General features: G+C 61.3%; 53 protein-coding genes and 1 tRNA gene (2 of these 54 running past the window's edge). 22 read left to right on the forward strand and 32 right to left on the reverse strand.

Translation table 11 applies throughout. From position 1 onward, the window contains the following. Positions 1-95: the 5' end (the start) of a DUF481 domain-containing protein gene (locus B7O88_RS09715; RefSeq protein ID WP_088275631.1), read on the reverse strand. It extends 922 nt beyond the left edge of the window; only the first 95 of its 1,017 coding nucleotides appear in the window; the start codon lies at positions 93-95; its stop codon lies beyond the left edge, outside the window. Between the two features lie 43 nt (positions 96-138). Between B7O88_RS09715 and B7O88_RS09720 the strand changes: the two genes are divergently transcribed. Further along, positions 139-513, forward strand: a complete 375-nt coding sequence (locus B7O88_RS09720; protein WP_088275633.1) for an MGMT family protein — start codon at positions 139-141, stop codon at positions 511-513. After that, complete coding sequence (locus B7O88_RS09725; RefSeq protein ID WP_088275634.1) at positions 510-1,886, forward strand: AmpG family muropeptide MFS transporter; 1,377 nt, start codon at positions 510-512, stop codon at positions 1,884-1,886. Before B7O88_RS09720 ends, B7O88_RS09725 begins: the two co-directional genes overlap by 4 nt. 59 nt (positions 1,887-1,945) lie before the next feature. Here B7O88_RS09725 and B7O88_RS09730 read toward each other — a convergent pair whose 3' ends face one another. After that, a complete protein-coding gene (locus B7O88_RS09730; RefSeq protein WP_088275635.1) occupies positions 1,946-2,779 on the reverse strand; it encodes a mechanosensitive ion channel family protein in 834 nt (277 codons plus the stop codon). Positions 2,780-2,818: 39 nt separating this feature from the next. Next, the gene (locus tag B7O88_RS09735) at positions 2,819-3,304 is read right to left on the reverse strand and encodes a YajQ family cyclic di-GMP-binding protein (RefSeq protein ID WP_088275636.1); all 486 of its coding nucleotides are present in this window, start codon (positions 3,302-3,304) and stop codon (positions 2,819-2,821) included. 108 nt (positions 3,305-3,412) lie between these two features. Here B7O88_RS09735 and B7O88_RS09740 point away from each other — a divergent pair, with 108 nt between their 5' ends. The 3 genes from B7O88_RS09740 to B7O88_RS09750 are packed head-to-tail and all read left to right on the forward strand — an operon-like array spanning position 3,413 to position 5,902. Beyond that, a complete protein-coding gene (locus B7O88_RS09740; protein WP_088275637.1) occupies positions 3,413-4,369 on the forward strand; it encodes a GGDEF domain-containing response regulator in 957 nt (318 codons plus the stop codon). Positions 4,370-4,377: 8 nt separating this feature from the next. Further along, entirely contained in the window at positions 4,378-5,283 is a 906-nt protein-coding gene (locus B7O88_RS09745; RefSeq protein WP_088275638.1) for a 2-dehydropantoate 2-reductase, read from the forward strand. 52 nt (positions 5,284-5,335) lie between these two features. Then, a complete protein-coding gene (locus tag B7O88_RS09750) occupies positions 5,336-5,902 on the forward strand; it encodes a cob(I)yrinic acid a,c-diamide adenosyltransferase (RefSeq protein WP_088275639.1) in 567 nt (188 codons plus the stop codon). A 51-nt stretch (positions 5,903-5,953) separates the two neighbouring features. Here B7O88_RS09750 and B7O88_RS17970 read toward each other — a convergent pair whose 3' ends face one another. The 4 genes from B7O88_RS17970 to B7O88_RS09770 all read right to left on the reverse strand — a co-directional run bounded on the left by B7O88_RS17970 (position 5,954) and on the right by B7O88_RS09770 (position 11,850). Beyond that, a complete protein-coding gene (locus B7O88_RS17970; protein ID WP_088275641.1) occupies positions 5,954-7,972 on the reverse strand; it encodes a methyl-accepting chemotaxis protein in 2,019 nt (672 codons plus the stop codon). 173 nt (positions 7,973-8,145) lie between these two features. Further along, positions 8,146-8,976, reverse strand: a complete 831-nt coding sequence (ampE, locus tag B7O88_RS09760; protein WP_088275642.1) for a regulatory signaling modulator protein AmpE — start codon at positions 8,974-8,976, stop codon at positions 8,146-8,148. Further along, positions 8,976-9,545, reverse strand: a complete 570-nt coding sequence (gene ampD / locus B7O88_RS09765) for a 1,6-anhydro-N-acetylmuramyl-L-alanine amidase AmpD (RefSeq protein ID WP_088275643.1) — start codon at positions 9,543-9,545, stop codon at positions 8,976-8,978. Before ampD ends, ampE begins: the two co-directional genes overlap by 1 nt. 61 nt (positions 9,546-9,606) lie before the next feature. Next, positions 9,607-11,850 carry a DUF1631 domain-containing protein gene (locus B7O88_RS09770; protein ID WP_088275644.1) on the reverse strand — a complete coding sequence of 748 codons (2,244 nt, stop codon included), beginning with the start codon at positions 11,848-11,850 and terminating at the stop codon, positions 9,607-9,609. Between the two features lie 326 nt (positions 11,851-12,176). Here B7O88_RS09770 and B7O88_RS09775 point away from each other — a divergent pair, with 326 nt between their 5' ends. Both B7O88_RS09775 and nadC read left to right on the forward strand, forming a co-directional pair. Beyond that, complete coding sequence (locus B7O88_RS09775) at positions 12,177-13,541, forward strand: alanine/glycine:cation symporter family protein (protein ID WP_088275645.1); 1,365 nt, start codon at positions 12,177-12,179, stop codon at positions 13,539-13,541. A 92-nt stretch (positions 13,542-13,633) separates the two neighbouring features. Next, positions 13,634-14,494 (forward strand): carboxylating nicotinate-nucleotide diphosphorylase, encoded by an 861-nt coding sequence (nadC, locus tag B7O88_RS09780; RefSeq protein WP_088275646.1) that lies wholly within the window; start codon positions 13,634-13,636, stop codon positions 14,492-14,494. A 34-nt stretch (positions 14,495-14,528) separates the two neighbouring features. Here nadC and B7O88_RS09785 read toward each other — a convergent pair whose 3' ends face one another. Further along, on the reverse strand, positions 14,529-15,107 hold the full coding sequence (locus B7O88_RS09785; protein ID WP_088275647.1) for an HAD family hydrolase: 579 nt from the start codon (positions 15,105-15,107) through the stop codon (positions 14,529-14,531). A 1-nt stretch (position 15,108) separates the two neighbouring features. Then, complete coding sequence (gene tesB, locus B7O88_RS09790; RefSeq protein WP_088275650.1) at positions 15,109-15,972, reverse strand: acyl-CoA thioesterase II; 864 nt, start codon at positions 15,970-15,972, stop codon at positions 15,109-15,111. A 208-nt stretch (positions 15,973-16,180) separates the two neighbouring features. Here tesB and B7O88_RS09795 point away from each other — a divergent pair, with 208 nt between their 5' ends. Beyond that, positions 16,181-17,101, forward strand: a complete 921-nt coding sequence (locus tag B7O88_RS09795; protein ID WP_088275651.1) for a histone deacetylase family protein — start codon at positions 16,181-16,183, stop codon at positions 17,099-17,101. A 29-nt stretch (positions 17,102-17,130) separates the two neighbouring features. Beyond that, positions 17,131-18,381 carry a TIGR03862 family flavoprotein gene (locus tag B7O88_RS09800; protein WP_088275652.1) on the forward strand — a complete coding sequence of 417 codons (1,251 nt, stop codon included), beginning with the start codon at positions 17,131-17,133 and terminating at the stop codon, positions 18,379-18,381. Positions 18,382-18,396: 15 nt separating this feature from the next. On the opposite strand, the gene B7O88_RS09805 is transcribed toward B7O88_RS09800, so the two are convergent. From B7O88_RS09805 to dinG, 4 genes are all read right to left on the reverse strand, one after another. Beyond that, on the reverse strand, positions 18,397-19,224 hold the full coding sequence (locus B7O88_RS09805) for an SDR family oxidoreductase (protein WP_088275654.1): 828 nt from the start codon (positions 19,222-19,224) through the stop codon (positions 18,397-18,399). 82 nt (positions 19,225-19,306) lie between these two features. Continuing rightward, entirely contained in the window at positions 19,307-19,948 is a 642-nt protein-coding gene (gene pdxH / locus B7O88_RS09810; RefSeq protein ID WP_088275655.1) for a pyridoxamine 5'-phosphate oxidase, read from the reverse strand. Between the two features lie 103 nt (positions 19,949-20,051). Beyond that, positions 20,052-21,224: a serine hydrolase domain-containing protein gene (locus tag B7O88_RS09815; RefSeq protein WP_088275656.1), complete on the reverse strand. Its 1,173-nt coding sequence runs from the start codon at positions 21,222-21,224 to the stop codon at positions 20,052-20,054. A 105-nt stretch (positions 21,225-21,329) separates the two neighbouring features. Next, positions 21,330-23,465: an ATP-dependent DNA helicase DinG gene (dinG, locus tag B7O88_RS09820; protein ID WP_088275658.1), complete on the reverse strand. Its 2,136-nt coding sequence runs from the start codon at positions 23,463-23,465 to the stop codon at positions 21,330-21,332. Between the two features lie 124 nt (positions 23,466-23,589). Between dinG and B7O88_RS09825 the strand changes: the two genes are divergently transcribed. Then, a complete protein-coding gene (locus B7O88_RS09825; protein WP_088275660.1) occupies positions 23,590-24,075 on the forward strand; it encodes a DUF6231 family protein in 486 nt (161 codons plus the stop codon). Positions 24,076-24,079: 4 nt separating this feature from the next. Continuing rightward, positions 24,080-24,559, forward strand: a complete 480-nt coding sequence (locus B7O88_RS09830; protein WP_088275662.1) for a YchJ family protein — start codon at positions 24,080-24,082, stop codon at positions 24,557-24,559. Positions 24,560-24,596: 37 nt separating this feature from the next. Here the strand turns inward: B7O88_RS09830 and B7O88_RS09835 are convergent, their stop codons facing one another. Together B7O88_RS09835 and B7O88_RS09840 are read right to left on the reverse strand one after the other, a co-directional pair. After that, positions 24,597-26,633 carry a type VI secretion system Vgr family protein gene (locus B7O88_RS09835; RefSeq protein WP_088275663.1) on the reverse strand — a complete coding sequence of 679 codons (2,037 nt, stop codon included), beginning with the start codon at positions 26,631-26,633 and terminating at the stop codon, positions 24,597-24,599. Positions 26,634-26,828: 195 nt separating this feature from the next. Continuing rightward, entirely contained in the window at positions 26,829-27,404 is a 576-nt protein-coding gene (locus tag B7O88_RS09840) for a hypothetical protein (RefSeq protein ID WP_088275665.1), read from the reverse strand. 95 nt (positions 27,405-27,499) lie between these two features. Here B7O88_RS09840 and B7O88_RS09845 point away from each other — a divergent pair, with 95 nt between their 5' ends. Continuing rightward, positions 27,500-27,970, forward strand: a complete 471-nt coding sequence (locus B7O88_RS09845; protein WP_160003169.1) for an LEA/WHy family protein — start codon at positions 27,500-27,502, stop codon at positions 27,968-27,970. A 5-nt stretch (positions 27,971-27,975) separates the two neighbouring features. Next, positions 27,976-28,416: a DUF2489 domain-containing protein gene (locus tag B7O88_RS09850; RefSeq protein ID WP_088275668.1), complete on the forward strand. Its 441-nt coding sequence runs from the start codon at positions 27,976-27,978 to the stop codon at positions 28,414-28,416. A 135-nt stretch (positions 28,417-28,551) separates the two neighbouring features. Here the strand turns inward: B7O88_RS09850 and B7O88_RS09855 are convergent, their stop codons facing one another. Next, on the reverse strand, positions 28,552-29,334 hold the full coding sequence (locus tag B7O88_RS09855; protein ID WP_088275669.1) for an SDR family oxidoreductase: 783 nt from the start codon (positions 29,332-29,334) through the stop codon (positions 28,552-28,554). Between the two features lie 142 nt (positions 29,335-29,476). On the opposite strand from B7O88_RS09855, the gene B7O88_RS09860 reads away from it, so the two are divergent. Continuing rightward, positions 29,477-29,914, forward strand: coding sequence for a hypothetical protein (locus B7O88_RS09860; protein WP_088275671.1), 438 nt, complete (start codon positions 29,477-29,479; stop codon positions 29,912-29,914). Here the strand turns inward: B7O88_RS09860 and dinB are convergent. The 4 genes from dinB to B7O88_RS09880 form a co-directional block, all read right to left on the reverse strand. Next, positions 29,911-30,963, reverse strand: coding sequence for a DNA polymerase IV (gene dinB, locus B7O88_RS09865; protein WP_088275673.1), 1,053 nt, complete (start codon positions 30,961-30,963; stop codon positions 29,911-29,913). The two genes, B7O88_RS09860 and dinB, sit on opposite strands and share 4 nt — an antisense overlap. 43 nt (positions 30,964-31,006) lie before the next feature. Continuing rightward, a complete protein-coding gene (locus B7O88_RS09870; protein WP_088275674.1) occupies positions 31,007-32,188 on the reverse strand; it encodes a GGDEF domain-containing protein in 1,182 nt (393 codons plus the stop codon). A 128-nt stretch (positions 32,189-32,316) separates the two neighbouring features. Next, entirely contained in the window at positions 32,317-32,970 is a 654-nt protein-coding gene (locus B7O88_RS09875) for a response regulator transcription factor (RefSeq protein ID WP_088275676.1), read from the reverse strand. An 8-nt stretch (positions 32,971-32,978) separates the two neighbouring features. Then, positions 32,979-34,415: a sensor histidine kinase gene (locus B7O88_RS09880; RefSeq protein ID WP_200818443.1), complete on the reverse strand. Its 1,437-nt coding sequence runs from the start codon at positions 34,413-34,415 to the stop codon at positions 32,979-32,981. Between the two features lie 178 nt (positions 34,416-34,593). Between B7O88_RS09880 and B7O88_RS09885 the strand changes: the two genes are divergently transcribed. The 6 genes from B7O88_RS09885 (at position 34,594) to B7O88_RS09910 (ending at position 41,360) form a co-directional block, all read left to right on the forward strand. Next, complete coding sequence (locus B7O88_RS09885) at positions 34,594-36,213, forward strand: acyl-CoA synthetase (protein ID WP_088275739.1); 1,620 nt, start codon at positions 34,594-34,596, stop codon at positions 36,211-36,213. 154 nt (positions 36,214-36,367) lie between these two features. Continuing rightward, positions 36,368-37,744: a solute carrier family 23 protein gene (locus B7O88_RS09890; protein WP_088275677.1), complete on the forward strand. Its 1,377-nt coding sequence runs from the start codon at positions 36,368-36,370 to the stop codon at positions 37,742-37,744. A gap of 26 nt (positions 37,745-37,770) precedes the next feature. Beyond that, the gene (locus B7O88_RS09895; protein WP_088275678.1) at positions 37,771-39,009 is read left to right on the forward strand and encodes an OprD family porin; all 1,239 of its coding nucleotides are present in this window, start codon (positions 37,771-37,773) and stop codon (positions 39,007-39,009) included. 68 nt (positions 39,010-39,077) lie between these two features. Next, positions 39,078-39,947, forward strand: a complete 870-nt coding sequence (locus tag B7O88_RS09900) for an MBL fold metallo-hydrolase (protein WP_088275679.1) — start codon at positions 39,078-39,080, stop codon at positions 39,945-39,947. Positions 39,948-40,024: 77 nt separating this feature from the next. Next, positions 40,025-40,101 (forward strand) — tRNA-Met (locus B7O88_RS09905). A gap of 200 nt (positions 40,102-40,301) precedes the next feature. Next, a complete protein-coding gene (locus B7O88_RS09910) occupies positions 40,302-41,360 on the forward strand; it encodes an enoyl-CoA hydratase/isomerase family protein (protein WP_088275740.1) in 1,059 nt (352 codons plus the stop codon). Here the strand turns inward: B7O88_RS09910 and B7O88_RS09915 are convergent. The 5 genes from B7O88_RS09915 to msbA all read right to left on the reverse strand — a co-directional run bounded on the left by B7O88_RS09915 (position 41,351) and on the right by msbA (position 50,004). Further along, positions 41,351-44,455, reverse strand: coding sequence for an error-prone DNA polymerase (locus B7O88_RS09915; RefSeq protein ID WP_200818444.1), 3,105 nt, complete (start codon positions 44,453-44,455; stop codon positions 41,351-41,353). The genes B7O88_RS09910 and B7O88_RS09915 overlap by 10 nt on opposite strands. Next, positions 44,431-45,840, reverse strand: a complete 1,410-nt coding sequence (locus tag B7O88_RS09920; protein ID WP_088275681.1) for a Y-family DNA polymerase — start codon at positions 45,838-45,840, stop codon at positions 44,431-44,433. The genes B7O88_RS09915 and B7O88_RS09920 overlap by 25 nt, the downstream gene beginning before the upstream one ends. A 7-nt stretch (positions 45,841-45,847) precedes the next feature. Continuing rightward, on the reverse strand, positions 45,848-46,459 hold the full coding sequence (imuA, locus tag B7O88_RS09925; RefSeq protein WP_088275682.1) for a translesion DNA synthesis-associated protein ImuA: 612 nt from the start codon (positions 46,457-46,459) through the stop codon (positions 45,848-45,850). A gap of 278 nt (positions 46,460-46,737) precedes the next feature. Further along, on the reverse strand, positions 46,738-48,168 hold the full coding sequence (gene hldE, locus B7O88_RS09930; RefSeq protein ID WP_088275684.1) for a bifunctional D-glycero-beta-D-manno-heptose-7-phosphate kinase/D-glycero-beta-D-manno-heptose 1-phosphate adenylyltransferase HldE: 1,431 nt from the start codon (positions 48,166-48,168) through the stop codon (positions 46,738-46,740). A gap of 48 nt (positions 48,169-48,216) precedes the next feature. After that, entirely contained in the window at positions 48,217-50,004 is a 1,788-nt protein-coding gene (msbA, locus tag B7O88_RS09935; protein WP_088275685.1) for a lipid A export permease/ATP-binding protein MsbA, read from the reverse strand. A 109-nt stretch (positions 50,005-50,113) separates the two neighbouring features. Between msbA and B7O88_RS09940 the strand changes: the two genes are divergently transcribed. After that, complete coding sequence (locus B7O88_RS09940; RefSeq protein ID WP_140418574.1) at positions 50,114-50,710, forward strand: protein kinase family protein; 597 nt, start codon at positions 50,114-50,116, stop codon at positions 50,708-50,710. Between the two features lie 17 nt (positions 50,711-50,727). Then, a complete protein-coding gene (locus B7O88_RS09945) occupies positions 50,728-51,294 on the forward strand; it encodes a serine acetyltransferase (protein ID WP_088275687.1) in 567 nt (188 codons plus the stop codon). Between the two features lie 26 nt (positions 51,295-51,320). Here B7O88_RS09945 and pseI read toward each other — a convergent pair whose 3' ends face one another. The 7 genes in view from pseI to pseC are tightly spaced (at most 12 nt apart) and all read right to left on the reverse strand, a layout consistent with a single transcriptional unit that may run on beyond the window. Next, positions 51,321-52,376 (reverse strand): pseudaminic acid synthase, encoded by a 1,056-nt coding sequence (gene pseI, locus B7O88_RS09950; RefSeq protein WP_088275688.1) that lies wholly within the window; start codon positions 52,374-52,376, stop codon positions 51,321-51,323. Positions 52,377-52,388: 12 nt separating this feature from the next. Continuing rightward, a complete protein-coding gene (gene pseH, locus B7O88_RS09955) occupies positions 52,389-52,904 on the reverse strand; it encodes a UDP-4-amino-4,6-dideoxy-N-acetyl-beta-L-altrosamine N-acetyltransferase (RefSeq protein ID WP_235005767.1) in 516 nt (171 codons plus the stop codon). Continuing rightward, complete coding sequence (gene pseG, locus B7O88_RS09960) at positions 52,901-54,031, reverse strand: UDP-2,4-diacetamido-2,4,6-trideoxy-beta-L-altropyranose hydrolase (RefSeq protein ID WP_235005766.1); 1,131 nt, start codon at positions 54,029-54,031, stop codon at positions 52,901-52,903. The genes pseH and pseG overlap by 4 nt, the downstream gene beginning before the upstream one ends. Then, on the reverse strand, positions 54,001-56,028 hold the full coding sequence (locus tag B7O88_RS09965; protein WP_088275690.1) for an aminotransferase class III-fold pyridoxal phosphate-dependent enzyme: 2,028 nt from the start codon (positions 56,026-56,028) through the stop codon (positions 54,001-54,003). The genes pseG and B7O88_RS09965 overlap by 31 nt, the downstream gene beginning before the upstream one ends. Then, complete coding sequence (locus B7O88_RS09970) at positions 56,025-56,912, reverse strand: aldo/keto reductase (protein ID WP_088275692.1); 888 nt, start codon at positions 56,910-56,912, stop codon at positions 56,025-56,027. Before B7O88_RS09970 ends, B7O88_RS09965 begins: the two co-directional genes overlap by 4 nt. Continuing rightward, a complete protein-coding gene (locus B7O88_RS09975; RefSeq protein WP_088275693.1) occupies positions 56,899-57,432 on the reverse strand; it encodes a GNAT family N-acetyltransferase in 534 nt (177 codons plus the stop codon). Before B7O88_RS09975 ends, B7O88_RS09970 begins: the two co-directional genes overlap by 14 nt. Then, positions 57,425-57,671, reverse strand: the final stretch of a protein-coding gene (pseC, locus tag B7O88_RS09980) for a UDP-4-amino-4,6-dideoxy-N-acetyl-beta-L-altrosamine transaminase (RefSeq protein ID WP_088275694.1). It continues 914 nt past the right edge of the window; only the last 247 of its 1,161 coding nucleotides appear in the window; the start codon falls outside the window, past its right edge; its stop codon occupies positions 57,425-57,427. The genes B7O88_RS09975 and pseC overlap by 8 nt, the downstream gene beginning before the upstream one ends.

Raw genomic sequence — 57,671 nt, forward strand, 5'->3', positions numbered from 1 at the left:
AGACGATCACCATTGTCGAGCCACAAGGTATCGGCGACACTGCGCCAGGACAGCACGCTAAGACAGCACAACAAGACAACACGGAACAACGGCATCGATCAGCATCCGGCAGACATCAGGTTAAACGGGCAATTATCCATGAAAGACCGGCGAATAGCGCCAGCGTTCAACACGCCAGCCGACGATGGGCGCAAGGCCGCCTTTTTTCAGGTGCTGGCCAGTATTCCTCCTGGCCGCGTTACCAGCTACGGCCGGCTCGCCGAGCTGGCCGGCCTTGGCCTAGGCGCGCGCCTGGTCGGGCGCTGGCTTGGACAGCTGCCAGAAGGCACACAGCTGCCCTGGCACCGCGTTCTCAACAGTCAGGGAAAGCTGTCACTCGGACCGGACACTCCAAGCGGCCGGGAACAACGCCAACGGCTGGCTGCCGAAGGCATACTGGTACGCAATGGTCGCGTGAATCTGCGACACTACGGCTGGCCAGAGCCCCCCGCGCCATCACAAGGACAAGCATGAGTTCCAGCCCCTCCGACTCCAGTACCACTCCCCTGCCAGCCGAAGGCCTGCGCGTTTACCTCAAACCACGTGTCATCGGCATGCTGTTTCTGGGGTTTTCTGCCGGCCTTCCCCTGCTGCTGGTGGGTGGTACGTTCAGCGCCTGGCTGCGCGATATCGGCGTCGAACTGGCGTCCATTGGCTTTCTCAGCTGGGTAGGTATGGCGCACTCGATCAAGGTCCTGTGGGCGCCACTGATCGACCGATTGCCGGTCCCGATACTCACCCGACTGCTCGGACGCCGGCGCAGCTGGATGCTGCTCGCTCAACTGGTGATTGCCGGCGCATTGCTTGGCATGTCGATGAGTAATCCGCTGGAGCATCTGGAATGGGTCGCGCTCTGGGCGGTACTGGCCGCTTTTGGTTCGGCCACCCAGGATGTCGCCATCGACGCCTACCGGGTCGAAGCCGAAGCCAAGCACCGCCAGGCCGCCATGGCTGCCACCTACGTCACCGGTTACCGGGTAGCCATCCTCGCCGCCGGCGCCGGAGCCCTGCACATCGCCGCCCTGCAGGACTGGAGCCTGGCCTACGGCCTGATGGCCGGCATGATGCTGATCGGCGTAGTGACCACGCTTGTCATTGCCGAACCAAGCGTAGAAATAACCGATGCGACCCGAGCGCAGGAAGCCCGCCTGACCCAGCACCTGAGCCAGTCGGTGCACAGTGGCTGGCGACTGCAGCTGTCCGGCTGGGTCTTCAACGCCTTTATTGCCCCATTCACCGAGTTCTTTGAGCGTTACGGCCGGGTTGCCTTCATCATTCTGCTGTTTATCGCAACCTTCCGGGTCAGCGATATTTTCATGGGCACCATGGCCAATCCTTTCTATCTCGACATCGGCTTCAGCAAAGAGCAGATCGCCAATATCGCCGCCGCCTTCGGATTGGCCATGACCTTGGCCGGGGCTGCGCTGGGCGGCCTGATGGTGGCCCGTTTCGGCATTGCTCCGATCCTCATTCTGACCGCGTTCATGGCGCCAGCGACCAACCTGATCTTTGCCTGGCTGGCCTTCATCGGGCCGCAGCCCGATGGGCTGATCGTCGCCATTATTGCCGACAACGTCACCGGCGGGCTCGCCATCTCGGTGTTTATTGCCTACCTGTCGAGCCTGACCAACACCGCCTACACCGCGACCCAGTATGCCCTGTTCAGCTCTCTGATGACCTTGCCGGGCCAGTTTGCTGCCGGTTTCACCGGGGTACTGGCAGCCAATCTCGGCTGGGTGAGCTTCTTCATGGTCACCGCAATGACCGGCCTGCCCGCCATCATCTTGGCCATTGCGCTGCTGCGGTTTGCCCATCCGGACCGCCTGCGCCGCCCCGGTATCGATTGAAGGACACAAAAAACCCGGCTTGCGCCGGGTTTGATGAACTCACATAAACCTGCAGCCGTTCAGGTTGACTGCTGAACCAGATGCACCGTGCGCTGTGGAAACGGAATGCTGATACCGGCTGCATCAAACTCCAGCTTGGCCTTTTCCTGCAGTTCGAAAAACACGCCCCAGTAGTCGTCGGTCTTGGTCCAAATACGCAGTGACAGGTTCACCGAGTTGTCGCCCAGCGACACCAGCCAGACCACCGGCTCCGGATCCTTGAGCACGCGACTGTCGCCCTGCGCCAACCCCATCAGGATGTCCTTGGCCAGCTTGAGGTCATCGCTGTAATCAATCCCGATATTCAGATCGACACGGCGGGTCGCCTGACGGGAATAGTTGATGATATTGCCGTTGGACAGGCTGCCATTGGGCACGATCACGGTCTTGTTGTCGGGCGTTTTCAGCACCGTATTGAAGATCTGGATGCTATCAACCGTGCCCGAGACGCCCTGCGCCTCAATGTATTCACCGGCACGAAATGGGCGCAGAAACAGAATCAGGGCACCGCCAGCGAAATTGGCCAGACTGCCCTGCAGGGCCAGACCTACCGCCAGACCGGCTGCACCCAGCACCGCGATAAACGACGTTGTCTCGATACCCACCATGCCGGCGACGCTGATCAGCAGCAGTACCTTGAGCGCGATGGATGCCAGCGAGCCGATGAACCCGTGCAGTGTTGGCTCGACGTTGCGCTTGCTCATGACCCCGTTCATCGCCTTCATCAGACGACCAATCAGCCACCAGCCAACCAGCAGCGTCAACAGCGCCAGCGCAAGCTTGCTGCCGTATTCGATCAACAGCGGTAACCAGGCCTCCTCAAGCCCTCGCAGCGTGTTCATGACCTCATCCATTCCTGCCTCCTTTTCTCGGCGATAAATTCACGACCTCGGTCAGTCGCGGAAGTTGTTGTACTGCAGCGGCATCTCCAGTTCGGCCCCGCGCAACAGCGCCATGACATCCTGCAAATCGTCACGCTTTTTGCCTGTTACCCGGACCTGATCGCCCTGAATCGCGGCCTGCACCTTGAGCTTGGAATCCTTGATCAGGGCAACAATTTTTTTGGCAAGTTCCTTGTCGATGCCCTCTTTGAAGGTGACATCCTGCTTGACCAGCTTGCCGGACGCAAATGGCTCACCCGCATCCAGACAGCGAATATCGATCTTGCGCTTGGTCAGACTGAGCTCGAGAATGCCGATCACCTGCTCCAGCTGGAACTCGGAATCGGCACTCAGGGCGATCGTCTTCTGCTTGTCGTTGAAATCAATCTCGCACTTGCCGCGAAGATCGTAACGCCGCTCCAGCTCTTTCTTGGCGTTATCGACCGCATTGGTTACTTCATGCTTGTCCAGTTCGGACACGACATCAAAAGATGGCATTGTGCTACCTCACAGAAAAACCCAAAATTATGATGTTCATTACAAAACGACGGTATAACCTCATGGCATTATACCCAGACCGGCCCACGTCCAGCAGGGAGCACCTACATGCCGAATCCGCAACTCAGCATTCTGGTAGTCGATGACACCAAGTTCAGCAGTGCTGTCATCGGTCACACACTGAGTCAGGCCGGCTACTCCAATATTCGCTTTGCCAGCTCCGCGATGGATGCCCTGCGCATGCACGAGGAACAGCCGGCCAGCGTGATGGTCGCCGACTGGCTGATGCCGGAAATGGACGGCCTTGAGCTGACCACCCGCATTCGTCAGACAGACGAGCAATCCGATCACTACACCTATGTGGTACTGCTGACAGCACGCGAGGGCGATAATGTGCTGGGGGAGGCCTTCGATCGCGGTGTCGATGACTTCATCAGCAAATCATCCATGAACGAACAGCTGCTGCCACGCATCTACGCTGCCGATCGCACATCGCAACTGATCAACCGTTTGCTGGACGAGAACCGACTGCTGGCTACCAACAACGCCCAGCTCGAGGAACACAACCTGGTAGACCGGCTGACCGCGATTGGCAACCGCCGCTACCTGATCCAGCGCCTGGCCGAAGTATTGCGCAACGTGGATTCGCGCGGTGGCGCCTGCTGCCTGGTTCTGCTCGGTGTCCAGAACCTGCCAACCCTTACCGAGCGCTTCGGCGCTGCCGTACAACAGGAAGTGCTGCGTGGAACCGCGCGCCGCCTGCAGCAACTGGTGCGACCTACTGATGTCATTGCACGGGTTGATGAAAACGCCTTCGCCATTGTCACCATTGCCGATGAGGCCGCAGACCTCAAGCCGGCCAGTTTCCGCCGACTGCACGACGGCCTGAATCTGAAGGCGTTCAAAACCAGCGAGGGTTACCTGTCGATCCGTGCCGGCATGGTGCTATGCACGCTCACCAACCGTCAGGCGCTGCCGGACGCCGAGGCGCTGCTTGAGCAGGTGGAAAGCCATCTGGGCGAAGCCTACGAAACCAATCTGATCACCGAAGCCAAACTCGGCTGACGTACTCGATGCTGCATATCCTCGGCGCCGGAAGCCTGGGGCTGCTGTGGGCGGCCCGCCTGCAGCAGGCAGGTATCGACTGCCGCCTGATTGTGCGGAATGAAAGCCAGCTAAGACAGTGGAACAGCAACGGTAACCGGCTGGTTTTTGATGATGGCACGGCAAAACATACCCTGTCGCTTGCCACCGAGACGCCCGACACCCCGGCACCTATCGAGAATCTGATTGTGGCAACCAAGGCGCATGCCGCTTTGGCTGCAGTCGAATCGCTGCGCCCGCGCCTGCAGCCGGGTGCCGCGCTCTTTCTGCTGCAAAACGGCCTGGGCTCCCAGCAGGCAATCGCCGATGCCTTTGCGGACTGCCGAATTTACTGTGTCAGCGTCACCGATGGCGCCTGGCGACCAAGTGAGCACGAGTTGATCTGGGCCGGTCGCGGCCATAACACCGTCGGCCCGCTTCGCCCTGGAACAGCTCCCCCTGACTGGCTGAACGATCTCCCATCCAGCATCTCGACCACCTGGCAGCACGACATTTTACCGGTGCTGTGGCGCAAGCTGGCGGTGAACTGCGCCATCAATCCCTTTACCCTGATTTACGACTGCCGCAATGGCGAAGTGCCCGAGCGCGCAGGCGATTGGCTTGGGCAGTGCATCACCGAATTGCAGCAGGTGCTTGCCACTCAGGGCGTCGACGCCAACCTCGCCGAGCAGGTGCATGCGGTCATTCTGGCCACGGCCAACAACAGCTCGTCCACTCGCCAGGACCTGCACGCACGTCGACGCACGGAGCTGAGTTACTTCCTCGGTTATGCATGCCGCACCGCGCAGAGTGCCGGGCTGTCTACGCCCGCCCTCGACCGGTTGCTTCTGAGCGCACAGGACGCCCTGCGCCGGCATCAACTGCCGGCTGACTGAAACGCCGTCTGCCGCTAGACTAGGCGCCAGCTTTCAAAGGAGACAGCACCTCATGGGCTACCGCCTGAGCAAACTCTATACCCGCACTGGTGATGCCGGCGACACCGGACTTGCCAACGGTCAACGTATCCGCAAGGATCACCCACGCGTTGAGGCAATGGGTGACGTAGACGAGCTGAACAGCCAGCTTGGACTGCTGCTCTGCCAAATGGACAGCGACCGCCTCGCGCCACTGAAACAGGCCCTGAGCCCGATCCAGCATCGTCTGTTTGACCTCGGCGGGGAGCTGGCCATCCCCGGACACGACCTGATCGAAGCCGCCGACGTCACCGCGCTGGAGCAATTGATCGATCAATTCAATGCTGAGCTGGAGCCACTGAAAAATTTCATTTTGCCGGGTGGCTCGGTGCTGGTTGCCCAGGCTCACCTGACACGCAGCGTTTGCCGACGTGCCGAGCGTCACTATCTGACACTGGCCATGGAAGAAGAGGTCAACAACCAGTCGGCGATCTACCTCAATCGCCTGTCCGATCTGCTGTTTGTGGCTGCACGAACCATCGCGCTGCTTGAAGGAACCGCAGAGGTGCTTTGGGCTGCCAAACCCAAGCCGGAGGCTTGATCGGCCGCACCGGACGATTGAGCAGACGCACTGCTCAATCGTCCCGAGTCATCACACCTTGAAGGCGCTGATAATGCTCTGCAGCGACTGCACCAGGTGACCGAGGCGGCCACTGGCTTCCTCGGCTCGCTGTGCACCCTGCGCTGTCCGCTCACCCGCCTGATTGATCTGCACGATGTTCTGGTCAATATCGTGGCTGACCACTGTCTGCTGCTCGGCGGCGGCGGCGATCTGCTGGCTTTGATCGACGATCTGGGTCACCGCCTTGAGGATGCTGTCGAGCCCCTGCTGCACCTGGAGTGACGATTCCACAGTGGCAGCCGTCATGCCATGACTGCTGCCCATGGCCTTGACCGCGGCTGCAACCCCTTCCTGCAACCGGGCAATCATCTGCTCGATCTCTTCAGTGGACTGCTGGGTCCGGCGGGCCAGGGTGCGCACCTCATCGGCTACGACAGCAAAACCGCGACCCTGCTCACCGGCCCTGGCCGCCTCGATAGCCGCGTTCAGCGCCAGCAGGTTGGTCTGTTCGGCGACGCCCTTGATCACGTCGAGCACCCGGCTGATCGAGGAACTGTCGTCTGCCAGTTGATTGATGACCCGTACCGAGTTTTCTATTTCCCCTGCCAGCTTTTCAATACCGTCGACCGATGATTCGACCATGCGGCGCCCATTCAGGGTTTCCGTATTGACCTGCTCGGCATTGTTGACCGCCAGAGCGGCACTGCGCGCCACCTCCTGCGAAGTCGCCGCCATTTCATTCATGGCCGTGGCGACCTGCTCGATCTGGCTACGCTGCGATGCTACCGCCTGACTGCTTTCGCTGGCGATGTGCTCAACCTGACTGGATTGTTCCTGCACCTGACCGGAGGTATCGCTGACCTGCCGGATAAGCTCGCGCACGCGCTGCACGGTGTTGTTGAAGTCGGCAGCCAGGGCACCGAGCTCATCCTTGCTGTCGACCTCGACCTGTACTGTCATGTCGCCGCCGGCCACCTGCCCCATCTGCTGCGACAGGCGCTTGAGGGTTCGGCGGGTAGCGAAATAGAACCCGGCGTACAGGTAAATGATCAGCAACCCAACCAGCGATAGCGACACCACCAGCAACCACATTGTCTGCTGATTGCTGGCCAGACGGCCGTCAAGCTGAGTGTCCAGATAATCGAAGATAGCCTCGTCAAGCAGGTAAGTGGACTCGATCTCGCGGGTAATACGGTCAAAGAAGGCATCCCAGGTACTGTCGAGCGAGGCAGCAATGATGACATCCTCTTCAAAGATCACACCGGCACTCTCGATGCTCTTGAGACTCTGCTCTGCAGCAGTCTGCAAGGCGGCGTTGCCGGTCCCGGCAACCGCCTGCTCCAGAACCTGCGAATAATCGGCGCCGAGCTTTTGCAGCCCGGTGACCAGATCATCCATTTCCCGGCTGGCGTCCGAATCCAGAAAGCCCAGTCCCATCGAATAAGCCCCGGTCGCGCGGCCATGGCCCAACAAAGAGGTCACCTCAACGGTGGAACCGATAAGCAACTCCGTCAACTGACGGACATTGCGGTCAAAATCCTGCGGCAAGCCCGCGTAAGCGGCTGTCATGATCAGCAGGGTTGCCGTTTCATCCTTGGCACGCACCGACATCGGACCGCGCGAGATGATCGACTCGGCGGCAATCTCGTTATAGCTCTGTACCAGTTTGTCGCGCATGGCAATCAGGTCGGCGGCCGCCGGATCATCGGCCTCCAGCGGCAAACTGTTCAGTTGCTCGATCAGCCGCGCACGAGTCTGGGTCAGGCGCTCCTCAATACTGTCTGCCTGACCGCCCTGACCCAGGCGCGTATTGACCGCATCCAGGTCACGCACCAGTTCGGCGCTGCGCAGCGCATCAGAGGTCGCACGCACCAATGCAAGACTGTCCAGCGCGTGCGACGTCACCTCGACACGCTCGTAGGCCTGCTGCACCAGCATGCTGCTGACGATACCCAAGGGAACAAAAAACAGGATACTGATCAGGCAAAACTTCATGCCGTAGGTCAGCCGGTTCATTAACGCGATGGCAGGGGAAAGCAGACTGTTCACCCGAGGTCTCTCCTAATAATAAGCTGCCCGGCGGCGAGGGCTCTGCGCAGGCTGAACCTGCGCTGTTCTTGTATAACAACCACCACAACGAGGCACTGTCGCCTCACCACTGACTGTCTCACAGAAAGGCTATCGGCTCCAGCCAGCGCAACTTTAAGTCAAAACCGGCGAATCTAGCCGAGCACGGCAAGCAGAGCCAGCGCGACTGCCCAAACGACCAGTGCGCGCACCAGCAGGGTTCGGGTATCGGCCAGCACCCCCTCAGCCTCAGCCCCGGCAAGTGATCCGGAGCTGCCATTGAGGGCTGCTTCTGCCGCCCGATGAACCAGCACGTCCGATGGCAGCTCCCAGCGCAGCATCACATCGGCCAGCTCGGCACGCACATGGTCAAAATGTCCGACCAGCGCAAAGCTGGCAGCAAGCAGGCGTGCGGGAATCCATTCCAGCGCATGGGCCAGCGCCGATGCGGGCGACGCGGCAGGGCCATCCTCCTGATCGGCCAGCAACCGCAGCAGCCGATAGCCCAGAGCGCCGGCAGGACCCAGCAGGGCGAACCAGAAAACCGTCACCATGTAGCCATGCAATACCTCACGCACCAGCGCCGCCCTGACCTCGCTCAGCACGGAGTCCTGACCCTCGGCGACCACCCCAAGATCGCGCTCGGCCACTAGCGCGGCGGCGGCTCTGTCGCCCCTGTCCCAGGCCTGCTCGAAGCCGGTCGCCATCGCGCCCAACGGATCGCGCCTGCCAACACAGGCGAGCAGTACCAGGGCAAACAGCAACAGGCCGATCAAGCCAAGTCCGTTACGCTGCAACCACCATTGAAGCAATACCAGAATCAGTAAAGGCAGCAGCACCAGCAGCAGACCACCAAGCGGCTGCCGCACGGGATAACGACGCACCACGCGGGAGACCCAGGCTTTCGGCAGGTCCAGCGGCAAGCCGGTGCGCAGCGGGGTAAACCACATCAGTGCAACGACCAGCAACAAGGCGAGAAAATGCATCAATGCACTCCCTGAACACGATGAGAACAAACTAGCGCCTGCAGATAGCGGCGCCAGTCAAAGGCAGGGCCAGGATCCGTCTTGCGCCCCGGAGCAATAAACTCATGCCCGGTTATGCGGTGATTGGTAATGGCCGGATAGGCCGCCTGCAACACCCGGGTCAAGCTTACCAGAGCATCGTACTGGGCGTCCGCGTAGGGAATCTCGTCAGTCCCTTCCAGCTCGATACCAATGGAAAAGTCGTTGCAGTTTTCCCGACCGCCGTAGCACGATGCACCCGCATGCCAGGCTCGCCGGTCACAGGAGACAAACTGGGTAACGGTACCGTCACGCTCGATCAGAAAGTGCGCAGACACGCGCAAATCGGCAATCTCGGCAAAGTAGGGATGAAGGGAAGGATCAAGCTGCCCGGTAAAAAAGGGCTGGACGAAGCCGCCGCCGAAACAGGCCGGCGGCAAACTGATGTTGTGAATCACAAGCAGCGAAACGTCACACCCGGCGGGCCGCTCGTTGCAGTGCTCGGAAGGGCAACGAACTGCGCCCTCCAGCCAACCCTCGCTGATCCGCATACAGGCCCCCCCGACAGCAAAAGCCTCATGCTAGCAGGTGCCGACGCCGGCCGCATCCGCCTCAGGTGCGAGCCTGAAGCTGACGCAGGTTGCCGATGACCGATTCCAGCGCACGATCAAACAACTGATTTTCGTCCAGCAGACTGACCTGCCCACGATCAAAGCACTGCGCCAGCTCATGGCCCGACAGTTCAGCAACCTTGACGCCGTTGCGGTTTACGAAGATGTATTTACCACTGAAGCTGATAATGGCAGCCAGTTTACAACGCTGGGGCGCCTTGCCTTCCGCTACGACCAGCTGCAGCCAGCAACCGGTGCCCAGACTCTCGACCCACCGCTGCGCACCTACGCTGGGCAGGTCATCGATGGTTTCAGGCGGAGCCTCGACCGGCTCCTGTTCCAGTACCGGCTGCTCTACCCGCACCGCCTCAACCGGCGGTTCCGACACGACCTCAGATTCCGCGGATTCGACGGGCAGGTCAGCCTCAACCGGGGAACCTGCCGCCCTGACGGCCGCCAGCACAGCCCGCTGCGGAGCAACGATGGCCAGCACATGACGCTCGGTGGATGCAGCGTCCAGCCCCAGCAATTCAAGACCACCACGCACTGCCGCCTCAATCTGACGATTCTGCGCCAGTCGCTGCGGCACGCCCGCGCTATCAACTGGCTGCACACTGTGCACCACTGCCTTTGCCGTACCCAGCGCGTGCTTCCAGGCCCTGGACTCACCCCCTTCACGCAGGAAGATCATCTGCATGACCTGGCTCCAGGTATCGCGCAGCAAATCGACTACCGTCACCGGCAAGGTGCGGCCCAGCAACATTTTGTTGATTTCCTTTGCCACTTCGGCGCGCGCTGCCTTGATGCGCGCCCGACCTTCTTCAGCATCGCGGGTACGCTGCTCGACCCGCTCGGCGCGGCGCTGCTCGGTGCGCAGAAAGTCGGTCAGGCGCTGATACAGGGCGTCGAACAGCTCTGCATTCGGCTCGGTCTCGACCAGTAACTGCTCAACAATCTCCTCCAGCAAAGCGTGCAACTGATCGCGCCGGAGATCATCGTGATCGTTCCAGCCCATGGTCGCACGGGACAGTTCGTTCAATAGACGACGAGCCGGATGCGATGCCCGACTGAAGAAGCTCTTGTCGCTGATGGCCACCCGGAGTACCGGCAACTGCATACGCGCGATCAATGCCTTCACCGCCGCCGGCAATTCACGGTCTTCGAGAATGAAATCAAACAACATGGACACCAGGCTGATGACATCGTCATCAACTCGCGCCACAGTCTTGGTACCGCCACTCTGCACCCGCTGCTGATGCAACAACTGCTGGACGTGACGACGCAGACCGTTCTGCCCAGCGTCGCCGGCAAAACTCTCTGCAGTCACCTCGGACAGCACGCGCAGCAACTCACTGGTCCCCATCGGCATGCCGCCCGATGAGTTGAGACCTGCCAGCGCCACATCGCCACTGGCAACCCGCCATTTGCCAATGAGCTCACTGAACATGCCGAGGATTTCCTGCTGCTCACTGCTGTCGCCGGAGCGTCCGCCCTGCTGCCCGACGCCACGCCCCGAACCAGCACCTGGCACTGGCCTGCGCACGGAAACAGCCGAGGTCACGCGCAAGTCAGGCATAACCCCCGCGCTGACAAAAGCGTCATTCAAACTTTCATACAGCCCGTCAATGCCGTTGAACACATAGCGCTCAAAGAGCTTGAACACGATCAGACGCACCTTGATGTCGAGACTGAGCGCCCTCAGGGACTCCGCAAAGTATTCGGCTATTGCGCCTGGAGCAAAGGGGTTGTCACTCTGCTCCACCGTCTTTTTGGCAAGGCTGTTGACCCGCATGAGCAAATGGCCAAGTGCCGCTTGGTTGCGACTGACAACCCGATTGACCATACCGTCGATCGCAACGGACTCTTCCAGCTCATCGGGCTGCACCAGACTCAGGGTATCCAGCTCGAATGAGACGGCCGGCGCGCTCGAGTCGTGCTGTGCATTGATCTGCTCTGTGGCCAGAATCAGCGAATCACAGGTTTTCTTGACGATATTGTGGCGCTGCAGGCGAAGAGAGCGCATGGCTTCGAAAAACAGCGCCTGGTCGGCATTGTTGGCGGCTTTGTCAGCCATTTCGAAAAGGTTGTCATCCGCCTTGTCGAACATCTCGACCATCGCAGACTGCAGATATCCGATCGCCAGATCCCGCACGCTGACCAGAGGCGCTGGCAGCACCGAGCCTCCGGCAGCAGCGCGCGCTGCCAGATTGGGCTTGATTGAAACTACTTTGGGGTCCTGGGACATTTCTACTCTCCAGACAAGTCGCACTTGTCATCGGGTGCTGCACGCCAGCGGAGAAACTCCTGCACGCTCAAAGCCATCCATATGCCGATAAATTGGCGTCAAGGTTTTATCAACCTCAAGTATACCGGCTTGCGACGACAAAACCGCTACCCTTAACCGGATTCTTGATCAACATCACAGTTCCTTGCCACAGCATAGTCGAGACATATTCTGTAACCATGCCGGCGATCTCTGGTATAAGCTGGTTCGGTCAACATCTGCCTGACAGCAATAGTAACGATGTACTGCTAGATGCATCGAAAACACAACATCAGGAGCTGTATTCTATGGAAGCAATTATTGCCCTTATCGGGGACATCAACGGGATCGTATGGGGCCCGGCGATGCTCGCCCTGCTGGCCGGTACCGGCCTGTATCTTACACTTGGTCTCAAACTCACGCCCCAGCGCAAGCTGTTCTACGGCTTCGGCATGCTCTGGCGCGGCCGCAAGAGTAGCGAAGAAGGCGACATCAGTCCCTTCAACGCCCTCATGACCGCCCTGTCCGCCACCGTGGGCACCGGTAACATCGCCGGTGTTGCCACTGCTGTCTTCTTAGGCGGCCCGGGCGCGCTGTTCTGGATGTGGGTCATCGCGCTGGTCGGCATGGCAACCAAGTTCTGCGAAGCCGTGCTTGCCGTGCGCTACCGCGAAAAGGACGCGCTGGGCAACCACGTCGGCGGCCCGATGTACTACATCAAGAATGGCCTGGGTGAAAAGTGGAAATGGCTTGGTGTGCTGTTCGCCATCTTCGGCATGCTGGCCGGTTTCGGCATCGGCAACACCATCCAGTCCAACTCGGTCGCCGACGCCCTGAACAGCTCGTTCAACATCCCGCCGCTGGCCACCGGCATCATCATCGCCGTTCTGGTTGCCCTGGTGCTGCTTGGCGGCATCAAGCGCATCGGTGAAGTAGCCGGCAAGCTGGTCCCGATCATGGCGATCTTCTACGTTGGTGGCGGCCTGATCATCCTGATCATGCATGCCGACAAGCTGCCGGAAGCCTTCGGCCAGATCTTCTACTATGCCTTCAACCCGAGCGCCGCAGCCGGCGGTTTCGCCGGTGCAACTGTCTGGATGGCCATGCGCTTCGGTATCGCCCGTGGCGTGTTCTCCAACGAGGCGGGCCTGGGCAGCGCGCCGATTGCACACGCCGCCGCGCAAACCAACAACCCGATCCGTCAGGGCACCGTGGCGATGCTCGGCACCTTTATCGACACCATCATCATTTGCTCCATCACCGGCCTGGTGATCATGGTGACCGGCGCCTGGCAGAGTGGCGAGAACGGCGCACCGCTGTCGGCACTGGCCTTCAGTCAGGGCCTGCCGGGCGGCTGGGGTCAGTACATTGTCAGTATCGGTCTGGCGGTATTCGCGTTCACAACCATCATTGGCTGGAGCTTCTATTCCGAGAAGTGTACCCAGTTCCTGTTCGGTGAACGCTCCAACCTGCCGTTCCGCCTGCTGTGGATCATCGCCATTCCGCTGGGCACCCTGCCCGGTATCGACCTGAACAGCCTGTGGCTGGTGGCCGACACCCTGAATGCGATGATGGCGATCCCCAACCTGATCGCTCTGCTGCTGCTGAGTCCTGTGGTCTTCAAACTGACCAAGGACTACTTTGCAGATCCGGCCAACTACATGAACAAGTAAGTCGGCCCCGCACAATGCCCGCCTCCCCGGCGGGCATTTTTTTTTGCCAATCGGTATACTCCCGGCACTTGCGATCAGACGCCGGAGTCTCTATGCCCAACCTCACACTCGACAGCCTGCAGAGCACCATCGTTGATGACGTCCGCCGCGCTCTAGCAGAGGACGTGGGCGACGGCGACATCACCGCCAGTCTGATTCCGGCGGAACGTCAGGCCGATGGCCGCATCATCACCCGCGAAGCCGCCGTCTTCTGTGGCCGCGCCTGGGCGGATGAAGTTGCCCGCCAGGTCGATCCGCGCATCAGCATTGAATGGCTGGTCAATGATGGCGACACCCTGCTCGCCGATCAGACGATCTGCCGCTTCAACGGTCCGGCCCGGGGCCTGCTGACCGCCGAGCGCTCGATGCTCAATTTCATCCAGTTGCTCTCGGCCACCGCCACCCGCAGCAGGCACTTTGCCGACCTGGTTGCCGGTACCAGCGTGAAACTGCTCGATACCCGCAAGACCATTCCCGGCCTGCGCCTGGCGCAAAAGTACGCGGTGACCTGCGGCGGTTGCCACAACCACCGTATTGGCCTGTACGACGCCTTCCTGATCAAGGAGAACCACATCGCCGCCTGTGGCGGTATTGCCCAGGCCATCAGCCGGGCGCACGAGATTGCGCCGGGCAAGCCGGTTGAGGTTGAAGTGGAGAGCCTCGAAGAGCTGAAGCAGGCACTGGAAGCCGGCGCTGACATCATCATGCTGGATGAACTCAGTGACGAGGACATGCGCACCGCCGTTGCCCTGAACGCCGGTCACGCCAAGCTGGAGGCTTCCGGCGGGATTACCGAAACAACCCTGCGCAGCGTTGCTGAAACCGGCGTGGATTACATCTCGATCGGCAGCATGACCAAGGACGTCAAGGCAGTCGATCTGTCGATGCGCCTGCGCTTTCAGGCGGCAGACTGACCAACCAACCCTGCAGGCCAGTCACGGGCCCGACCTAGAGTCGGGCCAACAACGCGGCACAATCCGGCACGTGCCAATCGGCCAGTTCCGGCCAGGGATTGTCAGGCAGGATCAAACAGGTATGACTGCCCGCTGCACGCCCGGCCTCGAGGTCAAAGCGAAAGTCTCCGACCATTACCGCCTCCCGCGCCGACAGCTGCCAGCGATCCAGCAGGCGGTGAATACCATCTGGTGAGGGTTTGGGTTCAGCCTCTTCGCGCCCCAGCACATCTTCTGCGGCAAAGCAGTCGAGAATACCAAGACAGCGCAGCGTCGAACGGGCGACCGATTGCAGGTTGCGGGTCAGAATACCCAATCGACGACCCTCTTCGTGCAATTGACGCACCAGAGCGACCGCGCCGGGCGCCGCTTCAACCTGCTCGGCCAGACGCAGTTCGATGGCATCAAGCTGCGCTTTCATGGCGAGGTATTCGGCCGCCGGCAAGCCCGACATGAACGTCAGTATGTCGGCCTCTGCCGGCACCCCCAGTTCGCGTCGGATTGCCGGAAAATCGTGCTGAGCAACCGTCAGCGTCCCGTCCAGATCGAACACCCAGCCGCGCAGATGCTGCATGTCAGCGCTGCACCCTGCGCATCAACGACTCCTGCGTCACCGAGGCAACCAGCTCACCGGCCCGATTGAAGATCTGACCACGCGACAGGCCGCGGGAGCCGCTGGCCGACGGGCTGTCCATGGCGTACAACAGCCAGTCATCCATGCGCAGCGGGCGGTGATACCACAGCGAGTGGTCAAGGCTGGCTACCTGCATGTCGGGCGACCAGCTGGAGATGGCGTGCGGCTGCATCGCCGTACCCAGCAGATGAAAGTCCGAGGCATACGCCAGCAGATAGCGGTGTACCTGCGGGTCGTCCGGCAGGGTACCGTCGGCGCGATACCACATGTAGCGCACCGGCTCACCGGCCACAGGCTCGAACGGGTTGAACTCGCCAACCGGGCGGATCTCGATCGGCTTGCCGCACAACACCTTGTCGCGGACCTTTTCGTGAATCAGATGCTGATAGCGGCGGGTCCATTCGGTCTCGTTGGGCAGGTCTTCCGGGCCGGGAACCTCCGGCATCGCCGCCTGGTGTTCAAAGCCTTCAACATCGCCCTGAAACGAGCTGATCATGGTAAAAATCGGCTTACCCTTTTGAATCGCCTGAACCCGGCGGGTAGTAAAGCTGCCGCCGTCGCGCAGCGGATCAACCTGATAGACGATCGGCAGACCAGCGTCGCCCGGACGCAAAAAGTAGCCATGCACCGAATGCACATGGCGGTCAGGATCAACCGTCTGACTGGCCGCCGACAACGACTGCCCCAGAACCTGCCCACCGAACAGCTGCTTGAAACCGAGATCCTGACTGCGGCCACGGAACAGGTTTTCCTCGATTTTCTCCAGTGCCAGCAGGTCTACCAGATCATCCAGCAATTCGCTCATAGCGGGTCCTCACATATTGCCCCTCCGCTAACGGACGGGTACGTCTTGACTGTAATGGCGGCCGGTTCGCCGCGGAAATGGCCGCCAGTTTAACCCGGATTGTCTCGCAGTAGCAGACTGCAGCGCATCCTGCATCAGCCCCGAGACTTGTTGAGCACCAGCGCAATGCGGATACTCAATGCGCCATACACTGCCGCGAGGAGTCGTCGTGGATCTGCCCCTGGTCTACCATCCCGACTACAGCTTCCCTTTCCCCGCGCCCCACCGGTTCCCGATGGACAAGTTCGCGCGTCTGCACGACCATCTTCGAGCCAGTGGGTTGCTGCACGACGGCAATCTGCACAGTCCCGAACGCTGCAGCCGCGAGTTGCTGGCACTGGCCCACGACCCGGACTACGTCAACCGCTTCCATGACAACGCGCTGGATGCGACCGCTCTGCGCCGCATGGGCCTGCCGTGGAGCGAAGCACTGGTTGCGCGCACCACCCGCGCGGTCGGCGGCTCGCTACTGACGGCCGATCTGGCGCTGCGACACGGCCTGGCCTGCCATCTGGCAGGCGGCACTCACCACGCACACCGGGATTTCGCCTCCGGCTTCTGCATTTTCAATGACCTGGCGATCATCAGCCTGTCACTGCTGGCCAGCGGGCGGGTAGAGCGGGTGCTGATCATCGACTGCGATGTCCATCAGGGCGACGGCACCGCAACCATCCTTGCAGACGTTGACGCCGCGATCACGGTATCACTGCACTGCGAGAACAACTTTCCGGCGCGCAAGGCGACCAGTGATTGGGATATCCCCCTGCCACGCGGGCTGGATGACCAGGGCTACCTGCATACACTGCAGCAGACGCTGGACTATCTGCTGCCTCTCTATCAACCGGATATGGTGCTCTATGACGCCGGCGTTGACGTCCACCAGTCTGATGCACTCGGCTACCTGAAACTGACCGACCTGGGTATTGCCGCCCGCGACCGGCTGGTGATCGACAGCTGTCTTGGGCGCGACATCCCTGTCTGCGCTGTCATCGGCGGCGGTTACGACAACGACCGCGACGCCCTCGCCCGTCGCCACGGTATCCTGCACCACAGTGCCGCGCAGATTTGGCAGCAGCGCGGATTGGGCTAAACTGCGCGCCCCGCTTTCAGGATCGCACCATGACCGACACCGCCAACACCGACACCCGCTCCATAGCCATTATCGGTGGCGGCCCGGCCGGCTTGATGGCAGCGGAGGTCTTGTCAGCGGCAGGTCTGCAGGTCGACCTGTACGACGCCATGCCCTCGGTCGGGCGCAAGTTTCTGCTGGCTGGCGTTGGCGGCATGAATATCACCCACTCGGAGGCGGCGGCCCCCTTCCTGTCCCGCTACCGCGAAGCCTCACCCTGGGTCGGCGAATGGCTGGACGAGTTCGATGCGCAGGCGCTGCGCGACTGGATTCACGGCCTGGGCATCGACACCTTCGTCGGCAGCTCCGGGCGCGTTTTCCCGACCGACATGAAAGCCGCGCCCCTGCTGCGCGCCTGGCTCAAGCGCCTGCGTGAACAAGGTGTGCGCCTGCATACCCGGCACCGCTGGCTGGGCTGGGATGACAGCGCCGCTCTGCGCTTCAATACCCCGGACGGTGAAATCAGCGTAAGGGCAGCAGCGACGCTACTGGCGCTGGGTGGCGGCAGCTGGGCGCGCCTCGGTTCAGACGGCAGCTGGGCGCCCCTGCTCAGCGCACGCGGCGTTGATGTACGCTCACTGCGCCCCAGCAACTGCGGTTTTATCAGCGCATGGAGCCCGTTTCTCAGCGAACGCTTCGCGGGGCAGCCACTCAAGCAGATAATCGCCAGCACCCAAAGCCCCGAGGGCGAGACCATCAGCCGCCGCGGTGAGGCCATCCTCACCCACGACGGCCTGGAAGGCAGCCTGATCTATGCCCTGTCCGCCGCGCTGCGCGAACAACTGGAAGCCAAGGGCCACGCGCAACTAAGCCTGGATCTTGCGCCGGATCACACCCGGGCCCAGCTGCAGCAGACCCTCAGCCAGCCACGCAAGGGCCAAAGCCTGAGCAACCTGCTGCGCAAGAAAGCAGGGCTGGACAGCGTCAAGGTGGCGCTGCTGCATGAATGCCTGAGCAAAGACTCGATTGCCGACGCGGGCAAGCTCGCCGCCGGCATCAAGGCATTGCCCATTACCCTGACCGCGACCCGCCCGCTGGATGAAGCCATCAGCAGCGCCGGCGGCGTCTGCCGAAGTGCACTGAATGACCACCTGATGCTCAAGGCGCTGCCGGGGACTTTCTGCGCCGGCGAGATGCTCGACTGGGAAGCGCCCACCGGCGGCTATCTGCTGACTGCCTGCTTTGCCAGCGGGCGCCGGACGGGCAACAGCATCCTGACCTGGCTGAACAGCCAGCGTTAACGGCTGGCGAGCAGCCTATTCACGCCCGGAGACCGGCTTCACGCCAGACAGCCTCGGCACCATCCAGCGTTCGAACAACCGCGGGAAAAAGCGTGCAAACAGCCGCGCCTGCCAGTCCACATTGGACAGGATCAGCTGCCGCTTGCGTCGACAGGCGCCCTGATAGATCGCCTCGGCCACATCCGCTGGCGCGGCGACCTTGAATGGCATGGCGGTATTGGCCTGGGCGACCGAGCCGTCGCCGACCAGCGCGTTCTTGCGGATATCAGTGGCGGTGAACCCGGGTGAAACCAGCATGACGTTGACGCCCTGCTCGCGCACTTCCATGCGCAAGGTTTCAAACAGGCCATGCAGCGCATGCTTGCTGGCGTTATAGGCACTGCGGTTGAGCAACGGGGCGAAGCTGGACAGCGAGCTGAGAACGATCACCTGACCGCGGCGCTCAAGCAGGCTGGGCAGGGCATGACGGGTACAGTTGACGGCACCGAAGTAATTCACCGCCATGATCCGCTGGAACACCGACAAGTCGGTATCGGCAAAGGCGCTGCGGTGGGTGATGCCGGCATTGTTGATCAGCAGGTCAATCCCCCCGAAACGCTCGACGACCTGGGCCATCGCCTCGGCGCACGCCTGGTCGTCGGATACGTCGCAGTTGATCGCCAGCACATCGGCATTGAGTTTGTCATGCAGTTGCTGGCGGAAGGCGACCAGCGACTCGTCCTGCACATCGAGGATGGCCAGATGGGCTCCGGCCTGCGCGAAGCGCAAGGCCAGTGCCCGACCGATTCCGGCACAGCCGCCGGTAATCACTACAACCTTCTGCTGAAACGCCCCTCTGCCCATGTCGCCTCCTGCTGTCGCGGTTGTCTGTCAGCGTAAAGCCGAAGCGCGGCTGCAGCAAGCAACGGGACCGAGAATGAGCAAATCAGGGCGCCAGTCGCTCCCTCACCCAGTTGCCCTCGACCAGGCGATAGCAAAGCCGGTCATGCAGGCGGCTGGGGCGCCCCTGCCAGAACTCGATCAGGGTGGGCACCAGTCGGTAACCGCCCCAGTGCGGAGGACGCGGCGCAGCGGCATCAGCGTATTGCTCCTGCACAGCACCAAGGCGATCTTCCAGCACCTCGCGCCCCGCAATCACCTGACTCTGCGGCGACGCCCAGGCTCCCAGACGGCTGCCCTCAGGGCGACTGTGGAAGTAGGCGTCCGACTCCTCGGCGCTGGTCTGCTCGACCTGACCTTCGATGCGCACCTGACGTTCCAGATCGTGCCACCAGAAGGTCATCGCGGCAGCCGGCTGACCCGCCAGCTGCTGCCCCTTGGCGCTCTGGTAATTGGTAAAGAACACAAAGCCGCGCTCATCAAAGCCCTTGAGCAACAGGGTGCGCAGGTGCGGCTGACCTTCAGCGTCGACCGTAGCCAGCATCATGGCGTTGGCTTCGGTGCTTTCCACTTCAACCGCCTGCGCAAACCACTCAGCAAACAGGGCAAGGGGCTCGGCAGGCGCCTGGGCTTCGGTCAGTCCGTCACGGGTATAGTCGCGACGCAGATCGGCAATACTGGGTTTCATCAGATCGGTTTCCGGCAACAGTGAATGGTGACGATAGCAACGAATCCTATCCTAGCAGTCGGCCTGCGCCGCACATTGATGCAGCGCAGGCTTTGCGCAGAGGTCAGTCGATCGACTGCAGACAGCGATACACCGCCTGGCTGAGCGCAACCGCACGCGGGTCCATCAGCACATAGGGCCCCATGGTATTGGTGACATAGCCGAAGCCGACGTTGGCGTCCGGATCACAGAAGCCCAGAGAACCGCCTGCACCGGGGTGACCGAAGGCGTTCCTGCCCATGCCGAAGCTGCCGCCAGGCCCTTCGTGCTCCAGCATCACACCCAGACCAAAGCGGGTCTGACACAACAGCGTGCGGTCGTCACCGGCGCTGTGTTCCTGCTGCATCTGCTTGACCAGCTCGGCATCCAGCAGGCTGACGCCATCGAGCTGACCGTCGTGCGCCAGCAGTTGCCAGAAGCGCGCCAGCGAGCGGGCGTTGCCGGTGCCGTTCGCCGACAGAATATCGGCCTGCTGCCACTCACGGCGGTTGGTGCTGGTCATCATGCTCGACGGGTTGCCAAAGGCTTTGGCCGTCATGCTGTCGCCCTGCCCCATGGCCGCGAACAGGCGGCGCGCGCCGTCGTCACCCATCTGATTGCGCAGGCGGGATACCGAGGCGATGCGTTCCAGGTCCTGATCCGGCACGCCAATAAAGAAATCCATGCCCAGCGGCTGACAGATACTGTCGGCAATCGCCTGGCCGGGACGCTGGCCAGTCAGACGGCGCAGCGGCTCGCCCAGCAACCAGGCGTAAGTCACCGGCGCGTAACCGTGATGCTCGCCCGGCGTCCACCAGGGCTTCTGCGCTGCCAGCGCGGCGCTCATGGTGTCCCACTCGAACAGTGCTTCCGGTGGCAGAGTCTCGCTGACAGCCGACAGACCGGAGCGATGACTGAGGATCTGCCGCAGGGTGACCGACTCCTTGCCAGCCTGGGCAAACTCGGGCCAGACCACTGCCAGCGGCGCGTCCAGTTCCAGCTTGCCGGCCGCCACCTGTTGCAGCAAGGCAACGGCACCCAACGGTTTGGTGCAGGAGAACACGTTGACCAGAGTGTCCTGCTCCCAGACTGCCTGATTGTCCTTGTCGCGCACCCCCTGCCAGAGATCCAGCACGGTTTCGCCACCAACGGTGACGCACAGCGCGGCACCACGGGCCTGCTCATCCTGCTGTTGCTCGGCAAACAGTTCGCGTACCGACTCGAAACGGGGATCAAAGTAACCCTGGATAGTGCTCATCATGCGGTCCTTTTTGTCTTGCTTTCTGCCATTAAACAGAAGCTGCCGACACGTGGCAGCCATCATCAGCTGCCCTGTCGATAGCCCATCGCTCAGGCTGATGACTCAATCGATCTCGCGGCGGAACGGCGGCAGCGCATTGAGAATCGCCTTGCCGTAGCGCTGCGTGACCAGCCGACGGTCCAGCACGGTGACGGTACCGCTGTCGCTCTCGGTGCGCAGCAAGCGTCCGCAGGCCTGAATCAGACGCAGGCTGGCGTCCGGTACCGCGATTTCCATAAACGGATTGCCACCGTTCTTTTCGATCCACTCGGCCAGCGCGGCTTCCACCGGATCGTCCGGTACGGCAAAGGGAATCTTGGCAATCACCACGTGTTCGCAATACTTGCCCGGCAAATCGACCCCTTCGGCAAAGCTCGCCAACCCGAAGATCACGCTCGGCTTGCCATCATCGACCTGCTTGCGATGCTGGCGGATCAGCTCCTGCTTGGACAGATCGCCCTGCACCAGCACCCGCTGACGAAACTCGGCGGGCACCCCGGCAAACACCTCCAGCATTTGCTTGCGCGAGGAAAACAGCACAAGACTGCCGCGCTCATCGGCCAGAATCTCCGGCAGGTGCTCGATGATCGCTGCCGTGTGGGCGGCGCTGTCGCGCGGGTCGGCTCCGTAATTGGGCACACGCAGCAGCCCGGCCTCGCCATGCTTGAACGGGCTGGGTGCCAGCGCACAGACCGCGCTGCGCGGCAAACCGGCGCGGTGGCTGAAGCGGTCGAACTTGCCCAGCGCGGTCAGCGTTGCCGAGGTGGCCAGCGCCGCGAAGGCTGGATTCCAGAGATACTGACGCAGGGTGTCGGCGGCCAGAATGGGGCTTACGTGAACTTCAATGTCGCCACCTTCGGTCAGCGTCAGCCAGCGCGCGGTCGGCGGCTTGCCCTCCGGGTCCTGCAGGCAGAACTGGGTCCACAGCGTCCAATTGGCCTCGGCTCGCGCCTGCAGCGCGCCAAACAGCGGATACCACTCCTCAGCCTGGGACTCGGAGACGCCGATGGTCGTTTCGCCATCCATCGCCTCCTTGAGCATATCGACGATGCGCTGCAACTGGTCGCTCAAGCGGCCAAAGCCCGCCTTCAGCTCCATGCCCATCTCGCACAGCTCGTCAGGCACTTCACCGTTCTCGAAGCGGTATTGCGGGCGGATGTTGCCACCCAGATCCTCGGCGCTGGCAAAGTCGGCGACGCCGCCCAGTGCCTGCTGCATGAACTGCTGATGCGGTTTCAGATCACGGGCGGTGGTCGGCACCTGCTCCAGCACACGGCCCAGATCGCCGGGCAGCGGATGCTGCGCCAGCAGCTTGCTGAGGTTCTTGTCGATCTGGTCGAGCCACTCGGCGGTGGCTTGCAGTCGGGTGTGGTGGGCGAAATGACCAATCGCCTTGTCCGGCAGGTGATGCGCCTCATCGAATACATAGAGGCAGTCACGCGGGTCGGGCAGAATCGCGCCGCCACCCAGCGCCAGATCGGCCAGCACCAGGTCGTGATTGGTGACGATGACATCGACCTTCTGCACGCCCTCGCGGGCCTTGTAGAACACGCATTGCTGAAAGTGCCCGCAGCGGCGGTTACTGCACTGGATATGGTCGGTGGTCAGCCGCGACCAGTCCTGATCCTCCAGCGCCTCGGGCCAGGAGTCGCGCTCACCGTCCCATTTGTTGCCACCGAGCGCCTCGACCATGCGGGTGTAGAGTTTGAGTCCGGCCTCATCCACGTCAATACGGAAGCCATCATCAGCAAAGATCTGCTGCTGATCGGCCATCGACTGGTTTTCGCGCAGCAGGTTGTCGAGCTTGGCCAGGCAGACATAGCGGCCGCGCCCCTTGGCCAGCGAGAAGCCGAACTTGAGACCGGAGTTGCGCAGAATATCCGGCAAATCCTTGAGAACGATCTGCTCCTGCAGCGCCACCGTTGCCGTGGAAATCACCAGCGGTTTGCCGAGATGACGGGCTATCGGAATCGCCGCCAGGCAATAGGCTACGGTCTTGCCGGTACCGGTACCCGCCTCAATCACCGCGACTGCCGGATCACCATCACGATGCCCCTCCTCGTCCAGCGCAACATTGCCGAAGACCTTGGCGACCTCGGCAATCATCACGCGCTGGCCGTAGCGCGGCTTCAGCGACTTGTTTTCCAGAAAGGTGCGATAGGCCGTCTGGATCTGGCCTTTGAGTTCATCGTTCAGCATGCGGGCTCCGGATCAGCCGGCGATCATACCATTCAACGCCGCCGAGCTGGACCGCCGGTGCTTGCATCAATACCGGTCAGCCCCTACCCTGCTGCGCTGAATCCGTTCACAGTCGAGTCTTCCGATGAGCGCCACGCCAACGTCATCCCTGCTGGGCATCCTCCAGCACTATCGCCCCGCGAGCCTGCTCTGCGTCAGCCGCAGCGAGATCCCGGCCGTAAAGGCCTGGTTGCAGGAGCACCCGGATTGTCGGGTCAGCAGCACAGATGACGTCCCGCTGAGCGACGACCTGCGCAATCAACGCTACGACCTGGCCATTGTCGCCGATCAGCTCGAGCACCTCGACAAACGCACCGCCACCGAACTGCTCGCCGGCCTGCGCAACCTCTCTGCCAGCCGGATTGCGGTGCTGGTCGACATGGAACGCACCGACGACTGGCAGGAGAATGACTTCTACGCCCTCGCCCTGCAGCGTCACGCGCGTTTCAGCCAGGATGGCCAGAGCCTGACGCTCTATGCCTACGATCTGGCCGAGTACAAGAGCGTACCGGACTGGTTGAACTCCAAGTACTGGGCCAACCCGGAGATGTTCGGCAAGTACTGGTGGTAACGCGATGACTCCAACCCTCACCGCCGCTGCGCCCTGCCCCTGCGACAGCGGTCGGCAATATGGCGAATGCTGTCAGCCCCTGCATCAAGGCAACGCGGCGCCCAGCGCCGAGCGCCTGATGCGCTCGCGTTACTGCGCCTATACCCTCGGTCTGATCGATTACCTGGTCGCTACCACCATTCCCGCCCAGCAGACGCAGCTGGACGTCGATGCAATGCGCCAATGGAGCGAGCAGAGCCGCTGGCTAGGGCTGACAGTAGAAGCCGCCAGTGAGCTACCCGGCGCAACCAGCGCGCAGGTGACGTTTGTTGCCCGCTGGCAGGACCCAGACGGCAGCGCCCAGACACACCGCGAGTGCTCCGACTTCCGCCTGATTCAGGGTCGCTGGTACTTCCTCGATCCGAACTATCCGATCAAGGCAGGACGCAACGAGCCCTGCCCGTGCGGGTCCGGGCGCAAGTTCAAGCAGTGCTGCGCGCGGTAAGCCCCACAGCCCGCCGAGGCGGGCACTCCCCAGCACTTCAGGCGTCGGAACCTGGCTCCTCACAGATAGCGCACAGCGGCTTTACAAGCATTAGCGCCTGACGCTGCGCCGGCACCAGTAAACTGCCCGCCTGACTGCGATCAGCGGCCGTCGCGTTACCCGGCAAGCACGGAGAAGCACCCGTACCCTGCCCCTGCTTGCCACCCGAGTTGATCCGCACCGTCGGGCCGCTGATGGTGACGCCGCTGGGGTCGAGCTTGATAAAGCTGCCACCGGCCTTGATGGTCAGCTCCATGCCCGCTTCGATAACAATCTTGCGACCGCTGGCCAGGTGAATTTCCCGCCCGACGTCGGCCAGCAGGGATTGAGCGATACGGCAGTGTTGATTGCCGGCGATGCTGAGATGATCGCTGGATTTGAGTTCCGTCAGACGGTCGCCGTGGACGGTGCGATGCAGCTCGGCGAGGTGCTCGCTGTAATGATTGGCTGCGGTATGTTCGTGGCGCTCGTTGCCCACATGCAGCCGCTGATCATGTTCAATGCGCTGATCCCAGTCACGCTGGGCGTGGATGTAGACCTGTTCGGCCCCCTTGCGATCTTCAATGCGCAGCTCGTTGTAGCCCTCACCACCCGGTGAGCTGAGCGTTTTGAAAGCGCTGCGCGTCTTGTGCGCGGGCAGCTCGACCGGCGGTACGTGTTCGGCGTGATACAGGCAACCGGTAATCAGCGGCTGATCGGGGTCGCCCTCAAGGAAGCTGACCAGCACCTCCATGCCGATGCGCGGAATGGCGATGGCGCCGTAACGGTCGCCTGCCCAGCCGGACGCCACACGCAGCCAGCAGCTGGTGTGCTCGTCGGCCTGCGCTTCGCGGTCCCAGTGGAACTGGACCTTGACCCGGCCATGCTGATCGCAGTGAATCTCTTCACCAGCGGGGCCGGTCACCAGCGCACTCTGGCTGCCGGCAATGCGCGGCTTAAGATGCTCCAATGGCGGCCGCCAGATCGCCTGCCACGGGGTGGCCACAAACCGATTGCGATAGCCTTGAACAAATCCGTCGACGGCGCTTGTGTCACTGCAGATCGACTCTTCCAGCGCCTGCGGCTGCTTGCCATGGTGATGCACTTCCGTGAGCAACCAGAGATCGTTCCAGTCGTCGCGTAGATGCCCTGTCAGCGGCAGAAAGTGTCCGCTGCGCAGGTCGGGCCGATCGCCTTCACCGCGCGCCTCCAACTGATGGCTGCGGTGGCGCTCCAATTGAATCTGGCTGAGCTGCCTGCCGCGGCCGCGATCGCTGAAGCCACCGGGATAGTCATAATCTTCCAGCGCGGGCTGGGCTGGGGCACTCTCCAGCCGTGCACCTGCTTCCAGCAGCAGATGCGGCGTTTCAAAGTTGTAGTCCCGACGACTGACCCGGTCGGGACGAGTGGCAGCAGTCAGACTGAAGCGCTTTACCACTGGCTGGTCGGCGACCATACCGGAGCCCTGGCTGAAGCCGATCGGTTCCAGTTGAGGAAAGCTGGTCTGATCATCACCGAACACCAGCACATGACCCTGCCGACTGTGCTCAAAGTGAAAATGCAGCCCCTCTTCCTCACACAAGCGCTGAATAAAGTGCAGATCGGTTTCGTCGTACTGGGTGCAGTAGCGTCGCTCGCCGAGGTCGGCATTAAGACTGAAGCGCCAGGCATCGCTGTGGATGGCATTTTCCCGCAGCACGCAGCTGATGATCTGCTCAACTGACTGATGTTGAAAGATGCGCTGGTTGGTTCGGTATTCAAGGTAACCGAGCTGAGGACTCAGCCTCAGTTGGTAACGGGTCAGCCGGCGGCCAGACTCGCCTTGGGTAAACCAGGTGATAAAGCCGTGCAACCCACCACCGGAGCTGATTTCCAGCCAGGCCGGCAGATGCAGCAGGCTGGCGGGGTCGATATCGGCGCGCTCGCTGACCAGCGTCAGCTCGATGGCATACGGCTGATTAAGCCGCTCCACACCAGTGAACTCAAGCACGCTGAAATCATGCTCGACAGCGTCGATATGCAACGCAAAATAGGCTTCGTTTGCTGGAGAGAACATCCGTGTTCCTTGCTGTGCGATCCATGCCGCGCCGACGACTTGTGCCGACGGCGCTGATGCACAGCTTAAGGACAGAAAAGTGGCAGAACAGGTGTATAAGCCCGGGAAATCGAAGGAGTCGACATTTTGCAAACAAAACAGCGGGCCAAATGCGCCGAAGCCAGGCCGTGAGCAGACCGGCCCGGCAGAGACTCATCAGTCATCAACGAGCTTGAGATGATCCACATTGGGAACCTGCACTGCATCGTCGCGCTTGATCTCGCCCATGTCACTGCCAACCGGCGCCAGGGTCAGTGCCGACAGATCGATAGGCAGCGCCGTATGCGGGTTGTACTCGTCCTGCAGATCGGCACCCAACGGCGCGATACCGAAGTCTGGAGCCTCCACATCGCTGAACGCGGCCATGTACTCGTCTCGAGGCACGACGCGCGAGGACCGCTCCGGTTCAGCCTCAACCGGCTGCGACACAGGCTTGGCTGGCTCAGAGGACGCTGAAGATTCCGAAGCGGACGGAGCCAAGGATGTCGGCTCATCCATTGCCACGTCCATTGCCACGATACTGCACTGAGCGCCAGCACGCTCGAGCGCAATGCGGTATTTCTCGGCGGCAACCCGGTCAAGCCCCTGCTTGATGACAATGCGACGACCTGAGAACAGGGTGTCCAGCTGCGCTCCGGAGACCTGAAACAGCTTGCCTACATTGGCCCGCACCTGCTCAGGCGCGGCACCTTGCTGCACCTGACCTTGAAAAACCACCTCGAAACGCGTCATCTTGTCACTCCCTGTACGTAAAACAGGGGTAAAGTATGGTCCAGGCTGCGCGACAACTCCATACACAAAGCAGCCTGAACGGGAGAGGGGACGCGATGAGAGCGCGGTTGCTGGGGATCATGACGCTGATTGGCTGCATGCTGCTGCATGGCTGTGCCGTATTCAGCCCGTCCTACACCAAGCCAGAGGTCAGTCTGGCGAATGTCGAGATGCTCAAGTCCAATCTATGGGAGCAATCTTTTCGCCTCAAGCTGCGGGTCGACAACCCCAACGACCGGGTACTGCCGATTCGCGGCATGCACTATCAGGTCTATCTCAACAACATGAAACTGGCCACCGGGGTCAGCAACAACCGCTTTGACGTGCCGGCTTACGGCTCGTCCTATTTCGAGCTGGATGTACGCTCCAACCTGTGGCGTCATCTTGCCGACCTGATCAAGCTGGTAGATAAACAGCAACCGGTCGATTACCGTATCGATGGCAACATCCGCACTGGCATGTTGCTGGCGCCCAGCATCAATCTGCACGAGGAAGGGACGCTGGATCCCTCACAACTGAGCTTCTGACACCCATGCAAACTCACTACTGGCTGATTGCCGCCGGCATTCTCATCATTCTGGCGCTGGCGACCTACGCCTGGACCCTATGGCGCAAGGTGTGGCAGCAGGACGAAGCCCGAGCCAAGGCACTGGAAGCGCGCAATGACCGGCTAAGCGGCGACATTCGCATCATCGCCCAGAGCCTGCTTGACGGACAGGTGCCCACCATTGAAGGCGCCATTCGTATCAAGGTGCTGCTGGACAACTATCAGGGGGAGCGCCGCGAGGGGCTGGACGTAACCGTCTTTGATCTGATCTACGAGCAGACCGCACATATTCCGACCCATCAGGCCTGGAAGGATCTCAGCCGCGCCGAGCGCAAGCTGCATCTGCGCCTGATGGACACTCTGGAACGCGACCATCGCCCTGCCGTCGAAGCAGCGGCACGAGCACTGAGCAAAGGCGTCAACTAACCTGCACGGGGCCCGCCATGCGCCGTGTCAACGCGCGCGGACGCAGCATGCTGCGTCCCTACGCAAGGTCGTGGCGCCTACCCGTTCGTAGGGACGCGACATGTCGCGTCCGCACCGGTCAGCGAATACGCCTGTTCAGACGACCGAATTGCCGCCGTCGACAGCCAGTGCCTGACCGGTCACGTGACGGGACATTTCAGTCGCAAAGAACACCGCAGCGCCCTTGATGTCCTCATCACCACCGATACGACCCAGCGGCGTGCCTTCCTTGATCATCTCGCTGACCTTGTCCAGACCTTTTGCCAGCTTGGTCGGGAAGTAGCCCGGGCAGATCGCGTTGACGTTGATGTTGTAGCGGCCCCACTCGCCAGCCAGTGCGCGGGTCAGGTTGATTGCCGCCGCCTTGGAGGTGTTGTAGGCAGACGTGAATACGCCGGAGTTGGCACGGTTGCCCTTGAAGCCGGCGATGGAGGCGATGTTGATGATCTTGCCGGACTTGCGCGGGATCATGAAACGGCGCGCCACTTCCTGAGCCACCAGGAAGCAGACGTCCACGTTCAGGGTCATGACTTTCTGCCAGCCTTCGTAGCTGTGCTCTTCTGCCGGCTGACCCCAGGTGGTGCCCGCATTGTTGACCAGCACGTCAACGGTGCCGAAGGCCGCTTCACAGGCGTCTACCAGGGTCTTGACCGGGTTGCTGTCCAGTTTGCCCAGATCACAGGCGATACCGGCGGCTTCGACGCCCTGGCTTTTCAGTTCAGCAACCACCGCTTCGATCTCGGCAGCATTACGCGCGCTGATGAACACCTTGGCACCCAGTTCGCCGAAAGCTTCTGCCATCTGCAGACCCAGACCTTTGGTACCACCGGTGATCAGGGCGACCTTGCCGCTCAGATCGAACATTTGCTTGACGCTCATGTGAACTCCTCGTTGTGAATACGTAAAAGACCGCGCCATGATAATCACTGCCCCGCCCCGGACCGACCATCAGTGATGCGGGTGATATGCCGCTACACTCCGGTGTTATCATGCGCGCCCTACCGACCAGCGAGCCCCTACCATGGCAGAACACGATTTTCGCCGCACGGCACTGAATCCGTCACACACCCTGATTGAATGCCGCACCCTGAGTGCCGGGCTGTTTCAGGTCACCGGTCAGGGCGGCGGCGTGCAGCCCGGCGACCAGCTGATCTGCACGATCAAGGGTAGTCGCGATCTGCCCATGCGCCTGGTGGTCGACAAGATTCGCTATCTGATCAACCCGCCGGGCCAGTGGACTGCTTCGGCCCGCGGACCAGACCTGCGCGGTCAGAGCGTGCTGGGCTGGTCGATTACCTGTGATGAGTGCGGCCGCGAGCAACCGTTCGAGTTTCTTGTTGCCGACCGGGACGATCTGAACGCGCGCACCGCCAAGGCGGTCACGCGTATCAGTGAGCTGGGTTGGCAGCCGCGCGGCGACAACCACCTGTGCCCCAAGTGCGCCAGAGCGGCGCGCTAGAACAGCTTGAGCTGTTCTCCCAGCTGAGCGTGACTGCTGTCCAGCCGCACGCCCACGCCGATCAGCCGCACCGCACAATTGCCACGGGCAAACGCCTGAGCGCAGAGCTCGGCGTAGCCGGCCGGGGTAATCGGTGCCCCGGCCTGCTCCAGCGTGGTCTGGGTAAAGTCGTGAAACTTGAGTTTGATGAACGGCTTGCTGACCCGGTAACTGCCCTCCAGCCGGCCGATGCGCTCGGCCAGCTTGTCCAGCAGCGGCGGCAAGGCCGCCAGGCAGGCGTCCAGATCGGGCAGATCGTGCTCATAGGTATTCTCGACACTGACCGACTGACGGCGGCTTTCGACCACCACCGGGCGCTCGTCAATACCCCGCGCAAGCTCCCACAGGCGCTCGCCGAAACTGCCGAACTCGCGGGCCAGATCCTGCTTGCGCCACGGCAACAGTTCACTGCACACATCAACGCCAAGGCGCTGGAGCCGCTCGGCAGTCTTGCGCCCAACGCCATGCAGCCGCGACACCGGCAGGTCGCGCAGAAAGTCCTCGACCTGATCCGGCAGAATCACTTTCAGTCCGTCCGGCTTATTCCAGTCACTGGCGATCTTGGCGAGAAACTTGTTCGGCGCGACCCCGGCAGAAACCGTGATGCCCTGGGTATCGCGCACCCGCTGGCGAATCTCCCTGGCTATCAGCGTTGCGCTACCGCGGCAGGCTGGGCTGTCGGTCACATCCAGATAGGCCTCATCAAGCGACAGCGGCTGAATCAGCGGTGTGTAATCGGCAAAGATGGCCTGAATGGCCTGGGAGACTTCACGGTAGACCGACATCCGGCCCGGCACGATCAGCAGTTCCGGACACAGCTTCTTGGCGTAGGCCGAGGCCATCGCCGACCGCACCCCATAGGCACGCGCCTCGTAGTTGCAGGTGGCGATGACGCCGCGCTTGCCCGGATCGCCGCCGACCGCCAGCGGCCGACCGCGCAGGCGCGGGTCGTCGCGCATTTCTATCGCAGCGTAGAAGCAATCACAGTCGATATGGAGAATCTTGCGCACGGGCCACCGACACAGCGGGTAGACAGGACGCCAGTGTAACCGATCAGGCGGTCATGACCCGATTACGCCCTGCGCCCTTGCCTTCATACAGTGCCCGGTCGGCCCGACGAACGATGGATTCCAGATCGCTGTCGTCCTGCCGCACCGCTGTAACACCAAAGGTCGCGCTGACCGGCAACAGTTGCCCCCGTACCGGCACCGGCGTTTCGGCCAGCTCCTCGCGCAGCCGATTCAGCACCGCAACAGCCTGTTCAAGTCCGGTGTCGGGCAGGATAAGAACAAACTCCTCCCCGCCAAATCGACCGACCACATCAGAGTGCCGCAGAGAGCAACACAAATGCTGTGCCACATGCCTGAGCACCGCGTCGCCGGCATCATGACCATGCTGATCATTGATCCGTTTGAAGTGATCGAGGTCCATCACACACAGGGTCATCTCCTGCCCCAGTCGATTACAGCGTTGCCGCTCGCGCTGGAACAGCATTTCGTACTGGCGCCGATTGAACAGACCGGTCAACGGATCGGTTGTAGCCTGACGCTTCAGCTCCGCCTCCAGAGCCTCGCGCCGCTTGATTTCATCCTGCAGATCCCGGTTGCTGCTGATCACCTGCATCAGCAGGGCATACTGCTGCCGCTGAGCGAGCTGCCAGCGCAAGGCAGTAAAAAAGCCAACGGCAATCGGCAGCACCAGAATGAAGCCCAGACCAATCACCTTTTCGGCGCCCATTCCACGCGCAGCAACGCAAGCCATCAGACCAATGCTGAGAAAGGCGGACGCCAGCAGCGACAGATACACACGATTGGGGATGAACATGAACAGCGCCAGCAATGAAATCGCAACTACCGCGATCACCCAGCTGACCATATCGTGACGCAGGAAGTAGAGCATGAAGAACAGCACACTGCCGAAAATCTCGACGGCAGTTACGGCATAGCCATCGCTGACCAGTGACGGCTTGCGTCGCACCTGCCAGTAGAGCAGCAAGAGCACCGCGGCCGTTGCCAGGCGCCAGCCAAACAGCACCTGAAAATCGTAGCCGTGCCCCAGAACCGGATAATCCAGCAGTCCGAAAAGCACGACCAGAGCGGCCCAAACAAGCAATGCACGCCGCAGGGAACGGGACGCGTCTGCCTCACTGTGCTTGCGAAAAGCCTGCTCGGTCGCCGCGTCAACAAATTCGCCGCGCCAGTTGCTCAAGCGGTAATTGGTCGTAACAGTATGCACCCGTGAGATCCTTCTTATTATTCTGCCCGCCGCAAAAGCGCGACCAGTTCATCTCAACCAGTGATGTCATTATGACGCCATTTTTTTAACTGTCACGCTCCTTGATAGCGAACCCCTGTCCCTGGGCATCATGACACCCGCAAATCCCGAAGTGGCTGCAGAGTAAAGGGATCGATTACTCCCAACCCCACCAGCATTCCAACCAGCGCCGGCAGGCTGTCGGCCTGCATGCGCTTCATCACCCGCGAACGGTACAGATCAACCGTTTTTACGCTGACACCCAGTTGCTCGGCAATCTCGCGGTTACTGAAACCCTGCACCAACGGTAGCACTATATCCCGCTCCCGCGGGGTCAGGCGCGCCAATCGGTGTTGCACTTCCTGAGCACAGGACGCGGGGTGGACTGGCCCCTGGTTTAGCGCCCGCTGAACGCTGTCCAGCAGCAACTGCTCGTTGTAAGGCTTCTCGATAAAGTCGACAGCACCGCCGCGGAAGGCACGCACCACAATCGGCACATCGGCATGGGCGCTGACAAATATCACCGGCAGCCCTATCCCTCGCTCGCGCATGGCGTCCTGAACGGCCAGCCCACCCATTCCGGGCATACGCACATCAAGCAGGACACAGGCCGCTGCGGCGGGATCGCAGGCATCAAGAAACGTCTGACCATTGGTAAATGGCAGCGCCTTGAGCCCCATCGATTCAAACAGCCAGACGGTGGAGTCCAGCATGCCCTGATCGTCGTCTACGACATAAACCAGTTGTTGTGTGTGTTCCGGCATTGCAGCCCCTAAGTGGAAACGGCCGGTAGCAGGCATCGCAGGCACAGGCCACCGGTATCGGCGGGCAGCGCGTCGAGGCTGCCGCCAAAGCCCTCTACAATACCCTGACTCATCGACAGCCCCAAGCCCAGACCATCAACCTTGCTGGTATAGAACGGAACAAACAGCTGCTCACGGGCCTCGGCACTGACACCAGCGCCCTGATCAATCACCTCGATACACACCTGCCCCTCCCGCCCCTCGATATTCAGCTGCACCTGTGAGCCGTGCTGCGGGTGTTGCTCGCGGTTGGCATCGATCGCATTGCGCAACAGGTTCAGCAACACCTGCTGCAGGAGGATCGGGTCGACCCTCAGCAGGGGCAGGCCGGGAGCGGCTTTCTCAACGATCTGCACCTGGTGCTGCGACGCCTCCCAGGCGCAAAGCCCCACCGCTTCATGCGCCAGCACCGCAGCGTCCACCTGCTGCAACCGGCGCGAGCCCTTGCGCAGAAAACCGCGCAAGCGGCGAATCACAGCCGCCGCATGCTCGGCCTGCTCACTGATGCGTGCCAGCCCATGCTCAACGCGTTCAGCTTCTGGCTCGTCACTGCCAAGCTGACTCAGATAGCGCTGACTGGCTCCGGCATAATTTAGGATGGCGGCGAGCGGCTGGTTCAGTTCATGGGCGATGCCGGAGGCCAGCTCACCCAGCGTTGCCAGTCGTGCTGCATGGGCCAGTTCATCCTGCAGCCGGCGGTTGTGCTCCTCGCTCTGCAGGCGCTCGGTGATGTCGCGAGACACGCTGATGACTTCCACAACTTCACCGGTGTAGGTCTCGCGAATCGCGCGGCTGGCCGTTTCAAACCAGCGGTATTCCCCACTGGCATGACGAATACGGTAGCTGTAGGTCAGGTAGCCATCCTGCTCGAGCGCACTGCGAAAACGCGTTATCAGCGCTTCGCGCTCCTGCGGATGAAACAGGCTGTCGAGGCGCTCGCCACGCAACTGCTCAGGCCAAACGCCGAGCATGTTCCAGGACGCAGGGGATGCATCGATAAACCGGCCATCAGGGCGGTGGCGCGAGATCAGATCAGTGGTGTTCTCGATGATCAGGTGATACAGCCGCCGGGCGACCGTCGCCTCTTGCTGGTGCTGCAGCCAGCGTGTCGCATCACGCCCACGCACCCAAACCTGTGCGGTCTGCTCCAGCGGGATATAGCTCCAGAGCAGATGGCGATTACCGCAGCGGGTATGCACATCCTCTATCGCCCGCTGCTGCCGGGCAGCCGCCATCACCAGCTCGGCATGATTGTGCGGCAGCCAGGCAGACAGCTCCGCGTTATCGGCCTGCAGCTGCAGCAGGGCGGTATTGCGAAACATCGGCTCGCCCGCCGCGTTGACCAGCATCATCGGTAGCGGGTCAGACTGCAGCAGTTCATGCAACGTGGGAAGCAGATCAGTCATGCATCACCATATAGTAAATTCACCATAATACCTTGGTGGATATTCCATAATTCTGTAAAAACATATATAAAACGCCCTGATGAGAATACGCCGGCTACGCCCAGGCCGGCCAGATGAATATTCCGAGGTGCCCTGCTCTGCCCAGGGCACCATCGATAACTACAAGAAGGTTTTCGTCATGACGATCTATCAGGAAGGTCTGGCTCCCGCTGCCGTCAACCATATGGCTCTCTCACCGCTGTCGTTCATTGAACGCACCGCTGCGGTCTACCCTAACTATCCGGCCGTCATCCACGGCAGTCTGCGCCGTAACTGGCAGGAAACCTATCAGCGTTGCCGCCGTCTGGCTTCCGCCCTGTACGGTCGGGGTATTCGCCAAGGCGATACCGTTGCCGCCATGTTGCCGAATATTCCGGCCATGCTGGAAGCCCACTTTGGTGTACCCATGATCGGCGCGGTGCTCAACACCCTGAACGTACGTCTGGACGCCGAAGCCATCGCCTTCATGCTTGAGCATGGCGAAGCCCGTGTACTGATTACCGACCGCGAGTTCCACACGGTCATTCGTCAGGCTCTGGAACTGATCAAACGGCCGATTCTGGTGATCGACGTGGACGATCCGGAGTACGGCGAAGGCGAATCCCTGAGCGATCTCGATTACGAAGCCTTCCTCGCCGAGGGCGATCCCGAGTTCGAATGGCACTGGCCCGAGGACGAATGGCAGGCGATTACCCTGAACTACACCTCCGGCACCACCGGCAATCCGAAAGGCGTTGTGTACCATCACCGCGGCGCCTACCTGAACGCCCTGGGCAACCAGGTAACCTGGTGCATCGGCATGCACCCTGTCTATCTGTGGACCCTGCCGATGTTCCACTGCAACGGCTGGTGCTACCCCTGGACTATCACCGCAATGGCCGGCGTGCATGTATTCCTGCGTCGGGTCGATCCGCAGAAGATTCTGCATCTGATCCACGAACATCAGGTCACCCACCTGTGCGGTGCACCGATTGTCCTTAACGCCCTGGCCAGCATGCCGGATTCGGCCAAGGCGGCCATCAGCCATCCGGTCAAGGCCATGGTTGCCGGTGCAGCGCCGCCGGCCAAGGTCATCGGTGCGGTCGAGAACATGGGTATCCAGATCACCCACACCTACGGTCTGACAGAAGTCTATGGCCCGGTGACGGTCTGCGCCTGGCACAGCGAGTGGGATGAGCTGACGCTGGAAGAACGGGCAGAACTCAAGTCCCACCAGGGCGTGCGCTACACCACACTCGAAGGCGTCATGGTTGCCAACCCGGATACCCTCAAGCCGGTGCCGAAGGATGGCAAGACCATCGGTGAAATCTTCATGCGCGGCAACACCGTGATGAAGGGTTACCTGAAAAACCCGGAAGCGACTGCCGAGGCCTTTGCAGGCGGCTGGTTCCACACCGGTGATTTGGCCGTCTGCCACCCCAACGGTTACGTGCAGATCAAGGATCGTTTGAAGGACATTATCATCTCCGGTGGCGAGAACATCTCCACCATCGAAGTTGAAGACACCCTCTACAAGCACCCTGCCGTCATGGAAGCAGCCGTGGTTGCCCGGCCGGACGAGAAGTGGGGCGAAACGCCCTGCGCCTTCATCACCCGACGCCGCGATCACGATGTCAGCCACGAGGACATCATCGCCTTCTGCCGCCAGCACCTGGCCGGCTTCAAGGTGCCCAAGACGGTGATCTTCACCGAGTTGCCGAAAACCTCGACCGGCAAGATCCAGAAGTTCGTGCTGCGTGACTGGGCCAAGGCGCTCTGATCAACAGCACAACCCGGGGTTAAGCGTCTGCCCCCCAGGCCTCCGCGCTCCGTGCGCGCAGGTCTGGGCGGATAACAGGCAAGCCCCGCGAGCAACAAAGCCGTTTCACAAAAACAACAAGCAGCCCGGTTCTACCCGGCTGGCGGAGCTACTCATGCAAATCTTCAAGCGCGCCGATGGCGCTGAACAACCTTTCTGGGCCTGCGGTCCGTTCAAGATTCGACTGCCGTTTGTGCACTACCGGTGGGAAACCGCCGAGATGCTGCAGGCGTTGATCATGTTTGTGGTCAGCCTCGGCATGATTCCCCTGCTGGAAAAATACCTCGGTCTGCCCTACGACGTGGCTCTGGCCTACGTCGTGGTCTGCGGTGTCGGTTTCATGCTGCCGGCCCTGCTTGGTGTGCCCATGGTGCCGGGCTGGATTACCCCGGCCATTCCGGTCGTACTGCTGTTTCTCGGTGACTTCGAGCCGGGCCCACAGGCCATTCAGGCGTTGTTTGCCTTGCAACTGCTGGTCTGCCTGATCTTCTTCGTCCTCGGCATTACCCGTCTGGGCAGCGCCATGGTGCGCATCGTGCCCAACTCGATGAAGGGCGGCATCATCATCGGCGCCGGTATCGCTGCGCTGATGGGTGAGATTTCCGCTGGCGGGCGCCTGGCCAACACCCCGATCTCGCTGACTCTGGGTACCCTGATCTGCCTGTATCTGATGTTTTCTGCATCGTTCAAGGGTCTGACCGACCGCCTGCCGCTGATGCGCAAGATCGTCAACTACGGCATGGTGCCGGGCATGCTGATCGCCATCGTGGTCGGCATCGGCGTTGGCGAATACAAGATGCCCGACGTGCGCTGGGGCATCACCGCACCGGCCTTCGGCGAAATGTGGAACTACCTGCCGTTCACCGTCGGCATCCCCGACGCCAAGGTCTTCATGCTGGCGGTACCGACTGCCGTGATTGCCTACATCATCGCCTTCGGCGACATCATCGTCGGCCAATCGCTGATGCAGCGTGCCGATGAGCTGCGCCCCGACGAAGTGATCGAGAACAACGTCGACCGCGTGCATCTGGTAACCGCCATCCGCAACGCGCTGCACGCCTTCTTTGCCCCCTACCCCGGTCTGGCCGGCCCGATCTGGACCGCCGTCGCCGCCACCATGGCCGAGCGCTACAAGTACGGCCGCAAGGCAATGGATTCGATCTACAGCGGCGCGGGCACCTTCTGGATCACCGGCTTTATCGCCCTGTTCATGCTGCCGCTGGTGAGCTTCTTCCAGCCAGTGCTGCCGATTGCGCTGTCGCTGACGCTGGTGCTGACCGGTTACATCTGCCTGATGGTCGGCTTCGAACAGCTGAGCAACAACGCCGAGCGTGGCGTCGCCGGCACCATGGGTGTGGTACTGGCCGTCTACGGCGCGGGCTGGGGCCTGGCCACCGGCGCGGTGCTGTATCTGCTGATTGAGCGCACCCACCTCTTGAGCTTCCGCAGCGCCCATCCGGATCAGAAAACCGACGCCGAAACCGCTGACTGACCAATAAAAACAAGAGACATCAAACAATGAAAAAGACCCAAACCTTTATGCTGACCGCCCTTGCCGCCCTGATGGCGGCTCCGGCCAGTGCTGCCTTTGTCGATGACGCCCAGAGCCGCATCGAGCTGCGCAACTTCTACTTCAACCGCGACTTTCGCCAGAGCGACGCGGCCCAGAGCAAGGCCGATGAATGGGCCCAGGGCGTGCGCGCCTATTGGCAGTCCGGCTATACCGAGGGCCGTCTGGGCTTCGGTCTGGACGCCATCGGCCTGCTGGGCATCAAGCTGGACTCCAGCCCGGATCGTACCGGCACCGGTATTCTCAAGCGCGATACCAGTGAAAACCGCGCGATGGACGAATACAGCGAACTGGGGCTCACCGCCAGGCTAAAGCTGGATGAGCACGTTCTGCGCCTCGGCACCCTGATCCCGACCCTGCCGGTCGCCATGCACAACGACAGCCGCCTGCTGCCACAGAGCTTTCGCGGCGGCTGGCTGCAGGCTCAGGGCAGCGACAGTCTGCAACTGGAGCTGGGCCGCTTCGACGCGATCAACCTGCGTGACTCCTCCAATTACCAGCGCATGAGCCCGGTACAGGGCGGCGCCCGCAACGTGGTGGTCAGCGGCCGCCCCGACAGCGACGCCTTCGACTTTGCCGGCGCCACCTGGGCTATCAGCGACGCGAGCAAGCTCAGCTACCACTACGGCGAGCTGCAGTCGATCTACCGTCAGCACTACCTGGTGTTCAACCACAGCCAGCCGCTCGGCAACGGCACACTGGCGCTGAACCTGCGTCATGCCGACAGCAGCGACGCCGGCCGCAGCAACATCGACAACCGCATGAGCAGCGCCACCCTGTCGTGGCAGGCCGGCATGCACAAGTTCACCGGCAGCTATCAGCAGATGGAGGGCGAAACCGGTTTTGCCTATCTGAACGGGACCGATCCCTTCCTGACCCACCTGGTACAGATCAACGACTTTGCCAACCGCGATGAGCGCAGCTGGCAACTGCGCCACGACTACAGCTTTGCCGATCTCGGTCTGCCCGGCCTCAAGCTGATGAATCGCTATACCCACGGTAGCAATATCGAGCTGGCGAATAGTCGCGGCCGCGAGTGGGAACGCAACAGCGATCTGATGTATACCGTGCAGAGCGGTCCGCTGCAGAACCTCTCGCTGCACTGGCGCAACGCGACCTATCGCAGCACCTTCGGCAGCGACATTGACGAAAACCGCGTGATCATCGGCTACACCTTCAGCCTTTGATCCTTTTCAAAAAAGGCGGCCACTGCGCCGCCTTTTTGCATAAACACCCAACACAGGATTGATCAGCCATGCGCACAATCACGACACTGGAAGGCAACAGTCAACGCCTGGATGGCGGCGCCATGTTCGGCAACGCGCCCAAGGCCCTCTGGTCCCGCTGGGTCGAAACCGATGACCAGAATCGGATCGCGTTGAGCTGCCGGGCCATGCTGGTGCAGGAAGAGGGCCGCAACATTCTGGTCGAAACCGGCATTGGCGCCTTCTTTGCGCCCAACCTGAAATCCCGCTACGGGGTGGTTGAAGACCGCCACGTACTGCTCGACAGCCTGACCGAGATTGGCCTGACCGACGCCGATATCGACGTGGTGGTACTCACCCACCTGCACTTCGACCATGCCGGCGGCCTGCTCAGCGCCTGGCAGGAAGGTCAGCCGGCGCAGTTGCTGTTCCCCAACGCCACCTTCGTCACCGGCCAGCGCCACTGGCAACGGGCACGTCGCCCGCACCCGCGCGATCAGGCCTCATTCATTCCCGAGTTGCTGAGCCTGCTGGAGAACAGCGGCCGTCTGGAGCTGGTTGAAGACGGCAAGAAATCGAAAGCCCTAGGCCCGGACTGGCGCCTGCGCTTCAGTGACGGCCACACCCCCGGTCTGATGATCCCGATCATCGACATGCCCGACGGTCCGGTCGTATTTCCGGGCGACCTGATCCCCGGCGCCCCCTGGGTGCACCTGCCGATCACCATGGGCTACGACCGCTTCCCGGAAACCCTGATCGAGGAAAAGGAAGCACTGCTCGACAGTCTGATCGCAGTCAACGGCAGGCTGGTTTTCACCCATGATCCGGACGTCGCCATGGCCTATGTCAGCCGCGATGCCGACAACGGACGCTATACCGTCAGCAACCCGCAGCCGCGGGTGAAGGGTCTTGCAAACTGATTCGACGAAAATAAAAAATTCTTTTTCGTTCAATCGCTTGACAGCCATTCTTAAAACAGTAGAATGGCGACCTCTGACGCGGGGTGGAGCAGTCTGGTAGCTCGTCGGGCTCATAACCCGAAGGTCGTAGGTTCAAATCCTGCCCCCGCAACCAGGTTCAAAACCGCTGATTGGTTAACGCCGATCAGCGGTTTTTTTATTGCCTGACATTCATGCTTTCAGGCCATGCCTCTCGCGCATTTTTCTCCCCCGACCACTCCCCTATACTGCGACACGCCCTAACGCCGCACGCGCACGCCTGTCTGCCGTGCGACCCGCTTTTGTCGTCCCGAGGACGGCCTGATGGAGATGTTCATGTCGGAGACAGCCACCCAACTGGTATTGATCGAACGCCGCGGCCATATCGGCCAGCTCACCCTCAATCGCCCGGCCGGGCTCAATGCGCTCAACCTGGACATGGTTCGTGTGCTGCACCGCCAGCTGGAAAACTGGGAAAGCGACGCACAGATTGCGGCTGTTGTGCTGCGCGGCACCGGCGAGCGGGCTTTCTGCGCTGGTGGCGACATCCGTTATATGTACGACAACTATCTGGCCGGCCGTCACCATGAGCCGGAAACCTTCTTCACTGAAGAATATGACCTTGATGCCTACATTCATGCCTACCCCAAGCCGATCCTGGCGTTGATGGATGGCTTTGTACTGGGCGGCGGTATGGGACTGGCGCAGGGGGCGAGCATCCGCCTGCTGACTGAACGCTCACGGCTCGGCATGCCGGAAACCGCGATCGGCTACTTCCCGGATGTAGGCGGCAGTTACTTCCTCTCACACCTGCCGGGTCAGTTGGGTATCTACCTCGGCATTACCGGTAATCACGTTAACAGCAGCGACGCCCTCTATGCCGGCCTTGGCGATCTGTGCATCAACAGCGCCAGACTCGGCGAGCTGGAAGCACTGATCGACAGCTTCAACCCGGCAGACGGCAGCCTGCGTGATCAGGTCGCCGCACTGGCGAACGCCGAACTGCCCGCGTCCGAGCTGAAGGCGCTGCAACCGGCCATTGACCTGCACTTCGCGCAACCCGACATCGCCACCATCCACGCTTCACTGGCCAGCGAACAGCGCCCCGAGTACCGCGACTGGGCCCAGCGCACTATCGAAATCATCGACAACCGCTCGCCGCTGGCAATGGCCGTCACCCAGGCCATGCTGCTGCGCGGTCGCACGCTGCCGCTGGCCGACTGCTTTGTCATGGAACTGCACATCGGTCGCCAGTGGTTCGAGAAAGGCAACATCATGGAAGGCGTGCGCGCGCTGATCGTCGACAAGGACAAGCAGCCGCGCTGGCAACCACCGCATATCGACCAGCTTGATGCGGCAATGGTCGAGGCCTTCTTCGACGGTTTTCAGCGGTAATCCCGGCTGCGCACATCGAGCTTGTGCAATAGCCCGGTCTGGTCGTGCAGCTGCCGGGCGATCACATGGCGCACCCCGTCGCGCGCCTCAAACTGCCCGCGCACTTCCAGCAGTCTTGAGCCACGCAGCACCGAGCGCTGCCGCTCGGCCAGATCGCTCCAGACGATCACATTGATCATGCCGAACTCGTCTTCCAGGGTGACAAAGGTCACCCCGGTGGCGGTCTGCGGGCGCTGGCGACCGATAACCAGCCCGGCCACCCGCACCGGCTGATCCGGCGCCAGGGTCAGCAGCTCACGCGAGCTGCGGCAACCCAGTTCACGCAGCTGTTCGCGCAGCAGCCCCAGCGGATGCGGCCCCATGCTGGTGCCGAGACTGGCATAATCGGCCTCCATATTCTCGACCACCGAAGGCTGCGGAATCAGCGCAGGGCTTTCAGCCTGATCGTGCTGCGCCTGCAGCAACGGCAGCTGCGGCTCGACTCCCGCCACCGCCCAGCGCGCACGAAAACGATTGCCCGCCAGCCCGCGCAGCGCTCCGGCATCGGCCAGTAGCGCGCGGGCACGGTTGCTTATACCACCGCGCTGGACCAGATCCGCCACATCGACAAAAGCCCGTTGCGTGCGCGCCTGCAGCAATCGCTCAGCATCGTCACGATTCAGGCCTTTCACCTGCCGCAGCCCAAGGCGAATGGCCGGTTGCGCGCCCTCCCGCTCGACCGCTTCCAGCGAACAGTCCCAATCGCTGCAGCGCACATCCACCGGCCGGATTTCGATCTGGTGACGGCGTGCGTCCTGCAGCAACTGGTCCGGGCTGTAAAACCCCATCGGCCAGCTGTTGATCAAGGCGCAGGTAAAGGCCGCCGGCTCGTGGCATTTCAGCCAACTGCTGGCATAGCTCAACAACGCAAAACTGGCGGCATGGGATTCAGGAAAGCCGTAGCTGCCAAACCCCTTGATCTGCTCAAAAATACGCTCGGCAAAGGCCTGACTGTAACCGCGCGCCAGCATGCCTGCGGTCAATCGCTGGCGGTGATGCTCCAGCCCACCATGGCGCTTCCAGGCGGCCATCGAGCGACGCAGTTCATCCGCCTCGCCCGGAGTGTAGCCGGCGGCCACAATTGCCAGCGCCATTACCTGCTCCTGAAACAGCGGCACGCCGAGTGTACGTTCGAATACTTGGCGCAATTCCGGTGAGGGATAGTCGACGGCTTCCTCGCCGTTACGGCGGCGCAGAAACGGATGCACCATGTCGCCCTGAATCGGCCCGGGCCGCACAATCGACACCTGAATCACCAGATCATAGAAACAGCGCGGGCGCAGCCGCGGCAGCATCGCCATCTGCGCCCGTGACTCGATCTGAAACACACCGACAGTATCGGCACGGCTGATCATTTCGTAGGTCGGCAAATCATCCTGCGGAATAGTTGCCAGCGTCAGATCGCGGCCACGATGGCGCCGCAACAGGTCGAAGGTGCGACGCAGCGCACTGAGCATGCCCAGCGCCAGTACATCCACCTTGAGCATGCCGACCGCGTCCAGGTCATCCTTGTCCCACTGGATTACCGTGCGCTCGGCCATGCTGGCATTCTCGACCGGCACCAGAGTATCGAGCGGCGCGTCCGATATGACAAAACCGCCCGGATGCTGCGACAGGTGCCGCGGGAAGCCGATCAGCTCGCCCGCCAGCGTCAGCACCCGGTGCAGCCAGGGATTGTTCACATCAAACCCGGCCTCGGCCAGCCGCTCGGCGCTGGGCAATTGCTTGCTCCAGCGGCTGCAGCAACGCCCAAGTTGATCGACCTGCTCCTGCGCCAGACCCATTGCCCGCGCTACATCACGTACCGCGCCCGCCGACAGATAACGGGTAACCACAGCGGTCAGTGCCGCCCGCTCACGACCGTAACGGCGGAAGATGTATTGAATGACCTCTTCGCGCCGCTCGTGCTCAAAATCCACATCGATATCCGGCGGCTCATCGCGCTCGCGGGAGATAAAGCGCTCGAACAGCAGATTGCTCCGATCCGGGTCGATCTCGGTAATCCCCAGCGCAAAACACACCGCCGAATTGGCGGCCGAGCCGCGGCCCTGACAGAGAATCTGCTGCTCGCGGGCGAAGGCAACGATGTCCTGCACGGTAAGAAAGTAGCTGTCGTAGGCCTTCTCCGCGATCAGCTCCAATTCATACTCCAGCTGCGAACGCACCTTGTCGCTGACCCCGTTTGGCCAACGCCAGGCCGCACCGCGCCAGGTCAGTTCACGCAACCAGCTGGACGGGGTATGCCCCTCAGGCACCAGTTCACGAGGATACTGGTAGCGCAGCTCACCCATGTCGAACTGACAGCGTGCGGCAATACGGCGGCTTTCGGCCAGCAGCGCCGGCGGGTAGATCGCGGCCAGCGCCGATAAACTGCGCAAGTGGCGCTCGCCATTGGCAAACAGCCGACTGCCCGCCTCCATCACCGTACAGTGGTGGCGCAGCGCGGTCAGGGTATCCTGCAGCGCCCGCCGCCCGCGCACATGCATGTGTACGTCACCGCTGGCGACACAGGGCAGACCAAGCCGTGCGGCCAGCCCCTGCAGCTGATCCAGCTTGCGTGCATCATCCGGCCCGCGGTGCAGTTCGACTGCCAGCCACAGACGCCCCGGCAGCAGCGGCTGCAGCTGCCGACCGTGCTCCTCATCCTGACCGTGGCGCGGCAGCCACAGGCCCAGCAAGCCGTCCAGCGCGTCATTCAGGTCCTCAAGCCGCAAACAGTACTGACCCTTTCCGGCACGACGGCGGGCAAGGGTCAGCAGCCGGCACAGGCTCTGATAGCCGGTCAGGTTCTCGACCAGCAACACCAGCTTGGGCCCGTTTTCAAGCTGAACCTCGCTACCGACGATCAGCTTCATACCGGACTCCTGCGCTGCCTGCCAGGCACGCACTATGCCGGCCAGGCTGGCCTCGTCCGTAATCGCCAGGGCGTCGTAGCCATGCTGCCTGGCGCGGGCAAACAGCTCCTGCGCGCTTGACGCCCCGCGCTGAAAGCTGAAGTTCGACAGGCAGTGCAGCTCGGCATAACCCACATTCATGCGAACCATCCGTGCACCCAGAATGGCCCGGGGCGTCCGGCGGCATGAAAGGCCCAGGCCCGGCGTCCGTCGCGGGTTTCGATCAGGTAGTAGTCACGCCGCACGTCCTCGCCATCCCACCAGCCGGATTCGATCCGCTCCGGCCCGGCCAGCACCCGCGGAAACAGGTCATTGAGCAACTCCGGCTCGGCCAGCAGCCAGCCCGGCCGCGGCCCGGGCGGTCGCGCAGCTGCGTCGCCCCGCTCCTGCGCCAGCCAACTGCGCTCGGGCCGGTGCTCATCCACCGCGGCCAGCGGCTGAACGACCTTGTCGCCCAGGCGTGCGCGCAGCCGTTCACAGACCTGCAGCCAGCTCTGTGACTGCTGCGGCCGATTACTGAACAGCTCTGCTGCGGCCGGTACAAAGCGCGGCAGATCTTCGGCGAGCAGGGTCAACGCCTGTACCGGCGCGGCCAGTTCGATACGCTCCAGCCGCCCCCGCGCCAACTCGAACAGCCGCTCTGGGTCACGCTCGGCCCCCAGCAAGCCGACCGGCACCTCGCTAGCGGGCTGGCGGCGGTGCTCCAGAAGCAGTGCAAAGCGCTGAACCCCGCAGTCTCGCCCGGCCAGAAAGGTCGCCAGATCACTGATCAGGCGCCGCAGCGGGAACAACAGCGAGCTGTTCGACTCAACGTCAAAGTTGAATTCGATGCGCTGACGAAACCGATCCGGCGGCTGATAGCAACTGAGCGCCAGCGGATGATGCCCCTGCAACTGATCAAGATGCGCCAGCAACTGGGGCGGGAAGCGTTTGGCCAGCCCGTCACGGGGCAATTCCAGCACCTGCTGCAGGCGGCGCAGGCCCATGCGCTGCAGGCTCTCAACCAGCACGCCCGGCAGGCCGCTGCGCGCCACCGGCAGACGCTGCAGCTCGGCTTGCAGCGTCTGCTCGTCTACCGCCAGCCCGTCTGCCACGTTGGTCAGCACCCGGGCCGCCAACGGGTTGGGCGCCAGCACCAGCCGATGCTGAAAGCCCAGCGCCTGCAGCTCGGCGCGCAGACGCTGCTCAAGTTCAGGCCAGGGACCGAACAAACGCAAACTGGAGGCCACCTCCAGCAACAGGGTGCGGGGGAAATCCAGACTCACATGACCACTGAAGCCGTACGCCCAGCTGGCCAGAAACTGTTGCCAATGCTCGATCTGTGCCGGGTCGTGCTCGACCGTATCAAAGCGCTCCAGCAACATGCGCGCGTGGGTCAGACTTTGTCCTGATCGCAGCCCATGAGCACGGGCCGACTCGTTAACTGCCTGCAAGACCCGCCGCTGTGGCGGCCCGCTGAGCAAAGCCAATGGCGCGTCGGCGTCCTCCCGGCTGCGCAGTACCGCATCCAGAGCCAGCTGGGGAAAGAGAATGCAAAGCCAGCGCATGATGACCTCAGAATGCTACCGGGACTGGCCGTACCGGAGGCACGCCACCGCGGCACTTGAGAACCCGCCACTGCCGAGGCTGGTTATCCAGCAGCAGACGCAGCGCTGCCGGTGAGGGGTTATCGGCAGCACGCCGATGGCGCAACACAAAAGCCAGCGTCTGGCCGCTGTCAGCCGCTACCTGCAGCCGTCGCAACGCCCGGTCATCGGCCTGCTCCGGCCAGCACAGTACGGCACCACAACTACCCGAGCGCAGGCACTGCTCAGCCGCCCAGAGCCGCTCGGCGCCGCTGACCTGCAACAACGAGACCTGCGCCAGCACTACACCCGCCGCCTGCCAGGCCGGGGCAAAGGGAACCGCTGGGGCGCCTACGAGTACGACCCGCTCACCCGCCTGCGTCAGCCGCGCCAGCAGCGGCCACAGCAGTTGCAGTTCGCCACTGCCGGGTGACCCCAGCAAAATCTCGTTCAGCGCAGCCAGTTGCCAGCCACCACCGGGCAATAGCGCATCCAGTTGCGCGTGCCCGGTTGGCTGCTCGGCAAGCGGCTCGCCCTGCTGTCGTCCGCGCCAGACACGGCGCGTTTCCAGCAACCGATCAAGTGCGACCACTGCGCCCATGGAAACCTCAGAAATATACTGTATATGCGTACAGCATATTTATTCGCATGGCGGTGGTCAATTGCAAACACGCAGGCACGACAAACGGCGCTTGAGGCAGCGCAGAAAAGTCAGGGAAGACATTCAGAACAGACACCCTGACAATGGCGTGGAAAGCCACCGCCAGGGCACAAGAGAAGCAGAGCGCAGGGCACCCTGATGAACCCGCTCCGGGTGGAGCAAGGCGAGCACAAACAGCCGCGGAGGCAGAACCCGGCTGCTGTGCTAATCCGGGCTAATCAGCCTTCGCCACGCTCGCGAATCTTTTCAACAATGGCTGTAGTCGAACAGCTTTCAACAAAGTTGAGCACCTTTACCTCGCCGCCGTAGGCCTGCACGATCGGCGCACCAACCACCTGATCAACGCTGTAGTCTCCACCCTTGACCAGCACATCCGGCTTGACCTGCTCAAGCAGCCGCTCAGGGGTGTCTTCGCTGAAGCTGATGACCCAGTCGACCGCCCCAAGCCCCGCCAAAACAGTCATACGGCGCTCGACACTGTTGATCGGCCGGCCCGGCCCCTTGAGGCGTGTCACCGACGCATCATCATTGATCGCCACAATCAGCCGGTCGCCCAAAGCGCGCGCCTCTTCCAGATAGCCAACGTGACCGGCATGGATAATGTCGAAGCAGCCATTGGTAAAGACCACCTTCTCGCCGTGGGCACGGGCATCATCCAATGCCTGCAGCAATTGCTCGACACCCAGCACACCGCGACCGCTGCCCTGCGCCTGCTGCACGGCACGACGCAGCTCCGGCGCACTGATCGCCGCCGTGCCAAGCTTGCCGACCACAATACCCGCCGCCAGATTGGCCAGCGCAACGGCCAGGGGCAGATCCTCACCCGCCGCCAGCGCCGCCGCCAGGGTAGAGATCACGGTATCCCCTGCGCCGGTCACATCAAACACTTCGCGCGCGCGCGCGGGCAAGTGCAATGCACCCTCACCCTTGCGCAACAGCGTCATACCCTGCTCGCTGCGGGTGACCAGCAACGCACCCAGGTCCAGCTCCTCAATCAGCGCCAGGCCCTTGTCGACCAGCTCCTGCTCACTCGCGCAGTGACCGACCACCGCTTCAAACTCGGACAGGTTCGGGGTAATCAGGCTGGCGCCACGGTAGATGGAGAAATCACAGCCCTTGGGGTCAGCCAGCACCGGAATACCGCGCTCGCGGGCTGCAGCAATCAGCGCCTGATGATTGACCAGCGCGCCCTTGCCGTAGTCCGACAGGATCATCACCTTGACCTTGTCCAGCAGACCGCGAACCGAGGCCAGCAAGGCATCGGCGTCGGTGTCAAAGCGCTCTTCAAAATCAAGCCGAATCAGTTGCTGGTGGCGGCTCATGACCCGCAGCTTGGTGATGGTCGGCAGCGCCTCGTGCTGCTGAAAATCACAGTAGACGCCTGCAGCATTCAGCCGTTGCTGCAGGCTGTGCGCCGCCTCATCCTTCCCGGTAACGCCCACCAGCCAGGCCGGAGCGCCGAGCGCTGCGATATTCAGCGCGACGTTACCCGCCCCACCAGGGCGATCCTCAATCTGATCGACCTTGACCACCGGCACCGGTGCTTCCGGCGAAATACGATTGGTCGGCCCATGCCAGTAACGATCCAGCATCACGTCCCCCACCACCAGAACCGGCGCGGAATCGAATCGGGGCATGCTCAGTTTCATTGTCTCGGTTACCTGTTTCAGCACCACGCACCCATGCGCATGGTGATATTAATGTTGTACGTCGCTCTCTTCCTCGAACTGCATGCTGTGCAGTCGGGCGTAATAGCCATTGAGCGCCAGCAGCTCCGCGTGCGTGCCGCGCTCAACGATCTGGCCCTGATCCATCACCATGATCACGTCAGCCTTTTCGATGGTGGACAGGCGATGGGCAATAACCAGCGTAGTACGACCCTGCATCACCCGATCCAGCGCAGCCTGGATATGACGCTCCGACTCGGTGTCCAGCGCTGAGGTCGCCTCATCGAGAATCAGCAAAGGCGCGTCCTTGAGCAGCGCGCGGGCAATCGCCAGACGCTGACGCTGGCCACCCGACAACAGCACCCCGTTCTCGCCAACCAGGGTATCGAAACCTTGCGGCATCAGCTCGATAAACTCCTTGGCATAGGCCGCCTCAGCCGCTGCTATCACATCCTCACGCGGCGCACCCGCCAGATCACCATAGGCAATGTTGTTGGCAACCGTATCGTTAAAGAGGGTCACATTCTGGCTGACCAGCGCGACCTGACGGCGCAGACTGCGCAGCGTCAACTCCTGGATCGGCACGCCATCAAGCAGAATGTCACCTTCGCTATGGTGATAGAACCGCGGAATCAGATTCGCCAGGGTCGACTTGCCGCTGCCCGAGCGACCAACCAGCGCGACCATCTGGCCGGGTTCGACACTGAAGCTGATATCCTTGAGCACCTGCTTGTCGGTATCGGGGTAACTGAATGACAGGTTACGCACCTCAATGCGGCCCTGCGCACGGCCAATATCCTGATGCCCCGTATCCACTTCCGGCTCTTCGTCCAACTGTTCGAACACGCTCTCGGCAGCGGCAATCCCCTTCTGGATATTGGCGCTGACCTCCGATAGCTGACGGATCGGCTTTGGCAGCAGGCCAGCTGCCGTGATGTAGGCCACCAGATCACCGGCCGTTGCATCACCACGCAGGAACAGCACAAGAAACATCACCGTTGCCATAGCACTGTAGGTCACCAACTGCAGGGACGGCGTAAAGACCGCGCCAGTGCGCACCATCTTCAGCCCGCGCTGACGGTTCTCCGTACTGGCCTTGAGAAAGCGATCAGACTCATAGCGCTCGCCACCGAAACTGCGTACCACCCGGAAACCGGAAATGGTCTCGGAGGTCACATGGGTTACATCCCCCATCGCGGTCTGAATCTTTTTGCTCTGCTTGCGAAACTTCTTGCTCGCGCTGGTCACCATCAGGCCGATGACCGGCAGAATCGCAATCAGCACCAGCGTCAGCATCCAGTTCATCCACAGCAGATAGAGGAACAGGAAAATCACTGTCATACCTTCGCGAAACACCACCTTGATTGCATCGGTGGCAGCCCCCGTGACCATGGTGACATTGAAAGTAATGCGGGAAACAAGATGGCCCGAGTTGTGCTGATCAAAATAACGGTTCGGCAGGGTCAGAAGATTGTTGAACAGCGCGGTACGCAGATCGTGCACCACGCCCAGCGACACCTTGGCAATAAAGTAATTACCCAGGTAGGAGCCAACGCCCTGGTAAAACGCGATGGCAATAATAAAGGCCGGAAAGCCCCAGATCAGCGGCACACCAAGAAACATGGCATTAGCACCGCTCTGCAGCCCATCAACAAAATACTTCAGCATCCAGGCCATCGCCGGCTGGGCCGACGCGAAGATCGCGAAGCCGATGATGCTCAGGGCAAAGGCCTTCCAGTAGGGTTTTACGTAGCCGAGCAGGCGCAGATAGATGCGGGCGCTTGAACGGGCAAAGCTTTCTTTGGCAGCGTCAGTCATGTGGCCTTCAATAGGTAAAACAGGTGGGCTGCAGTCTACCACAAGCCCCGAGAAGCAAAGCTTGCAAGCTGAAAGTACGATAAACTCCAGATTTTTCAGCTGGAACAGCATGATGCAGCGATTAAGTGAAGAGCAGTTCGAGTCATGGCGCAAAGACGCGCGCGTTCTTGAAAAGGATCGCTACGGAGAAAAGGTGCTGCTACTGGCCGACGGCACTATGCTCAAGCTGTTCCGCCGTAAAAGCTGGTTCTCGAAGACGCTGTTTTTCCCACCTGCCGAACGCTTTGCAGATAACGCTGTTGCGCTGCGCAGGCTTAACGTCCCCTGCCCGCAAGTAATTTCCACCTACAAACTGCTGAACCCCTACCGCAGCGTTGTACACTACTACCCGCTAGCCGGAGCAACCCTGCGCGGCATGCTACAAACTGAGCAGTCGCTAGATCAACTGGTGCTGTTCACTCAGTTGGCCGAGTTCATAACCAGTCTGCACGAAAAAGGCGTTTACTTTCGCTCACTGCATCTAGGTAATATCGTGCTGACGCCGGATGGACAGCTCGGTCTGATCGACATCTCCGACCTGCGATGCGTCGGGCGACCGCTTTCAAAAGGCATGCGCAACCGCAACTACCGGCATCTACTGAGATATCGAGAGGACTGGGTACTGGTAGATGAGTCGGTTCGCGCGCTATTTCCCCTATTCTCCTGAAAGGAGCTAAGCTGTCGATGCCAAATACCTTTGCCGAGCTTAAAGCTTTCTGGCACTACGAGATTCTTGGTGAGGACAAACGATTCTCATGGCGCAAGCTGCGCCGACGGGTCGCGCGCAACAACTCATACTACTGCCTTTTTTGGCTGCGCCTGTCACAGTACCTGCACAGTCGCCCGGGCCGCACCACGCTATCAATGGCCAAACGCATCAACAAGGGACTGGCGCGCAAGTACGGTGTCGAGATAATGCTAGGCGCCCAGATAGACAAGGGGCTGTGGATGGGCCACCCCACAGCTATCACGGTCTACTCCGGGGTTCGCATCGGGCGTGACTGCAACTTGCGCCAGTGCACCACCATCGGCTCAGTAGAGGCCAACAACAAACCTATTGAGCTTGGGCACAACGTTGATATCGGTGCGCACTGCTGCATCATCGGCAGCGGCATTCGCATCGGCAATAACGTGCGTATCGGTGCAATGAGCTTCATCAACAAGGATGTGCCGGATGATGTCACCTATATCACCCGTAAGGAAAACCACATCTATCCCAATCGCAGCGGCAGCCAGACGGGCGCAGAATAGAGTCTAGCCGCCCCATCCAGCGCCGCTCAGTCCAGTAATTCGAGGCTCAACGCCGTGCCAAAAGCAATATCGCGACTCGCACGGCGACCTATCACCTTGTCCAGCATTTTCGGTGGCAACCCAAAACCGGGGCGCACGCTACGTACGTTCTCCGCCGAAAATAGCTCTCCAGCCTTCACGTCACGAGTAACGTACAGCGAACGCCGAAAACGTGCGTTACCCTGCTCACTGGCCTTCCGTCCATAGTCAACATGCCCCAGCGCTCGCCAGGCCGTTTTGCTGTCGCGGCACAGCGCCTGCAACTCGACCGGCTCAAGCGAGAAGCTGTCGTCAGGACCACCACCACTGCGGTCCAAAGTGAAGTGCTTTTCAATGATCGACGCGCCCAAGACTACACTGGCAATCGCTGTGGTGTTATCCAGTGTGTGATCTGACAAACCGGTGACCAGACCAAAACGCTCACGCATGTCCGCCAGCGTGCGCAGGTTGTAGTCCTCGGCGGGAGCTGGATAGCCACTGACGCAGTGGAGAATAGCCAGCTCGCGGCAACCACCCTCGCGTGCAGCCTCTACCGCCTCGGCAATCTCATCGCTATCTGCCATGCCGGTGGAAATGATCATCGGCTTGCCCGTTGCAGCAACATAACGGATCAGCGGCAAGTCGATAGCCTCGAATGAGGCGATCTTGTAAGCCGGCGCATTCAGATCCTCCAGCAAGTCCACCGCAGTAAAGTCGAAGGGAGAGCTGAAGATGGTGATGTCGTGCTTGCGTGCGTGTTCGAACAGCGGCTTGTGCCAGTCCCAAGGCATATGCGCCTGCTGGTAAAGCTCATACAGGGACTGGCCATCCCACAACCCACCACGGATCTGGAAATCCTCGGTGTCACAGTTCAGGGTAATGGTGTCAGCGGTATAGGTCTGTAGCTTGATCGCATCGGCACCGGCGTGCTTGGCTTGCTCGATAATCTGTAGAGCAGTCTCCAGACTCCCATTATGGTTGGCCGACAGCTCGGCAATGATATAGGGCTCAGAGTCGAGGCCAATGCGTCGCCCTGCGATGGAAATACTGGGTGTACCAGACATGGAAAGCCTCCTTCAGCCTCGTACCTGCCACTCGGAATCGAGCAGGCCAAAGCAAATGACATCATGAAACTGCTGCCCATCGAAATGCTGATCTCGCAGCACCCCCTCCTGACAGAAGCCCATCTTGCGATGAAAATCGATTGAACGCTGGTTGAAACCCAGCGCCTGACCACAAATCTTATGTAACTGTAAACGCTGGAAAGCGAACTCCAGCGCACGACGTCCCAACCCCGTGCCGGTGCCGCGCGGCGCCTCCGGAGCGATATAGAATCCCCAGTCAGCCACCCGTCCAGCACCTTGCACAGTGAAATGCACGAAACCTCGAGGCTGATCGTCAACGTCATAAACCAGCAGGTGCCGCAACGGATCAAGCTCGCAACGGGCGAACCAGTCTCGGTGCTCCTTCTCGCCAATCTCGTGTTGGGTATACATGTAACGCCGCACGGATTCATGGTTACGCCAGCTGCGCACCAGTTCGAGATCAGGCTCGGCCAGCAGGCGCAGGCAATCCGTCTCGTTGTCCGTCATGCCAATGCCTCCATCGCATCCAAAACGCGGCTCACCCCAGCGCCGTCAACCAGCGCCGCAGCACGCTGACTCATGTGCTGGAGCTGCCCTGGGTCGGCAATTAGCGCCCCAAGCAGCCCAGGCAGAGACTCGGCCAGACTGTTCACCGATGGCAATAAGTGCACCGCGCCAGCAGCACGCAGTCCCTCGGCGACCAGTCGCTGGTTATCCGCCAACACAGCCATCAAGGTGGGCAGGCCCAGACAGCAGCGCTCCCACGCGGTCGCGCCTGCGGCGCCAATGGCAAGGTCAGCCTGCGCCATCACATACGCCATGTCACTCGCATCCACGCGCACCGTTACGTCAAGCGTCAAGGCCTGGCTCAACTGCTGCACCTCGGCCAGCCAGGGGGCCTGTCCGCCCATGATAACCGTCACCGCCAAGGCGTCAGCGCCGGGCGTCGCGGCCAAACCAAGCAGCACCTGGGCAGTGGCATTGTCCGCATCCACACCGCCCATGGAGACCAATATCTGCTTGAGCGGATATGGCTGCGCGGCGCGCCTGGTCAATGACGCCTCACGCTGCGCGGCAAAATCCGCACGCAGCAGGGCGTTGGCACTGCCGCAAAGCAGCTGGGCAGCGGCCGGGACCAGCGAACGATAGTCCTCGGGGCGCCTGCTATAGGTCTGATCCAGCAACAGATCGCAGTCGTGCGCACGATCAGCCAGGTCATCGATCACCATGACGTGACGACAGCATGCCCGCATACGCGATTCCCACTGCGTATCCAGCGCGTAATGATCGACCACCAACCAGTCACAGCCCACCGACTGCAAGACTGCAGCCGTATCAGCCGCATCCTGCTCGGCACTCACACCGAGCCAGTGAGCATGCGAGCCGGACACCGACTCAGGCTGCTGCACAGCTGCAGGCAAGGCGGTGATTGTAAAACCGCGTCCGTGGATGACATCCAGCAGGTGGCCGCGATGGCTGCGGCAGATGAAATGACAGTCATGCCCGGCAGCGCTGAGCGCATCGGCCAAGGTCAGGCAACGCATGACGTGTCCCGTACCGATCCACAGGGCGGCATCGGCACGAAAACAGATCTGCAGGCCCATCAGTTCAGCCGCTTGAACCCACCATGGCACACCGGCCCCTTGAGTAACGCGCCGACATCGCGGCCCTGCTCACACTCGCTGATCAGGGCAAAAACCGGATCCAGCGCGTCGAAGTAGCCATCAATCACCTCCTGACTATGCTCCATGCAGACGTAGACGGCATTGCTGGCGAGGTAGCCCTTAGCCAACATTTCCTGACTGACAAGCGTCTTGTACTGCAGCACGTTAGGGCTGCGGAACGAGAAACCGGTCAGCGCCGGGAGGCCCCAGTGATCTATTTCGATTCCATGGCGATCCGCCAGTTCCTGCCAACCATCGCGGATCGACAGGCCGGTCTGAGTGATGTACTCCCAAGAGCGCTCGCGCTCCATAACTTCGAGGGTCTTCAGCGCCGCAGTCGGGCCGACACGCTCAGTCCAGAAAGTGCTGCTGATGAAGGTTGTTTGCGCCGCCTCCATGATCTCGCGCCGCCCAATGGTGGCGGTGATGGCGTAGCCGTTACCCAGCGCCTTGCCGAACATGGCCATATCCGGCTCAACGCCGTACATCTTGTGCAGACCGCCAAAGGTCTGCCGGAAGCCGGAGGTACACTCGTCAAAGATCAGCACGATGCCACGATCAGTGGCCAGCTTGCGCACTTTGTGCAGGAAGTCATTCTCAGGCCCCATGTTGCGCACCACCTCCATCTTGATCACGCCAATATCGTGGCGATTGACCAAGGCTTCCAGCTCGGCGTAGTTGTTGTAGTTGAAGGGGAACACGGTGCCCCTGAGGTTACCCGGCACACCATTGGGCTCGAGCCCCGGCAACAGATGACCAGCCAGGTTCTCGTCGTCGCCCAGGTTGGCTGACAGATACCAGTCGTGCCAACCATGGTAGCCACAGACCGCCACCTTGTCCTTGCCGGTGGCAGCCCGGGCGATACGAATGGCCAGCGCGTTGGCTTCACCGCCGGAGCGGGCAAAGCGCACCATGTCTGCCCAGGGGTGCAGCTCGATCAGCTTTTCTGCCAGCCAGACTTCCTCGGGGCAGTTGAGCGTCGACATATTGCCGTTATCTATGGTGCCGCGCACCGCATCGTCGACCTCAGGGTGACCGTAGCCAAGAATATTGGTGCCCACTCCCATGATGCACATGTCGGTGTAGGCCTTGCCGTCCATATCCCAGACGGTGCACCCCTTGGCCTTGCTGAAATACGCCGGCCACTGCTCAGGAAGGAACATCTCTGCGCGCTTGGACAGCAGCATATTGCCGCCGGGAATGACCTGTTTGGCCCGTTTCCACAACTTTTGACCGGTGCCCATAGTGGCCCCCTCGTTACGTATCAGCGTTTGGTTGTCTTTGAACAGCGCCGGGCTGTTCTCCTGCAATGCCTTGACCTGCCGCCAGCTGAAGTGAATGTCCGGCGCAAAGTGCGCAAACACGCGGCGAATCACCTCTAGGTCCGCCGGCTCATCCACTGTCCAGCGCCAGCCTGACAGGTCTTGCTCATTCTGCTCTGCACCTACGCGGAAGTGGCCTGACTCACGCAGGTAAGGTGTGACATGCTCGTGATCGAAGGCCGCGTCCGTTTGCTTGCTGGCCTGCTCCAGCGCGCGCAAGCTGAACACTTCGATATCCAGCCCGTCCGGATAGCTCGGCGGAGCGACGTTACTGAAATAATCCACACCAGCAGCGCGGTAGCCCCTGATCATTTGATCGACCAATTCGGGATCAACCAGCGGGCAATCACCCGTGATCCGCACGATAACGTCAGCCTGATGTGCTCTGGCAGCCTGCAGATAACGTGCCATGACATCTTGTTCATCGCCCTGAACACAGGCAAAACCGAGCTGGCGTACACAGTCAGCCAGCGGCTCGTTACGTGCATCCACCGACGTCGCCACCACAATCTGATCGACCTCGCGGGCACGCGCCAGGCGCGTCAGCAATACCTCAATCATGGGTACACCGCCGATGGGCTTCATTACCTTGTCAGGCAAGCGGGTCGAGCCCATGCGAGCCTGAACGATTGCAACGGTTTTCATGCTGTTTTCCACAGTGCGGGGTTAAGCAATGCCGGGTCGGTAGCGCCGAGCTCGGCGGGCACCGGCGGGCAGTCACCTGCAGCCGCCTGAAGTATCTGCTGCCACTGCTGCGCGCTATCCACACCCACCACCACACGCTCGATAAGCGGCTGGTTGAGCGCGTAACGCAGGGTGGCTTGCAGTGGCGACAGTTGGTGTTCTTCCAGCCAACTGTCCCAGCAGTCCCAGAGTGACTGCCAGTGCTCAAAATGGGCGGGACGCTGCTTGCGGCTCATTAACAGCAGCCCCTGCAGAAACACCGAACGCACATGCAGCGCGGTCCCCTGCCGTGATAAACGCTGCAACCAACCGGACTCATCAAGACGGTGATCAATAATGTTGTAGGGTGCCTGCACCAGATCCAACGCAAAACGCTGGCACAGACGCTCCAGCTCTTCGGCATCATAGACCGACGCCCCGATACGCCCCGCCAGACCCTGCTCGCGTAGCCCCGCCAGCGCAGCGTACAGAGCATCACCCTGCGACTCAAGCAACTGCGCCGGACGGTGCAGCAACACCGCATCAACGCTCTGCAGCCCGAGCCGAGCAAGCGACTCAGCCAATTGGCGCTCCACCCAGCCGGACACGTCGTCGCAGGCATTAGGGATGGCCGACAGCTTGGTCACTACCTTAAAGCCGCTCAGATCAAACTCGCCCAGTACACGTTCGCTCTCACCGTACGCGATTGCGGTATCCAGGGTATCCACCCCAGACTCACGCGCACTGCCGAGAATCCGCCCTACCTCGTCGACACCCACCTGACCCTGCTGGTTGGCGATGCCATAGGGCAGGCCAAACTGAACAGTGCCCAGCGCTAGCTTTCCAGTCACTTCACGCATGCTCATTGTGCAATTTCCCGAGCCAGAAACAGCCCATACGCCGACCGTTCAAGGTCACATGTTCACGCATGAAACCCTCAACCGTATAGCCAGCCTTGAGAAATATGCGTAGCGACGCCAGGTTATCCTCGTAGCAGCCAGCCTCAAGCCGGTGCAGCGCTAACGACTCGAAACCATAGGCCGTAATCAGGCGCACAACCTCGCTGGACAGTCCCTGCCCCCAACATGCCTTGTCACCAATAAAAAGGCTGACCTGACCGCGCCGGTAGTGGCTGTTGACGAAGCCCAACTTGACGTTGCCCACGTGTCGGTCGCCCAGTTGCAGGAAGATGCCGAACAAATGGCTGGCCGGGTCCGCATTGCAATGTTCTATAAACGCGCGACAGCTTTCAACGCTCTGCGGACTGTGCCGGGTCTCGAGGTACTGGTTGACCTGCGGATCATTCATCCAGTCCGCATAGGTCTGGGTGGCGTCTTGTGCACTCAACGGGCGCAGGTAGACACGCTCGGTGGCGAGTTTAACCATGACAGACCTCGGTCAGAGTCGCGATCACCTCATCCTGCTGCGCTTCAGTCAAGGAGTGGTACATCGGCAAACTGATGGCCTCTCGGTAATACGCCATTGATTGCGGAAAATCGTCGGCAGCAAACCCCATGGCCGCGTAATACGGCTGGGTGTGTACCGGAATGTAATGCAGATTTACCCCGATACCACGCTCGCGCAGTTGCTCGAACACCTCACGATGGCTCAAGGTAATCCTCTCT

It is taken from the genome of Halopseudomonas aestusnigri (genome assembly GCF_002197985.1).
GTDB classification, from domain to species: domain Bacteria; phylum Pseudomonadota; class Gammaproteobacteria; order Pseudomonadales; family Pseudomonadaceae; genus Halopseudomonas; species Halopseudomonas aestusnigri.

Bases quoted from the DNA above. Each gene is read 5' to 3' on its own strand.
- B7O88_RS09720 (WP_088275633.1), top strand. From the start codon at position 139: ATGAAAGACCGGCGAATAGCGCCAGCGTTCAACACGCCAGCCGACGAT.
- B7O88_RS09725 (WP_088275634.1), top strand. From the start codon at position 510: ATGAGTTCCAGCCCCTCCGACTCCAGTACCACTCCCCTGCCAGCCGAA.
- B7O88_RS09730 (WP_088275635.1), bottom strand. From the start codon at position 2,779: ATGGATGAGGTCATGAACACGCTGCGAGGGCTTGAGGAGGCCTGGTTA.
- B7O88_RS09735 (WP_088275636.1), bottom strand. From the start codon at position 3,304: ATGCCATCTTTTGATGTCGTGTCCGAACTGGACAAGCATGAAGTAACC.
- B7O88_RS09740 (WP_088275637.1), top strand. From the start codon at position 3,413: ATGCCGAATCCGCAACTCAGCATTCTGGTAGTCGATGACACCAAGTTC.
- B7O88_RS09745 (WP_088275638.1), top strand. From the start codon at position 4,378: ATGCTGCATATCCTCGGCGCCGGAAGCCTGGGGCTGCTGTGGGCGGCC.
- B7O88_RS09750 (WP_088275639.1), top strand. From the start codon at position 5,336: ATGGGCTACCGCCTGAGCAAACTCTATACCCGCACTGGTGATGCCGGC.
- ampE (WP_088275642.1), bottom strand. From the start codon at position 8,976: ATGCATTTTCTCGCCTTGTTGCTGGTCGTTGCACTGATGTGGTTTACC.
- ampD (WP_088275643.1), bottom strand. From the start codon at position 9,545: ATGCGGATCAGCGAGGGTTGGCTGGAGGGCGCAGTTCGTTGCCCTTCC.
- B7O88_RS09770 (WP_088275644.1), bottom strand. From the start codon at position 11,850: ATGTCCCAGGACCCCAAAGTAGTTTCAATCAAGCCCAATCTGGCAGCG.
- B7O88_RS09775 (WP_088275645.1), top strand. From the start codon at position 12,177: ATGGAAGCAATTATTGCCCTTATCGGGGACATCAACGGGATCGTATGG.
- nadC (WP_088275646.1), top strand. From the start codon at position 13,634: ATGCCCAACCTCACACTCGACAGCCTGCAGAGCACCATCGTTGATGAC.
- B7O88_RS09785 (WP_088275647.1), bottom strand. From the start codon at position 15,107: ATGCAGCATCTGCGCGGCTGGGTGTTCGATCTGGACGGGACGCTGACG.
- tesB (WP_088275650.1), bottom strand. From the start codon at position 15,972: ATGAGCGAATTGCTGGATGATCTGGTAGACCTGCTGGCACTGGAGAAA.
- B7O88_RS09800 (WP_088275652.1), top strand. From the start codon at position 17,131: ATGACCGACACCGCCAACACCGACACCCGCTCCATAGCCATTATCGGT.
- B7O88_RS09805 (WP_088275654.1), bottom strand. From the start codon at position 19,224: ATGGGCAGAGGGGCGTTTCAGCAGAAGGTTGTAGTGATTACCGGCGGC.
- pdxH (WP_088275655.1), bottom strand. From the start codon at position 19,948: ATGAAACCCAGTATTGCCGATCTGCGTCGCGACTATACCCGTGACGGA.
- B7O88_RS09815 (WP_088275656.1), bottom strand. From the start codon at position 21,224: ATGAGCACTATCCAGGGTTACTTTGATCCCCGTTTCGAGTCGGTACGC.
- dinG (WP_088275658.1), bottom strand. From the start codon at position 23,465: ATGCTGAACGATGAACTCAAAGGCCAGATCCAGACGGCCTATCGCACC.
- B7O88_RS09825 (WP_088275660.1), top strand. From the start codon at position 23,590: ATGAGCGCCACGCCAACGTCATCCCTGCTGGGCATCCTCCAGCACTAT.
- B7O88_RS09830 (WP_088275662.1), top strand. From the start codon at position 24,080: ATGACTCCAACCCTCACCGCCGCTGCGCCCTGCCCCTGCGACAGCGGT.
- B7O88_RS09835 (WP_088275663.1), bottom strand. From the start codon at position 26,633: ATGTTCTCTCCAGCAAACGAAGCCTATTTTGCGTTGCATATCGACGCT.
- B7O88_RS09840 (WP_088275665.1), bottom strand. From the start codon at position 27,404: ATGACGCGTTTCGAGGTGGTTTTTCAAGGTCAGGTGCAGCAAGGTGCC.
- B7O88_RS09845 (WP_160003169.1), top strand. From the start codon at position 27,500: ATGAGAGCGCGGTTGCTGGGGATCATGACGCTGATTGGCTGCATGCTG.
- B7O88_RS09850 (WP_088275668.1), top strand. From the start codon at position 27,976: ATGCAAACTCACTACTGGCTGATTGCCGCCGGCATTCTCATCATTCTG.
- B7O88_RS09855 (WP_088275669.1), bottom strand. From the start codon at position 29,334: ATGAGCGTCAAGCAAATGTTCGATCTGAGCGGCAAGGTCGCCCTGATC.
- B7O88_RS09860 (WP_088275671.1), top strand. From the start codon at position 29,477: ATGGCAGAACACGATTTTCGCCGCACGGCACTGAATCCGTCACACACC.
- B7O88_RS09875 (WP_088275676.1), bottom strand. From the start codon at position 32,970: ATGCCGGAACACACACAACAACTGGTTTATGTCGTAGACGACGATCAG.
- B7O88_RS09880 (WP_200818443.1), bottom strand. From the start codon at position 34,415: ATGACTGATCTGCTTCCCACGTTGCATGAACTGCTGCAGTCTGACCCG.
- B7O88_RS09885 (WP_088275739.1), top strand. From the start codon at position 34,594: ATGACGATCTATCAGGAAGGTCTGGCTCCCGCTGCCGTCAACCATATG.
- B7O88_RS09890 (WP_088275677.1), top strand. From the start codon at position 36,368: ATGCAAATCTTCAAGCGCGCCGATGGCGCTGAACAACCTTTCTGGGCC.
- B7O88_RS09895 (WP_088275678.1), top strand. From the start codon at position 37,771: ATGAAAAAGACCCAAACCTTTATGCTGACCGCCCTTGCCGCCCTGATG.
- B7O88_RS09900 (WP_088275679.1), top strand. From the start codon at position 39,078: ATGCGCACAATCACGACACTGGAAGGCAACAGTCAACGCCTGGATGGC.
- B7O88_RS09910 (WP_088275740.1), top strand. From the start codon at position 40,302: ATGTCGGAGACAGCCACCCAACTGGTATTGATCGAACGCCGCGGCCAT.
- B7O88_RS09920 (WP_088275681.1), bottom strand. From the start codon at position 45,840: ATGCGCTGGCTTTGCATTCTCTTTCCCCAGCTGGCTCTGGATGCGGTA.
- imuA (WP_088275682.1), bottom strand. From the start codon at position 46,459: ATGGGCGCAGTGGTCGCACTTGATCGGTTGCTGGAAACGCGCCGTGTC.
- hldE (WP_088275684.1), bottom strand. From the start codon at position 48,168: ATGAAACTGAGCATGCCCCGATTCGATTCCGCGCCGGTTCTGGTGGTG.
- msbA (WP_088275685.1), bottom strand. From the start codon at position 50,004: ATGACTGACGCTGCCAAAGAAAGCTTTGCCCGTTCAAGCGCCCGCATC.
- B7O88_RS09940 (WP_140418574.1), top strand. From the start codon at position 50,114: ATGATGCAGCGATTAAGTGAAGAGCAGTTCGAGTCATGGCGCAAAGAC.
- B7O88_RS09945 (WP_088275687.1), top strand. From the start codon at position 50,728: ATGCCAAATACCTTTGCCGAGCTTAAAGCTTTCTGGCACTACGAGATT.
- pseI (WP_088275688.1), bottom strand. From the start codon at position 52,376: ATGTCTGGTACACCCAGTATTTCCATCGCAGGGCGACGCATTGGCCTC.
- pseH (WP_235005767.1), bottom strand. From the start codon at position 52,904: ATGACGGACAACGAGACGGATTGCCTGCGCCTGCTGGCCGAGCCTGAT.
- B7O88_RS09965 (WP_088275690.1), bottom strand. From the start codon at position 56,028: ATGAAAACCGTTGCAATCGTTCAGGCTCGCATGGGCTCGACCCGCTTG.
- B7O88_RS09970 (WP_088275692.1), bottom strand. From the start codon at position 56,912: ATGAGCATGCGTGAAGTGACTGGAAAGCTAGCGCTGGGCACTGTTCAG.
- B7O88_RS09975 (WP_088275693.1), bottom strand. From the start codon at position 57,432: ATGGTTAAACTCGCCACCGAGCGTGTCTACCTGCGCCCGTTGAGTGCA.